A 55829-nucleotide genomic window follows, 5' to 3' on the forward strand; every position below is an offset into this window, starting at 1 on the left:
GACGGAGGCAATTAGACTGGAGACGAACATGCGACTCAATGCTGATTTCACCCAACGTGCCTCTGTTCACTTTGATCAGACAGATTGGGTTCCGTCCCCGGCTGCGGGCGTCGAGCGAAAGATGTTGGATCGAATCGGCGATGAAGTTGCGCGCGCAACCTCGATTGTTCGGTTTGCGCCGGGGAGTGCGTTTTCAGCTCACACCCATGATGGCGGCGAAGAGTATTTGGTGCTGGATGGGGTGTTTCAGGACGAGTTGGGTGATTTTCCCAAGGGTACTTATGTTCGCAATCCGCCAACGTCATCGCATACACCGGCGACGGAACCGGGCGCGATAATCTTGGTTAAACTTCATCAGTTTGATCCGGATGAAAGAACCGTAGTGCGAAAATCAATGGACGGCGCTGGCATTGTACCCTTGCACCAAGATGCGCATGAGGACGTGCGCATTGAAAATTGGGCTCCGGGTGCATCGGTTTCAATCGATGCGCCGGGTGGGATCGAAGTGTTCGTTCTAGACGGAAGCTTTGTTGAGGCCACCGAAGAGTTTGCGACTTGGAGCTGGCTTCGACTGCCGCCTGGGTCACAGCTTTTGACCACTGCGGGCGTTGCTGGTGCGCGGGTCTGGATCAAGTCTGGACATTTATTGGGCATGATTTAACCGCCTTATCCGCACTCGAACACAGAAAAAATGCTTAAAAACCGGGCGCCTCAGCCCGGTTTTTGCGTTTTTGGCCAAGTTTTAAAATTTTACCAATTGATAAAAAATTCAAATGTGGCAATCTGGGACGCATAAAAACATATCTCAGGGAGAGAGAGATGGCACAGGGCCAGACAGCTCCGGACATTCAGGCCGGGCGGCTATCCAGCGATGAAATTGCCGGAAACTTTGACGACCTTCACCCAGCATATGCCCCTCACGAGGCAGCTGTGGCAGCGGATCGTTGTTATTTCTGTTATGATGCGCCGTGTGTAACGGCATGTCCCAGCGACATTGATATTCCGCTGTTCATTCGTCAGATCGCAACAGGAACACCAGAAGCCGCAGCGCGCACGATTTTCGATCAGAACATTCTTGGGGGCATGTGTGCCCGGGTCTGTCCGACCGAAACCTTGTGCGAAGAAGTCTGTGTTCGCGAAACCGCAGAGGGCAAGCCAGTTGAAATTGGGCGTCTGCAGCGGTTTGCGACTGATACACTGATGACCTCTGGGGTGCATCCGTTTGAACGCGCTGCTGCGACGGGCAAAACTGTTGCCGTCGTTGGTGCAGGGCCTGCGGGTCTGTCCTGCGCACATCGCCTGGCGATGCTTGGCAATGATGTAGTGATTTATGAGGCGCGCGCTAAATCGGGCGGCTTGAACGAATTTGGCATCGCCGCTTACAAATCCACCAACAGTTTTGCCGAGCGCGAGGTTGATTGGCTGCTGAAAATCGGCGGCATTCGTATCGAGACCGGCAAAGCACTGGGTGACGCGCTGACGTTGGACGGGCTTAAGGCCGACCATGATGCAGTGTTCTTGTCGATTGGTTTGACCGGTGTGAATGCCCTGCGCGTTGACGGCGAGGACAAAGAGGGTGTGCGGGATGCTGTCGATTTCATCGCCGATCTGCGTCAGGCTGATAATTTGGGCACGCTTCCAGTCGGGCGGAACGTTGTTGTGATCGGTGGCGGGATGACCGCGATTGATGCAGCGGTTCAATCCAAATTGCTTGGCTCTGAAAATGTGACGGTTGCCTATCGGCGTGGACGTGATGCCATGGGTGCAAGTCGGTTCGAACAAGACTTGGCAAGTTCGAAGGGCGTGAAACTGATGTTCAACGTTCAACCCATTGCTGTGCATGGCAATGGTGCGGCTGCCGAGATAGAGTTGGAATATACCTCTGGCACGGCCGGCGAGCTGAGCGGCACAGGAGAAACGATCCGCCTGACGGCAGATCAGGTGTTCAAAGCGATTGGTCAAACTCTAGAGGGCGCGCCTGATACGGTTGCGTTGGATGGCCGTAAAATCGCTGTTTCGGGTGTGGGCCGGACCTCGGTTGACGGCGTCTGGGCTGGGGGTGATTGCGCCGCCGGGGGTGATGATCTGACTGTAACGGCCGTGGCCGAAGGTCGTGACGCCGCAATGGATATTCACGCCAGCCTCAGCGCTTGACGCAGGCTGGAATCTGAATGTTTTGGACAAAATGAAGATGCCGGTTGTGCATCAGGGAGGCCGAACAAATGGCTGATTTAACAACAAACTTCTTGGGTATCCAAAGCCCAAATCCGTTTTGGTTGGCGTCCGCGCCACCTACCGACAAAGAGTACAATGTCCGCCGCGCATTTGAGGCAGGCTGGGGTGGTGTCGTATGGAAAACACTCGGCGCCGAAGGGCCACCCGTAGTGAACGTGAACGGCCCACGCTATGGTGCGATCTTTGGCGCGGACCGGCGGTTGCTGGGGCTCAATAACATTGAGCTGATTACGGATCGCCCGCTTGAAACCAATCTGGAAGAGATCACGCGCGTCAAAAAGGATTACCCGGATCGCGCCATCATCGTGTCCTTGATGGTTCCCTGTGAAGAGGCGGCCTGGAAAGCCATTTTGCCGCGTGTGATGGAAACCGGCGCTGATGGGATCGAGCTGAATTTTGGCTGTCCGCATGGCATGGCCGAACGCGGCATGGGGTCTGCTGTGGGGCAGGTGCCGGAATACATCGAAATGGTAACCCGGTGGTGCAAGGAAAACTATGACAAGCCGGTCATCGTCAAGCTGACACCCAATATCACGGATGTCCGTTTTCCGGCCCGTGCGGCCAAGGCGGGTGGTGCAGACGCAGTCAGCTTGATCAACACGATCAACTCTATCACGTCTGTTAATCTTGATGCGATGGCACCCGAGCCAATGATCGGCGACAAGGGCACCCACGGCGGTTATTGCGGTCCGGCGGTCAAGCCGATTGCGATGAACATGGTGGCGGAAATCTCCCGGTGCCCACAAACAAACGGCCTGCCGATTTCGGCAATTGGCGGCATCACCACATGGCGCGATGCGGCTGAATTCATGGCGTTGGGGGCTGGCAACGTGCAGGTCTGCACCGCCGCGATGACTTACGGTTTCAAGATCGTCGAAGAGATGATTTCAGGCCTGTCGCAGTGGATGGATGAAAAGGGCTATACCTCAACCGATGAATTCATCGGTATGGCAACACCCAATGTGACCGATTGGCAATATCTGAACCTGAATGCAATTTCCAAAGCAGTGATCGATCAGGACGCTTGTATCAAATGCGGCCGCTGTTATGCGGCGTGCGAAGATACCTCGCATCAGGCCATCGATATGTCCGAGGATCGCACATTCACAGTCAACGATGATGAGTGCGTTGCTTGTAACCTGTGCGTGAATGTATGTCCGGTTGACAATTGTATCACCATGGAAGCCATGGAGCCGGGTCTCGTTGATCCTCGCACTGGTAAAACGGTGACCGAGGAATACGCCAACTGGACAACCCACCCCAACAATCCCTCGGCGCAAGCGGCTGAATAGGCTTACGGCAAAACTATTTCCAAAGGGCGGTGCGTAGGCATCGCCCTTTTTTATGGGGTAAGCAGACGTTGGTACAGCGTTTCGACAAAAGCTTCAGCGCCGTCATATGGGTCTTCGTCACCCAAAATCGCCCGCACCTGAACATCAAAATCGGCATAGTGTTGGGTTAACGACCAGACTGAAAACAGCAGATGGTAAGGATGCACTCGGGCGATTTTTCCTGTCTCCATCCATTTTTCCAGTACAATTTTCTTTTCATCAACCAGCGTTTTCAGATCATGGTTCAAGGCATCGTGAATCCGGGGCGCGCCTTGGACGATTTCATTGGCGAACAGACGACTTTCCCGTGGGAAATCCCGGCTCATTTGCAGTTTGCGTCGCACATAAGCCATGATCTCGGTCAGTGGATCGCCCTCGGCATTCAAGTCGCGCAAAGGGTCTAGCCACGTGTCCATCAATTGGGCAAGCAAGGCGTTATGCATCTCGATTTTTGAAGGGAAATAGTAAAGCAAATTGGGTTTTGACAACCCGGCCTCGGCCGCTATTTGGTCGACGGTTGCCCCGCGAAACCCGTTGGCAGAGAAGACATTCAACGCAGCCTCAAGGATGGCAGCGCGGTTTTTTTTCTGAATTCGGGTAGGTGCGCGGTCTTTGGGCATTTTTTTGTGCCTACTTTCTTTTCAAACAAGCAATAAAGTTGGGCATTTTCGTCTTGAGTGGTCGCAATTTCTTGACTGGTGACGAACCCGTGATAGCGTGAGTTTGACCAGTTGGTCAAATCACATACGAAACGCGAGCCAAATCGCGAGCGACGAAGGGGAAAGACATGGCGGCGCCAGCACAGAATCTCAGGATCAACGGGGAACGGTTGTGGGACAGTCTGATGGAGATGGCCAAGATCGGCCCCGGCGTGGCGGGCGGCAACAACCGCCAAACCCTAACCGATGAAGACGGCGAAGGGCGGGCTTTGTTCCAAAGTTGGTGCGAGGCCGCGGGATGCACGATGGGGTTGGATCAGATGGGCAATATGTTTGCGCGTCGAGAGGGATCCGATCCCGAGGCCCTGCCGGTTTATGTTGGTTCACATCTGGATACGCAACCAACGGGCGGAAAATATGATGGTGTGCTTGGCGTTCTGAGCGGCTTGGAAGTGCTGCGGACCCTGAATGACTTGGGCATTCGAACAAAGCATCCGATCGTTGTCACCAATTTCACCAACGAAGAAGGCACGCGATATGCCCCGGCGATGTTGTCGTCAGGTGTTTTTGCCGGCATTCACACGCAAGATTGGGCTTATGATCGGGAAGATGCTGAAGGGAAGAAATTCGGTGATGAGCTAAAACGTATAGGGTGGCGCGGTGAAGAAGAAGTCGGCACGCGCAAGATGCACGCGTTTTTCGAACTGCACATCGAACAAGGTCCGATACTCGAGGCCGAGGGTAAAGACATTGGGGTTGTGACACACGGACAGGGGCTGAGCTGGACTCAAGTCACCATAGAAGGCAAGGATTCCCATACCGGATCAACTCCAATGCCAATGCGTAAAAACGCGGGGCTGGGCATGGCTAAGGTATTGGAAAAGGTGGATGAAATCGCCTGGTCTCATGCGCCACATGCCGTGGGTGCGGCGGGCCACATTGATGTGTTCCCAAATTCGCGCAATGTGATCCCCGGTAAGGTCGTGTTCACGGTTGATTTCCGGTCGCCTGATCTGTCGGTGATCGAGGATATGGAGGCACGGCTGCGTGTCGAAGGACAAAAGATCGCCGATGACATGGGTCTGTCGATCGCCTTTGAAAAGGTTGGTGGTTTTGACCCTGTTGCCTTTGATGAGGGATGTGTCACTGCCGTGCGCGGCGCCGCTGAACGGCTTGGGTTGTCCCACATGGACTTGATATCCGGAGCCGGTCACGATGCCTGCTGGATCAACCGTGTCGCGCCTACAGCGATGATCATGTGTCCCTGCGTTGATGGGCTGAGCCACAATGAGGCAGAAGAGATCAGCCCAGAATGGGCGGCAGCTGGTACAGATGTGTTGTTCCATGCTGTTGTTGAGACGGCGGAAATCGTCGAGTGAACACGGGCGAACTGCGGATCGTTGAACAGATCAAATCGTTGATTGCGCTTGAGGTTTCGGAGTTTGACGAAACCACTGACGAAGGGGCGGCAACGGTGCGGGCTTTTCGTCAGGCGCTGTGTGAACCGGAACAGGTGACGGCCAATTTTAGCGGTGGCGTAACGCAGGACTGCTGGACTGTCACCTATTCAAACGGGGCTTATCGGGTCCTGTTCCTGCCAACGGCAGGGTATTTTTCGCTCTGTGTCGAGTCCGAGATCGGACCATTGGATATCGGAGTGCATGGGAAAGCGATCGGCTGTTTCAGTTCGGTCTGAGGAAAGGGAGAGAGAGAATGACCAAAGTGATCAAGAACGGCACCATTGTGACCGCTGATCTGACCTACAAGGCGGATGTGCGGATCGAGGGCGGCGTGATCACCGAGATCGGGCCAGATCTGCGTGGGGACGAAGAGCTGGACGCGACGGGCTGTTACGTTATGCCGGGTGGGATTGACCCGCATACGCATTTGGAAATGCCGTTCATGGGCACTTACAGCACGGATGATTTCGAAAGCGGAACCCGGGCGGGGTTGGCCGGTGGTACGACAATGGTGGTGGATTTTGCGCTACCCAATCCGGGTGAAAGCCTGCTGGACGCACTGAAGCGCTGGGACAACAAATCGACGCGTGCCAATTGCGATTACTCGTTCCACATGGCGGTGACATGGTGGGGGGAACAGGTCTTTGACGATATGAAGACCGTGATCGAACAGCGTGGGATCAATACGTTCAAGCACTTCATGGCCTATAAAGGCGCATTGATGGTGAATGACGACGAAATGTATTCATCTTTTCAGAGGCTTGCTGAATTGGGTGGCATCGCGATGGTGCATGCCGAGAACGGTGATGTTGTTGCGGAGCTGAGCGCCAAACTGCTGGCCGAGGGCAACAATGGCCCCGAGGCTCATGCCTATTCCCGTCCGCCACAGGTCGAAGGTGAGGCCACTAACCGGGCCATCATGATTGCCGATATGGCGGGTGTGCCGCTGTATGTTGTGCACACATCCTGTGAAGACAGCCATGAAGCCATTCGCCGTGCACGGATGCAGGGCAAGCGGGTGTGGGGTGAACCCCTGATCCAGCACCTGACACTGGATGAAAGCGAATACTTCAATCCCGACTGGGACCATGCTGCGCGGCGCGTGATGAGCCCACCATTCCGCAACAAGCAACACCAGGACAGCCTATGGAACGGTTTGCAGGCCGGGTCGTTGTCTGTTGTTGCAACGGATCACTGCGCGTTCAGCACCGAGCAAAAACGCTATGGCGTGGGGGATTTCACCAAGATCCCCAATGGCACGGGGGGGTTGGAAGACCGGATGCCGATGCTGTGGACGTATGGTGTTAGCACAGGACGGTTAACACCCAATGAATTTGTCGCGGTGACATCGACAAATATCGCCAAAATTCTGAACTGTTACCCGAAAAAAGGTGCGGTTCTGGTTGGGGCTGACGCGGATCTGGTGGTTTGGGATCCTGAAAAATCAAAAACAATTCAGGCGACGACGCAACAATCCGCGATTGATTACAACGTCTTTGAAGGCAAAGAAGTCAAAGGCTTACCGCGCTTTACTCTCACGCGCGGACAAGTGGCTGTGCATGACGGCGAGATCCGTACGCAGGAAGGCCATGGTAAGTTTGTCGAACGTAAGGCAAATACCCCAGTGAACAAGGCGCTGAGCAGCTGGAAAGAGCTGACCTCACCCCGTCCGATTGAACGTTCGGGCATCCCGGCAACAGGCGTATAACCTGTTTTGACGATCCGATTTAGTGCATATCGACTTTTTATGTTCAGCCTCGCTTCGGCGTTGTTGACAGTCTTTCTATCAGCGTGCGTTTTGGCGGGGCTGCTCTTTTGGACGACACCGCATGTGGGGCTGTTCGGGGGGGGGGGCGTGTTTCTCATGCTTGGATTGGGGCTTGGTCTTTTCCTGGTTCCATTTGCTTGGCTGGCCAGTTGGGTCGTCAATCTTGTAATGAACAGGCTGCACTTAGGTACAGCTTTAGGACGGTTTACATTACCAGTCTTTGGAGTCTGCTCTGCACTGGTCGTGCTGGTGCCATTTTGTTCGATATCTCTATCGAATGAGGGTCGCTTGGGGGAAATGTATACTTTGGTGATCGTTGTGTCAGGCTGTATGGTCGGCGGCTTTCTGGCTCCAAAACTACTAGAGGAAATAAAATCGTGACGGTAATAGAAGCCTGTGGGCTTGATCTCACCTTTCAGACAAATGATGGTCCGGTTCATGCGCTTAAGGACGTGAACCTGACCATCGATAAGGGCGATTTTGTCAGCTTTATTGGCCCTTCGGGGTGCGGTAAGACTACCTTTCTGCGCTGTATCGCGGCGTTGGAAACTCCAACCGGCGGCACCTTGTCGGTCAATGGCATGACTGCCGATGAGGCTCGGCGGAACCGGGCGTATGGATACGTGTTTCAGGCGGCGGGCCTTTACCCGTGGCGAACCATTTCCAAGAACATAAAGCTGCCGCTGGAGATCATGGGATACTCCAAATCAGATCAGGAGAAGCGCGTGAAAGACGTGCTGGAACTCGTTGATTTGAAAGGATTCGGCGGAAAATACCCTTGGCAGTTGTCTGGCGGAATGCAGCAACGCGCAAGCATTGCGCGCGCGCTGGCATTTGATGCCGATATTCTGCTGATGGACGAGCCGTTTGGGGCGCTGGATGAGATCGTGCGCGACCATTTGAATGAACAGCTTTTGCATCTGTGGGCGCGGACGAACAAGACGATTGGCTTTGTGACGCACTCGATCCCCGAGGCTGTGTATCTCAGCACCAAGATCGTGGTGATGAGCCCTCGGCCGGGCCGGATTACGGATGTGATCGAAAGCCCACTGCCCAAAGAGCGGCCACTCGATATTCGGGACTCGCCTGAGTTCATCGAGGTGGCGCATAGGGTACGTGAAGGTCTGCGCGCGGGGCATGCAGATGCAGCATAAATCGACTAACACCAAAGGGGTGACATGCGTGCACCTTGCGTGCACCCCCTGTGCACCGCCGCGGCGCAGCATTTCGGAGGGGACACGATGAAATCAGCATTAGCTGTTTTGACCGTGATCGCTGTATTGGTCGCGTTTTGGTATGCCGCTTGTGTTCCGATGAACATCAAGGGCGTTTTGGTTGAGGCCGAACGCGCCGGAGCAGAGATTTCGACCCCGGGTGCAAGGGATCGTCGAGATATGGGCGAGGTGGGGCTGGTTCTGGACAACCGCTTTGCCATCCCGGCGACATGGGCGCAGGATCGTCCGCGTTTGCCCGCGCCACATCAGGTTGGAATTGAGCTGTGGAAAACCACGGTAGGGAAAAAGATAACCTCGAAACGGTCGTTGGTGTATCACGGCTGGGTGACGCTGAGCGCGACCTTGCTGGGGTTTGCAATCGGGACCGGGCTGGGCATTTTACTGGCGGTTGGGATCGTGCATTCCAAAGTCATGGATATGTCTGTGATGCCTTGGGCGATTGTCAGTCAGACCATTCCGATTATCGCCTTGGCGCCGATGATCATCGTCGTGCTGTATTCCGTCGGGGTGCAGGGCATTATCCCCAAGGCGATCATCTCGGCCTATCTGTCGTTTTTTCCGGTTGTTGTTGGCATGGTCAAAGGGCTGCGTAGCCCGGATCATATGCAGTTGGACCTGTTGCGCACCTATAGTGCATCCAATGCACAGGGGTTTTGGAAACTGCGATTGCCTGCATCAATGCCGTATCTGTTCACCTCGCTGAAGATCGGGATCGCCGCATCATTGGTCGGGGCCATTGTTGGTGAGTTGCCAACAGGGGCCGTGGCCGGGTTGGGCGCGCGTTTGCTGGCGGGAAGCTATTATGGGCAGACCGTGCAAATCTGGTCGGCGCTGTTTGCTGCCGCGATTTTGGCCGCGTGTTTGGTTGGCCTGTTGGGGCTGATCGAAAAGGCGGTGCTTAAACGGATGGGGATGGCGTCATGATGTTGGTTGTGATGGCCTTTGGTGTTTGGATCCTAGGTTGGTGGATCAACACACGGCTGGCCGAAGGGCCAAATGCACAGACCCGTGCAGTCAAGTTGCTGATCCCTACGATCTTTGGCGTGACGCTTCTGTTGGTTTGGGAACTTGTGGTGCGCGGCTTAGAAGTGCCTTTGGTGATATTGCCCGCGCCGTCGCTGATTGCGGTGCGCTTTGCCAATTCGATCCCGATCCTTTGGGTGGATTTCGCACAGACCTTTATCAAGGGCGCGCTGAGCGGGTACCTGATCGGGTGCAGTGCGGCGTTTTTGATGGCGATTGCGGTGGACCGGTGGGAATTCCTGCGGTTGGGTCTGCTGCCGGTGGGGAACTTTGTTGCGGCCTTGCCCATTGTGGGCACGGCGCCCATCCTGGTGATGTGGTTCGGCTTTGACTGGCAATCCAAAGCGGCCGTTGTGGTGGTCATGGTGTTCTTTCCGGTTCTGGTGAACACAGTTGCAGGGCTGCGAGAAACCACGGCCATGCAGCGCGATTTGATGGAAACCTATGCTGCGAGCTATTGGCAGGCGTTCTTTAAGCTGCGTTTGCCGGCTGCGATGCCATTTGTCTTCAACGGACTCAAAATCGCGACGACATTGGCGTTGGTTGGTGCAATCGTGGCCGAGTTCTTTGGATCGCCCACTGTGGGCATGGGATTTCGGATTTCCACCAGCGTCGGGCAATTGGCACTGGATATGGTTTGGGCTGAAATTGTGGTCGCTGCCTTGGCGGGATCGCTTTTTTATGGTGTCGTGGCAATGGTTGAGAAGGTCGTGACCTTTTGGCACCCGTCCCAGCGCGGATAAGGAGAGAGATTTTTTAACAAGACCTCGGGTAAACATGAGGCAAACAACGTTCAACAAGGAGTGAAGATATGAAAAAGCTACTGAGTGGTGCCGCATTGGCCGCAAGTTTTGCGGCGACCTCGGCCCTGGCAGCCGATGACGTGAAGCTGCAGTTGCAATGGGTCACACAGGCCCAGTTTGCGGGGTACTATGTGGCCCTAGACAAGGGATTCTATTCGGATGAGGACTTGAATGTAACGGTTCTGCCGGGTGGTCCTGACATTGCACCGCCACAGGTTTTGGCGGGTGGTGGCGCCGATGTGATGCTGAACTGGATGCCATCTGCGCTGGCGGCACGCGAAAAGGGTCTGCCGGTGGTAAACATTGCGCAGCCGTTTAAAACCTCGGGATTGATGCTGACCTGCTGGAAAGACACCGGCATCACCAGCCCACAGGATTTCAAAGGCAAGACTATTGGCGTTTGGTTCTTTGGCAACGAATACCCCTTCCTGAGCTGGATGAGCCAAGAGGGCATCAGTACCGATGGGGGTGAGGATGGCGTGACCGTTCTGAAGCAGGGCTTTAACGTGGATCCACTGCTGCAGCGTCAGGCAGACTGTATCTCGACCATGACATACAACGAATATGGTCAGGTTCTGGATGCAGGCGTCAGCCCGGATGAGTTGGTGACCTTTAAGTACGAAGAGCAGGGCGTAGCGACGTTGGAAGACGGCATTTACGCGCTGGAAGAGAACCTGCAAGATCCGGCGTTTGTCGATAAGATGACCCGCTTTGTGCGTGCGTCGATGAAGGGCTGGAAATACGCTGAAGAGCATCCTGATGAGGCGGCTGAGATCGTGTTGGACAACGACGCGTCAGGTGCACAGACCGAAGCGCATCAGAAACGCATGATGGGTGAAATCGCCAAGCTGACCGCTGGGTCGAATGGTGCCTTGGATCCTGCCGACTTTGATCGCACCGTTGCTACCTTGCTTGGTGGTGGATCAGATCCGGTGATCACCAAGAAACCCGAAGGGGCTTGGACACATGTGATTACGGATGCGGCGCTGAAGTAAGCTCCTGAAACTGGCATTGAGAACGCGGCCCTCTTTTGGGGGCCGCGTTTTTTGTTTTCAAATGCCGCTTCTGATGCGGTTGATTTTGGGGTTTGGGGGTGCACGCGGCCTAAGGAATTTGGTGAACTGCGAAGTTGCATGTCCAGTGCAGAAACTTTGAATCCAACCTGACGTGAAGGCGATGCTATGCGGGTTGGAAGTTTCGGAGGAGCGTTTTGGAGGCTTCCCTAGCTCTTTGCTGGATGTGTCTGCGCTGGTGTTCAGGGGCTGATCACCACGGGGGAGGTATGGGTGCGGCTAATTTGAATTGCCCGCCACGCTGTCGGGTCATGATGCACGAAGCCCGAAAAATGCGAATTGTTGAGCTGTTGCAAGAGACAGGGCTGGAAGGTACAACCCGCCGACCCACCCGGTTGTTGTCAGTAGGTGCAGGTCCGTAGGTTGCGGGTGTTGTTTTTGGATGAACCGACCCGCGCGTTGGATCCGGCCGTAGCGCAGGCGATTGAGGCCTTGATTTTCAAGGTCTCCTGAGAGAAGCGGGTGGTGGTGACGTATGTCATCGGGCAAGCGCGCCGTTTGACCGAAGATGTGATGGGTCTGCAAAGGGGCCGCGTGATGGAACAAGCGGCGGCAAAGATGCTATGGCATCCAAGGTATGAAATGAAACGCCGGTATTGGGCCGGTACGTTGGTGATAAAAGACGAAATCCGGAGAGACAGGAAATGATCGCACACTGGACCCGAGCGGCTATGATAACGCTTGGCCTTGGGACAACGGGCGCCCATGCGGACGATAGCTTTATTGTGGTGCAATCCACGACTTCGACGCAGAATTCGGGGTTGCTGGATTCGATCCTGCCATGGTTTGAGGCCGAAACTGGGATTGATGTGCGGGTGGTGGCAGTTGGCACAGGGCAGGCCATTCGCAACGCAACCAATGGCGATGGTGATGTGTTGCTGGTGCATGCCAAGGCCGCCGAAGACCAGTTTGTCGCTGATGGGTGGGGCGTGCAGCGCCACGATGTGATGTACAATGACTTTGTTTTGGTTGGTCCTGCCGAAGATCCGGCAGGGGTCGCGGGCGGCTCTGACATTGTTGTCGCTTTGACGACGATTGCAGACGTCGAGGCACCGTTTGCCTCGCGCGGGGATGACAGCGGCACTCATAAAGCCGAGTTGAAGCATTGGGCCGCGACCGGTGTGGATCTAACTGGCGCGTCTGGTGGATGGTATCGCGAAACCGGGTCGGGCATGGGTGCAACGTTGAACGTGGGGGCGGGCATGGGGGCCTATGTGCTGACCGATCGCGCCACATGGATCGCCTTTGCCAACAAGGCGGGCATGGAGGTGCTGGTCGAAGGTGATGCGCGCCTCTTCAATCAGTATGGTGTTATTCTGGTGAATCCAGAAAAGCACCCCGGTGTGCGGGCTGAGTCCGGGCAGACGTTCATTGATTGGCTGATTGGCCCCGATGGTCAGGCAGCGATTGCGAATTACAAGCTGGAAGGCCAGCAGCTGTTTTTTCCCAACGCGCAGTAAACGTTAGGGTACGTAATCTTCTAGCCGCTTTCCGGGTTCATCTAGGAACAACTCGGGCAGCGGCGTTGCCTCTTGGATGAGATCAACGCGGAACACTCGGAAATCATTCCTGTTTTCGCACCAAGCGGTCAGGGTCCAGACGCGCCCCCAGTATTCCATATGCAGCGGACGGATGGTGCGGTCGGTCAGTTCCCCATCAATGCGCTGGTACACGAGGCGCAGTTTCTGACGAGACTTGATAGCGGCCCGGAGCGGCGCCATGTGGGTGAAGCCGCGCGCGGCATCGGCAAAGGGGTAGACCGCAAATTTCCAGGCGTCGGCCTCGGCCACTGTTTGGGTCGGCAGGACCGCGTCGATCTTGTCAGCTAACGAGAGAGCGGCGGATTTAAGCGCCTGATCGGCGGCTTCGGCGACGATGGCCATGCCAAGGTTCAGCGCCTCGAGTTCCTCGGTGGTGAGGGTCAGCGGGGGCAGGGTGATCGCTTCGCGGACCATATAGCCGACGCCGCGTTCGCCTTCGACTGGAACACCCGAAGCGGTCAGCGTGTCCATATCGCGATAGATGGTGCGCACCGACACCTCGAGCCGGGTGGCGATGTCCTGCGCGCGGTGCAGTTTACCGTCGCGCAGAATCTGGATGATATCAAAGAGGCGGTCAGTGCGGCGCATGGGCTATCCTTGGCGCAGGCACCGGGCGCGCGTCAAGATGGGGCGACGGTCCAATGGATGGTTTCGTGTCGCATCGTTTCACTTCCTAGGGCGATGGCGGCCATCAGCGCTGGCGCAAAGTCCTGTTTCGGAAAATCGGCAGCAGCGGCCTGAGCGGTTTCCATGTCGGCCCAGATCACCGTATCGGTCCAACGTCCGTCTTCACCCGCACTGAGGCGGCGAAAGATAAATCCGGGGTTTTGGCGCACGAAAGCCTCGGATTTCTGGCTCAGCTCGATGAACTGATCTGCTGTAACACCGGGGGCGAGCTCAAAGCTTACGGTTTCAGCGACGTTTTTGGTCATATCAAGTCTCCTGTGGTTGATGGGGTGGACCTAGCAGAGGGCAACTGACATAAACCTGTCAGTTGAATTTGTGGCGCGCCGAGAAAGTTCGCAAATTGCGTGAACAGTGCCGGATTCTGGACCGCTGACCCTTTCCTAGGATTGGGGACGCGCGTTACACCCATAGGCGAAATTCAGCCCGGCGCGGGGATGCGCAGGGCCACATGAGGAGACATCACATGTTGAACAATATTGGCCTGCCTGGCCTTCTGCTGATTGCCGTCGTCGTTCTGGTTCTGTTTGGGCGGGGTAAAATCAGCTCTTTGATGGGCGAAGTGGGCAAAGGCATCACCTCGTTCAAAAAGGGTGTGAACGAAGGCACTGCTGAGCTGGAGCAAGACCTGAACGACGACGCCAAAGACGTGACCCCTGCGGCTGATTCTGCGACCGACAAAGACAAGGTCTAAGCGCAGATGTTCGATCTGGGCTGGACCGAGCTTTTGGTGATCGGCGTTGTGGCGCTGATTGTCGTAGGGCCTAAGGATTTGCCGGTGCTGTTCCGCAATGTGGGACGCTGGGTCGGCAAGGCCAAAGGCATGGCGCGTGAATTCAGCACCGCAATGAACGACGCAGCGGACGAGGCGGGCGTCAATGACATCGCCAAGGGGCTGAAAACCGCAAGCAACCCGGTTGGGGCGGCGATGGATGGCGTCAAGGACGCCGCGCGTGAAATGACCTCAGCCATTGACCCGACCAAGTTCGACGCTGATAGCGAAACCGGCAAATTGGCGGCAGAGCGGGCTGAGGCTGCGAAAAAGATCCAAGCCTCGACAGCGCGGGCCGCTGCAGAACGCAAAGCGCGCGAAGCAGCCGAGGCATTGGCCAAGGCGGATGAGGCCGAAGCGGCGTTGAACACAGAAACCGAGACCAAAACATGAGCAACACAGACGAGATCGAAGACAGCTCAGCACCGCTGATCGAGCATCTGGCCGAGTTGCGCAATCGGTTGATCCACTGTGTGGTGGCGTTCCTGATCGGGATGATCATCTGTTTCACCGTGGCAACGCCGATCTTTAACTTCCTCACCAACCCGTTGTGTACGGTGTTGGCCGAGCGGGGACAGGATTGCGACCTGATCTTTATCTCACCGCAAGAGGGCTTTTTCGTCGCGATCAAGGTTTCACTGTTGGGTGGGTTGATCCTGTCGTTCCCGTATCTGGGTATGCAGATGTGGCGGTTTGTGGCGCCGGGGCTCTATAAGAACGAAAAGGGCGCGTTCCTGCCGTTCATGATCGCATCGCCGTTCATGTTCCTGCTGGGCGCGAGCTTTGCGTTTTACGTGGTCACACCGCTGGCTTATGATTTCTTCCTTGGGTTCCAGCAGTTTGGCTCTGGGGGCGAGGCCGTCGCTGAGGGTGCTGCTGCACCGCTGAGCGTGGTGTTTCAGGGCTCTGCACAGGAATACCTGAACCTGACGATCAAGTTCATCGTGGCCTTTGGTCTATGTTTCCAATTGCCTGTTTTGTTGACCCTGATGGGCAAGGCCGGTCTGGTCAGCGCCGAGGGCCTTGGCGCGGTTCGCAAATATGCGGTGGTCGCCATTCTGGTTCTGGCCGCGCTGGTGACACCGCCGGACGTGATCACGCAGGTAATCCTGTTTGTGGTGGTTTATGGGCTCTACGAGGTTTCAATCTTCCTTGTGCGTCGGGTGGAAACCAAACGCGAAGCCAAGCTGCGGGCTGAAGGATACTACGACGACGAAGAGGACACGCATTTTGATGATCCGATGCTGGCCGAGTTCGACGACGAAGATACGGATGACAAGGGCAAGTAATCCCTTTGAGATCTAAAGATCGGGCGCGCGGGGCAACCTGCGCGCCCTTTTTTGATGGCTGGATGTGGTTGGTTTTGAGAGGTCAAGTTTGGGATGCAGCCGCTTTGCGCCAGATGCCGACTAGGGAAAACGCCACAAACCCAGCTGGACCGAATAGGAATGTCAGGGGCAGGCACGGGGCAACAAACCAAAATCTGACGCCATCACGCCTTGCGGTTCTGCAAATCCATGCTCCGATCAGAAGGTCGAATGCCAGATAGTGAATCCACCCGGCCATCATCGCGTTGGGGTTCGAGAAGAGCGCAATGACGTCGGAGAGGCTGCCAAATCCACCCCGACCGTCTGATGGGTAGAGGGTGATGAGGGCCACATATGCAAGGGAAAGCATCAACGGTATGATGTAGCCAGAAATGCGGTCAGACCAATCTGGAATGAGTGGTGAGGCCAGCAGAACAACCCAACCCACCATTGAGAGTATGCCTGCCATAGAAAATAGAATCTCAAGGTTCATGTTGTTTTCCTAAAATTTGGATGATCAATTTAGGCGGCATCTATTGCAGGGTACTTGCATATGCAAGCATATTGGATGTAATGTGCGGCATGAATGATTTACGTCTTACAAACACGCTCCGGCTTTTGCAGTCTGCTGATCAAATAAAAGCACGGCTGTCTGGTGACTTTGCGTCCGTCCATGGATTGTCGGTCAACGAGGTGTTTCTGCTCATGCATTTGGAGCAGGCCCCGCTTTGTAGAATGTCCCGTGTGGAACTTGCGAAACGAATGCACCTTAGCGCGTCCACAGTAACACGAATGGCGGCACCACTTGAAAAGCTTGGCGTGGTTTCGCGTCAGGCAGACAGTCGAGACGCAAGGCTGGCCTTTGTTGTTTTGACTGATGCTGGTCTGGAAAAAATAAAAGAGGCACGAGCGACATTCGCTAAGCAGGCGAGTTATGTGTTCCGAGACCGTTGGTCGGACACTGATTTGGAGGAGTTGTCCAGTTTACTCCATCGTTTGATCGCAGATGCACCAGGTAATCTTACCTAGGGTTGGGTCTAGGTAGATTGGCAGTTTTTGTTTGGATGCTAAAGGGGAATACCGGGATGTTGGCCGCAATCGCTTGCTGTCTTTACCGGAACATGCTTTGAAATCTGGCAACAAAACCCGGAGGCCAGCCTGTGACACAAGACCCGATGATCCGCATTGCCGAAGCGTTAGAGCGGATGTCGCCAGCGCCGTTGCCGGCCCCTGATTTCAACGTTGCAAGCGCGTTTGTTTGGCATGTAGATCCTGAGCGGCTGAGCCCGGTGGCTGCGGTCAATCGGGTCAATCTGGGTCTGTTGGTGGGGATCAACCGGTCCCGCGATACGCTGTTGGAAAACACCCGGCGGTTTGCTGCGGGATTAGCGGCGAACAATGCCTTGTTGTGGGGCGCGCGTGGAATGGGAAAGTCAAGTCTTGTCAAGGCAGTGCATGCCACTGTTCAGGCGGAGTTTGATGGGTTGAAGCTTGTTGAGCTGCAACGCGAAGATCTGCCCTCGGTCGGACAATTGTTGAACCTGTTGCGCAGTGCCGAGCAGCGGTTCATTCTGTTTTGTGACGATCTCTCGTTCAGCCATGATGATCAGCATTACAAGAGCCTCAAGGCTGTTCTGGACGGTGGGATCGAAGGACGCCCAGAGAATGTGGTGTTTTATGCCACCTCGAACCGGCGCCATCTGATGCCGCGCGATATGATTGAAAACGAGCGTTCGAGCGCGATCAACCCGTCAGAGGCGGTTGAGGAGAAGGTTTCGCTATCAGATCGGTTTGGGTTGTGGCTGGGATTTCACCCTTGTGATCAGGATGAATACCTGGCGATGATCGATGGTTATTGCGCCGCGCATGGGGTGAGTGTGGATGCAGCTACCTTGCGGGCTGAGGCGATCGAATGGCAGGCCACACGCGGTTCCCGCTCTGGCCGGGTTGCGTGGCAGTTCTTTTGTGATCTGGCCGGGCGGCATGGTATTGCACTGAAATAGACGCGGTAGGTCGGGCATTGTCACCAACGCCCGACGAGTCCGATATACAGGCGCTAGGCATGTGCGGGACGAGGACGCAGATACCAGTACCAGATCCGATAGCTTTCAAGCAGGATCAGCGGGCCAAAGTGGATCAACGCTGGAGCCAGACCTTTGAATTCATCATGGGCGGCCCAGTGGAGCAGGGTCAGGACTGCCGCGGCATAGACCCAGCGTTGCAAGCTTTTCCAGCGAGGTCCAAGGGCCTTGAGCGCCGCATCAAAGGAAGTGGCGGCTAAGGGTAGGAAAATCGCAAACGCGAGCCAGCCAGTCCAGATGTCCAATTGCGTCACTTCGCCAAACACTTTGGTCAATGTGGCTCGGTCGACAAAATAGAACACCAGATGCAGCACGGCATAGCCAAAGGCGGCGACACCAAAGTAGCGGCGGTTCTTTTTGAGCCAGCGCGGACCCCGCCACCCGCGAAAAACAAGCGCCAAGGGGGAAGCCAGCATCGTGATAATCAATAGCCGAGCGCCAAATTCACCCGTGGGGTGGAGCAGATGACGAAACACCTTGGGGTCGGTCGAGGTGAATGCATCAGAGATGAATGTGAAGGCGGGTAAGGCCAGCAGAACCCACAGCCAATAGGGGGAGATGCGCGAGAACATTTCAATATCCTTTTGAGAAAGATATCGATTGCACGTTTCTCGTCAGGGTTTCCGTCGCAGATTTTTTAGGGATGTGGTGCGTCGTCTTTGACTGCAGGTCGCCAGCTTTTCATTGGTGCTGGCATTGGTGTCAGTTTCAACTCGACCCAAATAAGAGGGTTGAAACTGCGGGTTTCTTTGAGCCTTGGAACAAGTCCGCGTTTAGAGCATCGCAACGATGCGGGCGGCTTCGTCTGCAGGATTGGCAAGCAGTTCGCGGTCTTCGCCAGGATGAAAACGCGCGCGCAGTGCCGTTGGCATCGGCGCGGGTTCGACGATGGTGACACGGGGGCCAGTTTTGACAGTTTCCGCAGCCCAGCTGCGTGCCAGTGCCATCTGTGCGCCTTTGGTGGCGCCGTAGGTGGCGTAGAACTTTTCGCCTGCCTTGGGGTCGTCAAAGAACACCGCTTGACCATCGGAGCCCAGCAGGGGCGCGACATAGGGGATAAGAACCGATGTGGCTGTTGTGTTGATCGCCAAAGATTTGGTCCAGTCCTTGGCATCAACAAAGGGGGCAGGCGAAAGCGGCGCTGCGTGAATGGCGGTGTGCAGCCAAAGGTCCAGTTTGCCCCACCGATCATGAATACCGCGACATAGCGTGGCCATGGCAGCCGGATCGGTGATGTCCATGGGGGCCAGCGTGGCTGAGCCACCTCGGGCCTGAATGCGGTCATCCAGCTCTTCGAGGGCGCCGGTGGTCCGGGCCACAGCGATGATGTGGTGGGTGGGCGCGAGCGCTTCGGCGAGGGCGGCCCCTAGGCCACGCGAGGCACCAGTGATCAGGGCGAGTTTGGGCGTATTGGTCATGAGCGGGGTTTGACCTGATGCAGGGCTTGGGTCAAGGGGGGATCAGCTGCCTGCGATGTCGATGCGCTTGGTCCGGCCTCTTTGCCGCAGGATGATGCCCTTGTCGTCGATCGCCACAACTTCGCCCGATGCGACATGATCGCCCCGTTCGATTTGTTTGACCCGCCCGTTTGAGGTGCGCACAAGGGCGCGCAATGCGTCCTTGGGACCAAATACGCCCAAGATAGCGATCTGGTTCTTTCGGATCACCCCTTGTTGGGTGGCTGCCGAGCCTACTTTAGTATTCGACATGTTTGATCCTATCCCGGCCATGGCCGTTTGCACAAATGTCAGAGCGGGGAGGTATCAGAGCCGGGAAATGGGTAAAAGCAGATTTGCTGCGGTGCGGCAGGGTTTCGCTGTCCCTGCTTTGGGGCAAAGAAAAGGGGCCCGTAGGCCCCTTGGATCGTTCGAGATTTTGCATGGGTCAAGGTCGGCGGAAAAATGCGCGCTACCTACTAGCCCTTAGCCGGTGGCCAGCTTGGCCGCATTCCACGACGCGCCGGTCGCGGGCATGTCTTTGATCTTTTTACTGACGCGGTTGCTGCTTTCGAGGCTATCAAGATAGTCCTCGCTGACGCTGCCAGTGATGTATTGGCCGTCAAAACAAGAGCAATCGAACTGTTCGATCTTTGGATTGCCTTCTTTGGCGGCCCAGATCAGATCGTCGAGTTTCTGATAGAACAGGGCATCTGCGCCCAGTTCCTGACGGATCTCTTCGATGTCGAGACCGTTGGCGATCAACTCGTGTTTGGTCGGCATGTCGATGCCATAGACGTTGGGATAGATCACAGGTGGCGAGGCGCTGGCGATGTAGACCTTTTTTGCGCCGGCTTCACGGCACATCTGGACGATCTTTTTAATGGTGTTGCCACGCACGATGGAATCGTCGATCAGCAGAATGTTGCGATCTTTCATCTCAAGCGGAATGGCATTCAGTTTGCGTCGAACGGATTTCTGTCGTTCTTCCTGACCGGGCATGATGAAAGTCCGGCCAACGTAGCGGTTTTTAACCAGCGCTTCGCGGTAGCGAATGCCGGTCGCGTTTGACACTTCGAGCGCCACAGGACGGGCGCTGTCGGGGACGGGGATGATGGCGTCGATGTCCAGACCGCTGTCTTGGATCTGTTTCGCCAGTGTCTGACCCATGCGCAGCTGAGTTTTGTAGACCGAGATGCCATCCAGCAGCGAATCGGGACGCGCCAGATAGACGTATTCAAAGATACAGGGGGTCAGGTTGCCTTCGACCGCCTGAAACTCGTGCATATTGCCGTCGTGGTCGATCAGGATCGCTTCGCCGGGTTTGACGTCGCGGATTTTTTCGAACCCGTTGATGCCGAATGCAACGTCTTCAGAGGCAAAGGCGAAATCATCGCCGTCACCGTCTGCGTCACGCTTGGCGACGGACAAGGGGCGAATACCGTTGGGGTCGCGGAAGGCGAGCATGCCAACCCCAGCGATCAAACAGATCACCGAGTAGGCGCCTTGAACCCGTTCCATCATCATCTTGACGCCAGCAAAGACGTTGCGGACGGGATCAGCGTTGCCGTTAACCTTGATCGCGTCGGCGACTTTGTCCGCAAGCACGTTCAGCATGATCTCTGAATCAGAGGTGGTGCGCAGGTGACGGCTGTATTTGGCGGTGACTTTTTCGCGTTGTTCTTCGGTGTTGGTGATATTGCCGTTGTGCACCAGATAGATGCCGTAGGGCGCGTTCACAAAAAACGGCTGAGCCTCAGCGGCGCTGAGAGAACCGGCTGTTGGGTAGCGGACGTGACCCATGCCGATGCGCCCGGTCAGCGTTTCGGCATCCTGAGCTTTGAACACGTCTTTGACCAAACCGTTGGCCTTGCGTTCCCGAAAAAATTCGCCGGTGTCAGTAACGATGCCTGACGCATCCTGACCACGATGCTGGAGCATCAGCAAACCTTCGTACAGTTCCGCAAATACGTCGTTGTTCCGACTTGCGATCCCTAAAATCCCGCACATGTAAGGGCTCCAATTCCACAGAGTTCGTTTGCTGCTGGCTGTTCAACTTAGTCTCGGCACGCGCTCCCTAGCGCGCTTGAGCTTTGGAATACAGAGAAAAGGGTGATTTCCGATGTGTCATTTGCAGCGGTGAGAGTGACGGTGGGAAATCAGCGACCCAATTGGGCTTTTCTCTGCAGGGCGTGCGTCAGAGGTAACGCGGCCCAGTGTGGCGTCGTTAATCCATCTCTGGCCTACTGGGTTTCAGAGGGGGGATCTCAGTGCGCTGAGCGGGGGGTGTCTGCGGGCGAGTCACGGCTAGCAGCTCCGTTTCCGTTGAGAGGGTTGGCCCCCACATAGTGCCTGAAAGGCGCTGTGTCACGAAAGGATCACAAATCTTTTTGCCGCAGGGGCGGACATCCGCACGAAATTGGGATCAAACCTGTGTGTCAGGGGGCATCGGCCCATAAAAAACGGCCCGCCGAATCGGGGGCCGTTGTGTTTTTGACTAAACTGCTGCGCCGATAGCCAGCGCGAACCGCTTATTTGGTGCAGGTGCCGACCAGCTCTTCGTACTGCTGCGTGACCCAACCCAGCGCTTGCTCGGGGTTCTGAGCTTCGATTTTTCCGGTCATGCGAGCGAAGACCTGAGCCGAGCGGCTTTCATCAACGATGGTGAAGTTCTGACCCGTCATCACTGTGTCATAGACAAAGAACGCAATCGTCACGAGGAGGATGCCGCGCAGAACCCCGAAGAGGAAGCCAACGCCCTGATCGAGACCGCCCAGAACCGACCTTTGAACCAGCGAGGAAAACAGTGGAGTAAAGAAGCTGACGATGATCAGCGCCAGCGCAAACACGGCAGCAAAGGATGCAATCACCGAGAGTTCACAGCTGTCTGCCAGGAATTCCCCGACAACGGGTAACTCGCGGATCAGGGGCATCGCTTTGGGGGCGAACAAAAAGGCAAGAATCGCGGCTGCGATCCAGCCGACAATTGCCATCGCCTCGCGCACAAAGCCGCGTGAATAAGCCAGCAGCGCTGACAAGAAAATTACAAGGGCAACGACCCCGTCTATGATGGTAAAACCTTCCATGGTCCTCGCCCGTTATTATCTCTGCCCAAGCTGGGCCAAATTATCCTGCTCCAAATGTTTCGCCAACAAATCCGGTCAAATCCGAGGGCCGAGACAGTTTCAGTCCACCACCAGATCCGGTTTTGCCACCTGCAGGAGCGATGGCTGCGGTGAAACCAAGTTTTTGCGCTTCTTTCAACCTGTTTTCCGTCTGAGGGGCCGGTCTGAGGGCTCCAGATAGAGAAATCTCGCCAAAAACCACCGTATCTGCGGGAAGTGCTGCGTCTTCGCGCGCGCTGAGCAAGGCGGCGGCGACGGCCAGATCGGCTGCCGGTTCGGAAATTTTCATGCCACCGGCGACGTTGAGGTAGACATCCAACCCGGTAAAAGGGATGCCACAGCGGGCTTCGAGAACGGCCAGAATCATCGCCAGACGTCCGCCATCCCATCCAACGACGGTGCGCCGGGGTTGGCTGTGCGGTGAGGGGGCAACCAGCGCCTGCATTTCAACCAGAACGGGGCGGGTGCCTTCGATCCCGGCAAAGACAACCGACCCGGGGCTGGGTTCGCCGCGTTCTGACAGAAACAGGGCTGAGGGGTTCGTGACTTCGGCCAGTCCGGCGCCGGTCATTTCAAAGACGCCAATTTCATCAGCAGGACCAAAGCGGTTTTTCACTGCGCGCAGGATGCGGAACTGGTGGCCGCGCTCGCCTTCAAAATAGAGCACTGTGTCGACCATATGTTCGACCACGCGGGGGCCTGCGATTTGGCCGTCCTTGGTGACGTGTCCCACAAGAATCACGGATACGCCGTGGCGTTTGGCAAATGTGGTCAATTCATGTGCGGCGGAACGGACCTGACTGACTGATCCCGGTGCGCTTTCTACATTGTCGGCCCACATGGTTTGGATCGAATCAATGATGGCGAGCTGAGGTTTTTCGGCCTCAAGCGTGGTGAGGATGTCGCGCAGGTTGGTTTCCGCAGCCAGTTGCACCGGCGCGTCACTGAGCCCAAGACGTTTGGCCCGCATGCGCACCTGCGCAGAGGCCTCTTCGCCCGAGACATAGATGGTTTTCAGCCCTGCGTTGGCGAATTGTGCTGCGGCCTGCAACAACAGGGTAGATTTCCCGATGCCGGGATCACCGCCCACAAGAATTGCAGAGGCAGGCACCAAACCCCCGCCCAACACCCGATCAAGTTCGCCCAGCCCGCAGGTCGTGCGTGGTGGTGGGGCCTCTTCCGTGGACAGGTTGGTCAATTCGATGGTGTTGCCACGTTTGCTGCCAATCGACTTAGAGGCAGGTCCGGCGGACAATGGTTTATCTTGTGAAATGGTGTTCCAATCGCCGCAGCCTTCGCAACGCCCGGACCATTTCGTAAAGGAGGCTCCGCAGGCGGAACAGGAGAATGATTTCTTTGCCATGGAGCTTTAGTGCCTGAGGAGAGGCGGGGCCTCAAGCCCTGACTGTGAAACGGAGTAATCACAGGGGGAGGTCGCGCCTCAGGCCCCCAAAAGGGGCCATCGGTGCGACCTTGGGGGCGGGCTGCACGGTCACGTGCCACCCAAAAGCTGTGGCGTTTTGGGGCCTTGCTGGACCTGAGGAGTGTGATGAGTGTCTGCGCAGGACACGAGAAAGGTCAGCCAATGGAAAATGATCCAACATTTTATTGGAAAAGCTCACACATTCAAATTGTCGGGTCAGAGACGGACTTGAACTTTCTGGACAGTCAGTCCGTTACCTTGACCCAACCAGTGACGGCTTTGGAGGCGTGGCGACAGATCATGCGCCAGCCCATGCCTGTGGTTAAACGGGCCTTTGCCATTCGCGATGCGGTGGTTTCCAAGTTCGGCGTTAAGCGGATTGGTGGATTTTCAGGGACAACCCCGGCGCAGGTCGAGGTTGGGCAGAAATTGGATTTCTTTTTGGTGGAGCACATCAGCCCGCAGGTTTTGACCTTGACCGAACGCGATACGCATCTGGATGTCATGACCTGCATCAGTGTGCAGGATCGTACGGTGTCCATTACGTCAAGTGTGATAACTCACAATTGGGTGGGGCGCCTGTACATGGTGCCCGTCGCGCCCGCCCACAAAATGATTGTCGCGCGAAATCTGCTGTGGCTTAGCCAGCAGATGGGGTGAGGGGTGGTTCAATCGCGGATCTGAGGGCTTTGCATTGGCACAACGGACCCTTCGTCGGGGTCGGTTCCATCTGGCGGGGCCTGAAGCTGGGCTGACAGTTCTGGTAACAGCTCGAACAGTTCTTCGCGCAGACGGGACAGCTGTGATTTGGCGATGGATTCTTCGATTTCGACGTCGCGGGTCCATTGTTGCAGTTCGTGCAGGATGATTTTCGCCTCGTCGATCCTGGTGGTAAATTGCTCCATCTCCTCCTGACGTTGCTTGAGGAAAGTACGGGCGCGTGAAACTTTCTCATCGGAATAAGTCACGGCCAGATCGTGACTGACCTGACTCATCTGGGCGGCCAGTTCCAAAACGTCTGGTTCAAGATCGCCCAGAGTGGGGTGTTCGCGCAAGAAAACCAGCCGTTCTTTGACCGCATCAAATTCAGAGGCGATTTGAAACGTGCCCGCCCGATCCGCAGCATGGGCGGCGTGATAGGCCAGCGTGACATCATCCATATGAATGCTGAAATCGCGATGGGATTTTTCGAGCATTAGAATGCGGGCGTTGGCGGGCAGATAGAAGAGCAACATCAAGGCCAGCACTGTCAGACCAATTTGGGCGATCATTCCTGCCTGTGGATAGGAGGTTCCATCTACGCCGGCATCAAGGCTGAGCCAAGGCCATATACCCAGAGCAGAGAGAGAGGTGGCGACAACACCGATCAAGGCGGCAATGCAAATCAGGAAAAGTGTGAGGCGAATGAACAGCGCCTGAATATATAGAATCACCTTACGTAGGGCGGACATATGTATCCTTTCCAGCCGCGACCCGGATGGGTCGTTCAATGGACCGGAATGGGCGAAAATAAGCCTATGCTTACTTTGGGGACTCCGCTGGATTTCCGGATCTGTAAACTAAATGCTCTGCTCGAATAGAAAACATCTTACACAAATATTTCTTTTCAATCAATTACAGGTTGGAGTGAACGGATTTTATGTTGCGTTCCGTCAACAGGCCAAGCCCGATCGAGGTGAGGATACAGGCGGTGAACATGTACAATCCCCACGCGGTTTCGATGGTGGCGTAAGAAATCCCTTTGGCGAGGGTGATGTAGAGCGCGATCAGGAAAATGTCGGCCATGGCGAGCTTGCCGAGCACGTGCAACGCGGGCAGCGCGCGCCTGTCCAGCAGGTCCCATTGGATCAATGCCAGCCCGATTGTTTTGATATAGGGGGCAAAGACGGCAAAGCCGGTAACAATCAACGCCAGCGCCACGTCCGAGCCCCAAAGAGACTGCAACCCGGTGATGACACTGATTTCAGACAGGCCAAAGATCGGCAGCAAACCGGCGCGCATCAGCGGGGCGAACCATGCGATGGGATAGGCGATGAGCAGGGAGAGGGTGGCGAGGCGGAGGATCATGAGCGCGATCTAGGGGGTTGGGCGTGTAGGTTCAAGGTCAACGCTCTGCCCACGCCGCGTGACTGGCGCTTCAACTGGGGTATTTGGGGTAATAGTCAGTCAGGGAGATACACAACGTTTTGAGCGCGCATTAGTGAGGGGCGGATTAGAGTACGAACTGAACAAAGTAGAAGGCGAGCGATATAGCCCAGATGGTAAGGGCCAAGTGGAGGCGAATTGGAGCCAGTCCTGTTTTCCGAAGTTTTATCAAGTCGCTGCCGGTCTTGATGTAGAAGAGGGTGGCCATCAACAGGAGGAGGCCGGCTTTCCAGTTTAGGGGCGGTTCAGCGGCGATGTAAATCAGAGAAAGCCCGCCGAACACGATAGGTAGGGTTCCTGCGACCGTCAGCTTGAGAAAATCGCCTTCCCTGCCTTTCTCGTATCTGAGGTCGATGATCGCTAACAGGTGCAGGCCCAAATAGATCAGAGGGCTAAAGAACAGCAGGACCATCACTGAAATTGCCTACCGCACTGCCTCGATTGGCCCTTCTGCGCGACCGTGGATGAATTGATCGAGATAGGGATCGCCCGAGGCGTCCATGTCGGCGACGGGGCCGGTCCATTGGATCACGCCGTCGTGCAGCATGGCGACGTTGTCGGCGATGGCGCGCACGGATGACATGTCGTGGGTGATGGTCATGGCGGTGGCGCCCATTTCGACGACGATTTCGCGGATCAGGTCGTTGATGACGCCGGACATGATGGGATCAAGGCCGGTGGTGGGTTCGTCAAAAAAGATGATCTCGGGCTCAGCGGCGATGGCGCGGGCCAGACCGACGCGTTTTTGCATACCACCCGACAGCTCGGCGGGCAGGCGGTCGGCCACATCGGGTTTCAGACCCACGCGCCGTAGTTTTTCAATGGCGATTTCACGGGCTTCGGCCTGTGGGCGTTTGAGCGAGCCGCGGAGCAGGCGGAAGGCCACGTTCTGCCAGACGGGCAGGGAGTCAAACAGCGCGCCGCCCTGAAACAGCATACCAAAGCGCGCCAGAAACGCGTCGCGGTCGCCTTTGCTGGCGTCTTTGCCATTCACATAGATCTTGCCCGCATCCGGGGTGATCAGACCCAACACGGATTTCAGCGCCACGGATTTCCCGGTGCCAGAGCCGCCGATGATGACCATGGATGTGCCTTGGGCGATCTCAAGCGATGTGCCGCGCAGGACGTGGTTGTCGCCAAAGGATTTATAGACTGAGTCCAGCTTAATCATAGCGCACCGTGAAATCGGAATCTTTGGGGCGACGGTGCCATGGCACCTTGCCAATCTCATAGCGGAAGTTGGCGCGCAGATCCTGGGGCATTTTGATGACCTCGGCCAGCAGTTCAATCGAGAAGGTGGCGCGCGCGGTGTGGCGCAGACCGAACACCTGACCTTTGTTCGGATCACTGCTGTTATTGATGTCGTGCGAGGTTTCTTTGTCTAAGATCACCCGCTCACAGACGTTTTCAAAGCAGCGGAATTTTTCACCGTGCAGGAAAGCCTCGGCTTCGGCCTTGGTTTTGCCATTGAGGAATTTGAACGCCACGTGTTGGAGCTCTTGATCAAAGCCCATGGTGGTTTCAAGCCGGGAGGTGTTGAATTCCTGGAGCAGAGCATCCTGGGCCAAAGCGGCGTGTGGCAGGGTCAAACAGAGCGTCAATGCGGTAAGGGTCAGTCGGGTCATAGGGAAAAGAACACTCCGGTGAGGACAAAGTTAGCCGCAAGGATCAGGACGGCGGCGGCTTCGACTGAGGATTTTGTGGCGCGGCCCACACCCTGTGCGCCGCGGCCGGAATTCATGCCGTAATAGCACCCCATGATCGAGGCGATGACGCCAAAGGCAGCGCCTTTGACCAGCGATGATACGATGTCCCGTGTTTCGAGGAAATCGACAGTGTTTTGCAGGTAGGCGGCTGAGTTGAAGCCAAGATTTTTGACGGCAACGGTATAACCGCCTGCGATGCCAATGATATCGCCGATGCCCACAAGCACGGGTACGGTCAGCAAAGCGGCTAGAACCCGTGGTGCGACAAGGTATTTCATCGGGTGGGTCGACAGGGTGACCAGCGCATCTATCTGCTCGGTTACCTTCATGGTCGCGATTTCGGCAGCGATGGAGGAGGTCACGCGCGCGGCAATCATCAAGCCCACGAGAACGGGGCCAAGTTCGCGCACCATACCAATGGCGACGATTTGGGGTACAACCGCTTCGGCATTGAAGCGCGCGCCACCTGCGTAGATTTGCAAAGCCAAGGCACCGCCGGTGAAAATTGCGGTCAGGCCAACAACAGGCAGGGACAACCAGCCGATGTTGAGCAGGGCATGGGCGAATTCGCGCGGGTAATAGGGCGGGCGGACAATGTGGGTCAGAGCGCCAAAGGCAAAGATCGCCACGCGCCCAAAAACCGCCAGTATCGACAGGACCGCAGCCCCGAGCCGCGCCAAGATCGCCAGAGGGTTCATCCCAGATAGCTCCGTTTGTAGCGCCCGCCCAGTGAGGTCAGGATTTCGTAGCCGATCGTGTCGGCTGCCTCGGCCAGATCATCGACGGTCTGAAGTCGGTTCAACATTTGCAGACTGTCGGGAACGGCGTCCAGATCGGTAACATCGACCGTGATCAGATCCATCGAAACCCGCCCCACGACCGGACAGGGCGTGTCGTCGGCGTAAACTTCGATCCCGGAGCCAATTGCCCGGATCAGCCCATCGGCATATCCAGCGGCTACGGTGGCGATGCGCGAGGGACGTTTGGCCTGCCAAATGTTGGAATAACCAACGGTTTCCCCAATTTCCAGATCGCGCACCTGTATAACAGGCAAATCCAAGGTGACGACGGCCTTAGCCTCGTCATAAGGTTCACCGCCATAGAGACCCACGCCGGGGCGGCAGAGATCAAAGTGATAGTCAGGACCCAGCAACAGGCCCCCCGTTGCGGCCAGCGACAAAGGTACGCTGATATCAGCGGTCATGCCTTTGAAGGTCTGTAATTGTTGCTGGTTCATCGGATGATCTGGATCATCCGCGCAGGCCAAATGAGACATGATGAGGGTTGGCATCTGGCGCAGAGCTATGTCGCGCAGGGCAGTCCATTCGGCGGGTTCAATTCCGAGCCGGTTCATGCCGCTGTCTAGTTGGATACCAAAGCTGTGGTGTGGCAGCTGTTCCACATGGCGCAGCATTTGATCGACCGAATTGATCATCGGTGTAAGGTCATAATCGCGCAACAGCGCCGCGTCGCCTTCCATATGTCCGGAAAACACAGACACCACAGGGCCGGGCCCAACAGCGTCGCGCACAGCGATGCCTTCTTCGGCGGCGGCAACAAAGAATTTGCGCGCGCCCGCCCGGGTCAGGGCCTTGGCAGCGCGATCCGCGCCCAAGCCATAGCCATCGGCCTTGACCACCGCGGCGGTCTCGACAGAGGTTTTTGCGTCAAGCGCCCGCCAGTTATCGGCGAGCGCATTTAGGTCAATCGTCAGGTGTGCTGTGCTCATGCGCCGTTGTTGCGAGGGGCAGGCATCAGGTCAAGGGGGAAATCCTCTATTTTAGCACGGGTTTATGTGCCTCATAGGCGGCTTCAAGCTCACCCCGCAGGAAATCCCCGAAAATTTGTGGTTCAAAGCGGGGTGTACCCGTGCCCGGCAAGGGTTCGATGACGGTCTGAACGTGTGGATCATAGAAGAAGGGACAGCTGTAGCGTTCACGGCCTGATCGGTTAATGACCCGATGCGGCGTGGACAGGAGCCGTCCATTGCTCATCCGGTTAAGCATGTCGCCCACATTGACCACAAAGGTGCCGTCGCGTTTGGGCACGTCGACCCAATGACCCGCTGGGGTTTTGACCTGCAATCCCCCGACATCGTCTTGCACCAGCAGCGTGAGACAGCCGAAATCCGTATGTGGCGCAGACCCGTAAAGATCACCGGCGCTAGTTGCGGGCTGCGGTGGATAGTGCAGCAGGCGCAACCATGTAGTGGGCGTGTCGAATGCAGATAGGATAGATGTATCTGTGATTTCAGCGGCTTGCAGTGCGATGCTCATCAGCCGGCGACCTAAATCACACATGGCGGCGCTGTAGGCTTCGAGCGCAGGACGGAACCCCTCAAGATCGGGCCACTGGTTTGGGCCAGACAGATAGGTCGCCGGGTCCGCAGCTGCGTCTTCGCGCATCATCATGAAGCTGGCGGATTGGTTTGGTTTGGTGACATCGGCCAGGGTCGAATTGACATCCGTTGAGCTGTTGATCGGAATGTAGCCGCGATGGGAGCGATCAACAGCAACCTGCATCTTGGCCTCAAGCGGCAAGGCGTGAAAGCGGGCCGAGGCGTCAAAGACGGCCTCGATCAATGCAGGGTCGACGCCATGGTCCTGAACATAGCCAAATCCGGTGGTGCCATAGGCGGCACGGAAGTCGGCAGCTATTTCGGAATCGGGTCGGTCGCCCAGTCGGATGACGGGGATTTCGGTGAATTCGGTCATTTTGGTCTCGCTTTGTTGACAGGAAGAAAAGGCAACAAAGCCTCGCTATCCTTCGAAGCGTTTCCGGCGATGCTCGGAGTGGCGTTCAAGAACCACCAGAGAAATGAAAGGGACCATATTCATGACTGCATCTGGTCTGTGTACAGGCGGTTTGTCAATCTGGCTTTTGCGCCTTGGGGACTTAAGCTGGCATTTGCTGCGTGGCGCAGTGAATGCCCCCACCGAGTTCGCCCAAAACATCGGTGTTGAGCATGATGATTTCTCGGCCTGGGTAATGACTGGACAGGGCATCGCGGGCGCGGGGGTCTGCATAGGAATCCCCGGTATGTGAGGCAATGACTGCGCCATTGCAGACGTAGTAGTTGGGATAGGTGCTCATCGCGTCGACGTCCCGAATACGTCCGTCGTATCCCGGTGTGATGGTTTCGACCGATAATCCAGCATCGATGAGCCGCTTGCGAAGAGCGTAGGCTGATTTGCTGTAAGGATCATTTTGCAGGGGCTCTGGATCCAGCATCATGAGGACCTGACCCTTGCCGGTAAAGCGGGCCAACCCGTCGATGTGGTCATCGGTGACATCTTGGCCTTTGACACCTTTGCCCCAGATCATTTTGTCCGCGCCATAAGCGGTGAGTAGGCGGCGTTCGATTTCTTCGCGACTGAGCCCGGGATTGCGGTTCGAATTCACCCAACTGCTTTCATTTGCCATCAAGAGGCCGTGGCCGTCAGATTCGACCCCACCCGGCTCGCCTACTAGGCCGCTGTCCACATAGGGCAGGCCCAGCCGGTCTGCGACTCGTATGGCGATGTGTTCGTCGTTGCGCAGGGGATATCGACCGCCCCAGCCATTGAAGTTCACGCCATGAACAGCAAGTTGCCCCGTTGCGTTTTTAGCAAACAGAGGCCCAGAATCGCGACACCACAGGTCATCGGTGGGGATGTCCCAGAGGGTGACAGAATTTGAGAGCAGTTTGCGCGCACTTGAATGGTGAGCGGGGGGCGCCAACATTGTGACGGGTTCAAATTCAGCGATTGTGTTTGCAATTTCAGCAATCGTAGCCTGTACATCGCGCAAGAACCGGCCGCGCCCGTAAACCTGTTTGATGACGGGCCATTGCATAAAGGTGCGTTGGTGACGCAATTCCTCGGGGGGAACGCGAAAGCCTGTGTTTGACAGGGCCATGCGCGGTCCTCCGAACGTGAGCGCAGCCGCTGCAATGGCTCGGCCCAAAAGGGCGCGGCGCGTGTGCAGGCGGCGGATCATATCAATACCCGTCGTCAGCTTGACCCTGCTGCCATGCCTTGGCGAGATTGCCAAAGCGGGTGAACTGGGCCTCGAATGACAACTCGACGGTGCCGATGGGACCGTGACGCTGTTTACCGACAATGACTTCGGCTTTGGCATGTAACCGCTCCATCGCGGCTTTCCATTCTTCCATCTTGTCCAGCTCGTGATCACCGGGCTTTTCACGCTCTTTATAATATTCCTCGCGGTAGACGAACATCACGACATCCGCATCCTGTTCGATCGAACCTGATTCCCGAAGGTCAGACAGCTGCGGGCGTTTATCTTCCCGGTTTTCCACCTGACGCGACAGCTGGGACAAGGCGACGACCGGGATTTGCAGTTCCTTGGCGATCGCCTTCATGCCCATGGAAATCTCGCCGATTTCGTTGACCCGGTTTTCAGCGGTCCCGCGGCAGAGCTGCAAATAGTCGATGACCAAAAGGTCGAGACCATGGGTTCTTTTCAGGCGACGGGCCCGTGCAGCCAGCTGCGCGATGGGCAGGGCGGGCGTGTCGTCGATGAACAGGGGACAGGCTTCCAAGTCTTTGGCAGCATTGACGAAACGTCGAAACTCACCTTCGGTCATGTCGCCCTGACGGATTTTGTGAGAGCTGATTTCAGAAGCCTCGGACAGGATACGACCAGCCAGCTGTTCGGCGCTCATTTCCAGGGAATAGAATCCGACAACACCCCCATCAACTGCTCCCTCGGACCCATCGGGTTTGATGCCGCGCTTGTAGGCTTTGGCCACGTTAAAGGCGATGTTGGTCGCGAGCGAGGTTTTCCCCATCGAGGGACGACCTGCGAGAATTAATAGGTCAGAGGGGTGCAAGCCTCCAAGCTGTTTATCGAGGTCGGCCAGACCGGTTGAGATTCCCGCCATGCCGCCGCCACGCTGATAGGCTTCGTTGGTGACGTTCACGGCTTCGGTGACGGCCTTGAGAAAGGATTTGAACCCGCTCTCGGTCTGGCCCTGCTCGGATAGCTTATAAAGTTGCTGCTCGGCTTCTACGATTTGTTCTTTGGGCTCGGAGGCGACATCCACCCGGCCCGCTTTGTCGGAAATATCGCGCCCAAGGCGGATCAATTCGCGTCGGATCGCCAGATCATAGATCATCTGGGCGTAGTCACGCACAGCAAAGGCACTGATTGACGCGCCCGCCAGATTGACCAGATAGGCCGCGCCGCCGATTTCATTCAGACCCGCATCATCGGCCATAAATGCCTTGAGCGTAACGGGTGAGGCGAGGGCGTTTTTCGCGATACGGGCGGCGGCCACTTCGTAGATGCGGGCGTGGACGGGGTCATAGAAATGTTGCGACGTGATGACCGAGGCTACACGGTCATACAGATCGTTATTGGTCAGAATCGCACCCAGCAATTGCTGCTCGGCTTCGACCGAATGCGGCATGGTATCGGGGTTTTGAATCGCTGCTGGTGCCTGTTGCCCTGCAACGGCCGGAATCGTGCTGATATCGTTCATAGTGTCCCCATCGCCCCTTGGGTCGCTGTTCTAGCGCAGCGCCTGCCGAGCACACAAATTGTATGTTTCTGTGGATAGGCTGTGCATATCTTGGTCTCCTGTATGATGCAGGAAATCAAGCCAATCCGTCAATATCTTGTGGCTGCATCCAGAAAAATGGCGGCAAAACTCCGCCACGTTTCTTTTTGTTCGCAGATCAGGCTTTGTTGGCGTCTTGCCAAGCGCGCGGATCGTTGAGGAAGGATTCGACCTCGGTCAAGGTTTCGGCGTCAAACGCACCTTGGGTCTTGGCTTCGGCCAGAACATCCCACCAAGTGCACAGGTGGTGCAATTGCACGCCGTGGTCACCCAGTGTCTTTTCAGTCTCTGGGAAGATGCCGTAGTAAAAGATCACAGCCGTGTGGCCACAGGTGGCACCGGTTTCGCGGATGGCATCCACAAACGACAGCTTTGATCCGCCATCGGTGGTCAGATCTTCTACCAGCAGCACGCGCTCGCCTTCGGTCATGACACCTTCGATACGGGCGTTGCGGCCATAGCCTTTGGGCTTTTTGCGCACATAGGTCATGGGCAGCGCCATGCGTTCCGCGACAAAGGCAGAGAAGGGAATGCCCGCAGTTTCGCCACCGGCGATGTTGTCGAATGCCTCGAACCCGGCGTTGCGCATGACAGTGACGGTCAGGAAATCCATCAGCGTACTGCGGATGCGCGGGTAAGAAATCAGCTTGCGGCAATCGATGTAGGTGGGGCTGGGCAGGCCCGAGGCCAACGTGAACGGTTCGCGTGCGTTAAAATGGACAGCTTTGATTTCAAGCAGCATCCGGGCGGTGAGGCGAGCCATTTCTTCGGGCGAGGGGTAAGATGTAGGGATCATCGGGGCATCCTGAGGCTGGGTGCCAGAGGTGCGCGCGGCACCCCCAGCGGATAGAGAAAAGAGGCGAGATCAGTCGACGCGCCAGTGCAGGGGGAAACCGGCGTCAAAGACGGTGACGGGACCATCGGCGGTGTCGATCTTGGACGGATAAGTGACGGCATCGCCCTTGGTCAGGGTGATCGTGTCCTCATTCACTGGCAGGCGGTAAAAGCCGGGCCCATTGCGCGAGGCAAACCCTTCGAGATTGTCCAGCGCGTCCGCCTTTTCAAAGACCTCGGCCAGCAGGGACATGGTGTTGGTGGCGGTAAAGCACCCGGCACAGCCACAGGCCATTTCTTTGTTCGCATCGGTGTGGGGGGCCGAGTCGGTTCCAAGGAAGAAGCGCGCATCGCCAGAGGTGGCGGCGGTCACAAGGGCCAGACGGTGCTCTTCGCGCTTGGCGACGGGCAGGCAATAGTAATGCGGCTTGATCCCACCGACCAGAATGTGGTTCCGGTTGATGATCAAGTGGTGTGTGGTGATGGTCGCGCCCAGATCGGTTTCGTTCGATTTGACATAGTCCACACCATTGGCTGTGGTGATGTGTTCCATCACAACGCGCAGACCGGGGGTGGATTTGCGGATAGGATCCAACACACGGTCGATAAAGACGGCTTCGCGGTCAAAGATGTCGATGTCGTGGTCAGTTACTTCGCCATGTACACAGAGCGGCAGGCCGATTTCGGCCATTTTTTCCAGAACAGGGCGCACATTGTCGAAATGACTGACGCCGCTTGACGAATTGGTGGTCGCCCCAGCGGGATAGAGCTTGACCGCTTTGATCAAACCATTGGCGTGGGCTGCGGCCACATCTGCCGGGTCTGTCGACTCGGTCAAATAGAGTGTCATCAGCGGCTCGAACGCCATGCCCTCGGGCAGCGCCGCTAGGATACGGTCGCGATAGGCGGCGGCCTGATCGCCGGTCACCACAGGCGGAACAAGGTTCGGCATGATGATGGCACGGCCAAAATGGCGAGCGGTTTCAGGTAGGACAGCATCCAGCATTGCGCCATCGCGCAGATGCAGGTGCCAGTCGTCGGGGCGGCGGATCACGAGGCTCTGGGTCATGGGGCTGCGCTAGCACAGCTAGACAGAACGGGAAAGACCCTGCGCGCGGCAGGGTCGGTAATTTGGCACGAATTCAGAGTTATTCGGCGGGCGGTGGGGGGGGGGTAAAGGCCCCATCCTTGGCCTTGCTTTCGAGTTCTTCCAACTTTCTGCGCAGGCGCCGCATGGGCATGCGAGACAGAACATTGCGACACAACAGCATATTCAAATAGGGGCGACCCTCACGATCAAGGTGCCCAACCATGGATTTCAGATACCGAGGATAGGCCCGACGTGCGCGGTACAGGCGATAGAATGCGTGTGCGTTCAGCTTTTGTGTGCCTGCCAGCGTCAAAAGGCGGTAGAGCAGATTCATGTCCAGCAAACGGGACTGCAGCTCTCCGCCCATGTGGCGCATCCGCAGGCGGGTTACATTGGGGCGTTTGAACAACGTGGCGTGCATGGCATCCAGCGCTTGGGTGGGATCGTACACAACATAGGCACGATTAGCGGCATCCAGCATATCGGGGGCATAGCCATACCGGTCTGTGAAAGACACTCGGCGCATATCGGTAAAACGGTCGTCCCATTCGGTCATGCGGGGGTCGAGCGTTGCTTGGGGCTGGATCGCGACAACCGTGGCGCCGGGCGAGGCGACCGAAAAGGCCGACGCCGCATAACCACAAGGGCCAGCGCCATAAAATACAACGTGATCAAAGTCTTCGAAAAAGCCATCGTCGATCAGGCGGTCGAAGAATCCGTAGACCTTGGCATCGCGGAACCATGTGTCCCCGTCCGACATGATGCATAGGTGCGACCAATCTTGTGCCTTGACCAGTTCAAACCCAAACGGTTGTTGGGTTTCGGACATCGCACGGATGCCTTGCTGGGTTTCGAAGGTAACGATCAGGGTGGTGCTGCGGTCGATAAAGGTCGCAAAGTGACGCTCGCCCAATTCCTGGGACATGCCCTCGGCATCGGCCTGCTCAAGGAGTTTGGATTTCCAGATCCCCTTGCGGAAACCTGCAATCGACTCATCTATGCTGCTCTTTTCATCCGGCATTGCACTGGTCCTCAAAACTCCAACCGCTTTTCGGGCTGGTTATGAGAACCATGTCTAGAGGCGAAATAAGGCCAAATTTGGCAAAACTCAGGTCGGTTTCGGGTCGTTTTTATCGCCGTCTTGGTTGGCCTTCATGCGTCCAATGTTGGCAAACCCGGTCAGAGTACGGGCGGATTGTGCATTCACCAACCGCGAAGGCGGGGTCATCATCAGGCGCGCAAACAGGGCGCGAAACGGTTCCTGTTCCATAAGTTTTTGAAACCGCGATTTGCGCCATTGCACAGCACGGTCGTGCAGCCGAGCCAATGCGGGATCAGACGTGAGTTGATCATGTAATGGGGCGTTAGTGGCGGCATAGCGCGAGATAGAGGTGTCGGTGTCGGCATTGAAATTCCGTTCAACCCAATAATCCACCCCCAGCATGTGATCGGAATGCACGGCGCGCCCGCGATCCGCCTTGAGCACATAGCTTTCCATTGCGCCAAGCGGATAGTGGTTCAGTTGCACCAGCTCGTAATTGTCGCGGCCATAGTTGGAAAAGATCCGCTTGGTATGAAACGCCTCGCCTAACTCGCGCCCATTCCCATCAAACCAGCGCGCGGCATCAACGCGGTCGGGATCGGGTGAGCGTGGCCGGTGAACCCCCAGTTTTCGATAGGTTCCATCATTGCGATAAAAGGATTTGAACATCGAGGCGCGCCAAGGCCAGTGCATCACCCGCGGGGCACATTTGGTGAATGTTTCCGTGACCGGCGTATCCTCATAGCGGACTGTTTCACCATTGCCAAACAAACGCCATGTCAGAGTGATGGCGGTGGCATCGGGCAGGGCGGTTAACAAATCGGGTAAGGTGCCATCCCCGGTGTTGATATTTACGAATTCATCGATGTCCAGAGGCAGGATCCAATCTGCCTGACGGGCAAGCCGATGTTTGGATGCCATCTTGAGGCCGGTAAACTGGATACCTGCTTTGTCATAGGGTCCGTCATTGCGCAGGTGCGTCAGATGCCCCAATTCTTGCAACCGGTCCAACATCTTGTCGGTGCCGTCCTGACAGTCATTGGACAACACCAGAAAGTCGGTGAAACCGACGGCCTGATGGTGGGCCAACCATTCCAACAAAAAGGCGGCTTCGTTGCGGACGGTCAGAACAGCAAGAAAGCGCATGTCAGCGAGACCTTATTGCAAAGCTGGGTCGTCGCCATGACCCAGTGATACCCGAAAAAGGGAGAAGGGGTTGCACCACTGTCTCAGGTTTCCAAATCCAGCGCCAGTGCATAGGCGACGCGCTCTGTTTCGGTCATCTTAAGGGTCAGCGCCTGTTGGTACAGATCCTCAAATTCGGGGTTTTTGTGCAGCTCTTTGGCCTTGGCCAAATGCCACTCCAATCCTTTTTGATGCCATGCGCGCAAGGTGTCATCCTGCATCAGGCGGTCATATTCAGCGCGCAAGCGGGGCAGGTTGCGTTTGATGGTGACATCGCGGAAATCAGACCAATCCATACGGATCCAGTAGTTCAACCCAATGGAGCGATCGACGTGCAACGCCCGGCCCCGCTGGCGCTTGATCAGATAGCTTTCTGCGCTGCGCAGGGCATAGTGATTGAGCTGAATAAGGTCATAGCCGATAGATTTCTTGGAGCTGCGCCAGCCTTTGTCGGCGGCTTCTTTGGTCATGTCTTTGCCAGACCCGTTGACCCACTGCACTTGCGCGCGGTGCGCATCGTCCAGTTTGTTGGGTCGGTGGCAGCTGATCTTCTCATAGGCACCGATGTTCTTGAACATGGTTTTGAAGCCCCAAACCGTATGGGGCTTGGGGCAGAATTTTGGGGCGCAGGTGTCAAATTGATCGATCACCAGCTCATCCGACAGATGGGTGACGCCGTTGTGACCAAACAACCGCCAGGTCATGGCAACGTTGGTTGCGTCGGGAACCTCGGCTAGGAAATCCTGTAAGGTGCCGTTGCCGGTCCGCACGTTGATAAATTCATCAACATCGATGTGGATGATCCATTCCGCGTTTTTGATCACAGGCTCTTTGAGCGCTTGGTTGAGCGCGTATTGCTGGGGCGAGTTGCCCTTCCATTCATCATTGTTGCGATGTTGGAGAACGCCAAGGTCCTGCAGGCGATCAAGAATTTCGGTAGTGCCGTCGGAACAATCGTTTGTGTAGATCAGAAAGTTATCAACCCCCATCGCCCGGTGATAGGCCACCCATTCGGTGATATAGGGGGCTTCGTTCTTCATGCAGCCAACGATCACGTTGCCTGAATTGTTCTTTGGCAGATCGCGCGGGGCAATCGGGGTATAAGCGGCGGCAAGCTGTTCTTCGTCTACGGCACCCAAACGGTTATGCGGCGCAAAAGACGAGGTTTTGAGTTTTTCCAAATTTGGCAGGGCTTGGGGCGGCATCGATGCGCGTGCGCTGGCTGTGAGGCGTTCAAACGGTTCCGAAACAGGGGCGGGGGCCGGTTTGATCGGTGCTGGAGCGACGGTCTCGGCCGTGTGCTGTGGCAGTGGAGAGGGCGCGGATTTTACCACAGGCGCGATGAGATGCTCCGAAAGTTCAGCGCGGCGCTCCTCGGCTTTTTCTTTGGTGGCTTTTTGAATGCGAAACAAAGCAGACAGCAGGTATTGGGATGCGCGGAATCCGCGATCGGGGTCCGCTTCGACCCAAGGTTGGGCTGGGCCGTTGGGTACAATGTCTTCGTCCAGCATTTGATGATCCAGCATCAGCGCGCTGTTCGCCGCCTCGAACCGTTTGGACAGGGCTCCCAGCATGGTGGGGTCAGGGCTGGGACTGTTGATCTGCAGTTCCGCTTGCAACCCACGCCACAGCTGACGCGGCACATGTTTGTTTTTGAGCTTTAGAAACCGCAGCAACATTTCATTGAATTGACGGCCCCGTGCCAAAGACGCGGCAGAGGGTGGGACCTCGGGCGTGGCTTCTTCTGCGCGGCCAATATTGAACGGGATGTCAAAGGCACGGGTGATTGCGTCCACCGCTTCGCGACTGCCAAATAGGTCTTGATCATAGCGAAGAAAACGCAGGCTACCGGTTCCGAACACGTTTTCCCATGTGCGTTGCAGGGCAGGGAAATCAAGCCAGAACGCGGGGCCCTGGGTTTCTTCAAACACACCCGCCATTGGGTCAATTGCCGGCATGGTGTCGATCGCGGCCTGCCACCAATTGGGGGCGGTGCATAATTCCAGCTCTTGGTCCAATGGGGTGGCGCGGCCCTCGATCACCTGATCACCATAGTGGGTCATCATCAGGCGTGCAGGATCATCAATGAACGCAACAACTGTGATGTCTTGCGAAAACTTGGACAGCAGCTGATGCAGCCGCGTGATTTCTGAGGGCCGATACAATGAGGTGCTGAGCTGTGCTGCAGACAGGATCAGCGTGTCTGGACTGTGCTGTTCAATCTCACGGGTGAGGCCTTGCTCAACATCCGCTAGTAGGTTGTATTGTTTGTCGGATGCCGCGAACCCACGGTTGAATCGCAAAGGGTCGACATGATCAGAATCGGTGATGGCCATGAACAGGCGGGTGTGGTTGCGCCCACCGGGGCTGCGAGGGAAGAGTATTCCCTTGCTTTTCAGCTGTTCCCGTTTGGTGTTCAGAATGTCCTGGAGGCGGTTTGCACCAGCGGCTTCGGGGCCGATATGAAGAAATATACGCATTAGCTTGCCTGCCCTTCGGCATCCAGAATGTCAGTGTGTGCAATTTTTGAATCTGTCTTCGGGACGTCTGGTTCCAGCAAATAGTCCCGATTTGGGTTGGCCGTACCCCACCATCGGATTTTCATCCCCAGGAAATCGCCAATGTGTTTGGGGGCCTCTGAATCCAATATGTCGTATTCCAGAAAATTAGGGTTTCCGGCAAAGACCTGATGGCAAAAGGCGCGATGCCCTTCGACCCAACAGATCAGTTCCTCCGCTTTGGATCCATACCCGGCAGGCAGGCCGGGAATGCCGAATTCCGGCAACCGCTTGCTGCCCAGATTGGTCCACCGCTGCATGCTTTCAACCAGCTGTGCCGCATCTCGATGGCTGTAGAGGAATTTGGTGCCGGGGTGGTGGCGGATGATGGCACTGAGCAAGCCCCAATCCATTTGGGGCCAATGGTTCTGACCATAGCGAACCACGCTGATTTCGGTGAAGGCATCAAAATCATCCAGCCGGTGCAACGGATCGCCGTGGGCGAAGTAATCGGTGTACATCAAATCGCCCAGATAATGACGCGCCACATCCGGGTCAGTGGATTGCAGCCGTCGAATACGCCAATCCGCAACCTTCAGGCCCGATTTTTTGAGCGCTTTTCCCAAGGTTGTCGTACCTGATTTCGGCAGACCCAGATTCACCACGCGCAATCGGCTCATGCCGGTACCTCGGACATAAGACCGAGTTTTTCCAAAAGCGCCTCTTCTGCCGGGGGCAGGGTCGAGGTTGCCCGCAGGTGATCGCGCATCTCTTGATAGGCAGGCTGGACCAGAAGTTCATCACGTTTCGCACGGTGTAGTGCGACGGCTTCCTCGTGAAGGGCGGCAATCTCAGGGTCGGATTTCAACGCCTGCAATTCACGTTCCAATTCCGGCAGATAGCGATGAATGCTAAGATCCTGCCAAGCAGGGTCGTTCCGGTCGCGCCAATAGCTGTCATCAAAGGCACGGTGTTCACGGTTCACATCGCCCCGGTCATTTTTTACCAGATAACTGTCGAGGCTACGCAGGGCATAGTGGTTAAGTGTGGCGAATTCGCGTGCGCCCCGAGACGGGAACTTTCGGATCCGGCGCGGATTTGCGGCCACCAGAAAACGGTGGGGCACATCGCGGCCTGCGCCATCGGTCCAGCTGGGGCGCTTCTTGGGCGGCAGTTTCGAGCGAAAGAAGGGGCGGTGTGCCCCATAGTATTGCAATGGGAAATCATGCCGGACCAGCGACTTGACTTCGATCGCGCTCTCTCCACCCCAGAGGTCTGGGTTATGGGATCGGGTGAATTGTTCGATGACCGGGCGATCTTGAAATGTTTCGATTCCGTCGTTGGCGAAAAACTGAAACGACAGGCTGATCGTTTGTGGGTTGCCACAGGCCTCGATCAGCGCTGGGATGGTGTGATCGCCCACATGGATGTTTAGGAATTCATCAACATCGGCAACCCAAACCCAGTCAGCGTTCAAGACCACGTCCTGTTGCCGGGAATCTTTCAGGGCCTCCATTTGATAATTGCGCCCCTCGGCGGGGTTGGGCAGGTGCTGCACGATGCCACGGTCTGCCAGAGCGTCTAGCAAACGGTCGCTCGCGTCGGAACAATCGTTTGAATAAAACAGGAAATCGGTCACGCCGATCAATCGGTTGAACGCGATCCATTCCAAGAGGAATGGTCCTTCGTTCTTGATGCAGGTTACCGCTGTTATCCGCATGTCTTCCCCCACGTGGGGTATCTGTTACCTGTACTTTTCACTGGTGTCCGCCTCTGTCGAGCGTATTTGCCTGCGCTCTGTTTGTTTCCAAAGTCATGACATTTTGGGCTGAATCCGTCAACATTGCGCTAAGATCACTCTGGTGTGACGGCAAGGGGCATGTTGCCGGAACGGAACGGTTTGTTGGCGGTTGACGCGGCTCTGTGTCTGGGGCCTGTTAGGGGGCGAGGAGACCGAGCATGCAAAATCCAACGACGATTGATGACACGCAGGCCATGTTGACCGCGCAGGGCTATGTCTGTGGACGGGCGCTGGCGACGGTGGTTTTTTTGTCCCTGAAACTGGGGCGACCTCTGTTTCTAGAGGGAGAGGCCGGTGTCGGGAAAACTGAAATCGCCAAGGCGCTGAGCGCGGCTTTGGGGCGGCGCTTGATCCGGTTGCAATGTTACGAAGGCCTGGACGCGTCATCAGCAGTCTATGAATGGAATTTTCCTGCGCAGATGGTGGCGATCCGCACAGCCGAAGCGTCGGGTGGGGCGGATCGGGCGGCATTACAATCTGAATTGTTTTCGGATGAATACTTAGTGGAACGCCCCTTGCTCGAGGCGATGCGGCCAGATGAAAATGGCGCGCCGGTTCTTTTGATTGATGAGTTGGATCGGACAGACGAACCCTTTGAAGCGTTCCTGTTAGAAGCATTGAGCGATTTTCAGGTCACGATCCCAGAACTGGGCACGATCAAAGCGCCAGAACCACCAATTGTGATTTTAACCTCGAACCGAACCCGCGAAGTGCACGACGCGCTGAAACGCAGATGCCTGTATCACTGGGTGGATTATCCTGACTTTGATCGCGAACTGGAAATCCTGCATGCGCGTGCGCCGGAGGCCGCGGAAAACCTGAGCCGAGAGATCGTTGCCTTTGTGCAGAAGCTGCGCACCGAAGATCTGTTCAAAAAGCCGGGGGTGGCAGAAACGATTGACTGGGCCAAGTGCCTGTTGGCTTTGGATGTGATCAATCTGAGCCCCGAGGTCATCGCCGATACGTTGGGGGCAATTTTGAAATATCAGGATGATATTCAGAAATTGCAGGGCTCTGAGGCCAAGCGCCTTTTGGATCAGGCCAAAGCCACGCTTGTACCCGCGTGAGTTTCGATCTGGGGCATCGGTTCGTGAGGGGGAGCAAGAGTCATGGCTGAACAGCTGCCGCTGGAAATACCAGACGAGCCAAAGCTGGCGCAAAACATCACTCATTTCGCACGGGCATTGCGCAAGGCTGGATTGCCGATTGGTCCGGGGCGGGTGATTGATGCGGTGCATGCGGTTGAGGTGGCAGGGTTCACCGAAAAGCGTGATTTCTATTGGACTCTGCACGCCTGTTTCGTGACCCGCCCCGAACACCGCGCTGTCTTTAGTCAGATCTTTCGGCTGTATTGGCGGGACCCACGATACCTAGAACATATGATGGCGGCGATGCTGCCCGCTGTGCGTGGCGTTCAGGAAGAGCGCAACGCGCAATCTGCCGAAAAGCGCGCTGCCGAGGCCTTGTTGGATGGAGCGAACCGTGATGTGCCGCAAGCCCCCGATCAAGAAGAGGAAGAGGGCACCGAGATCAAGGTGAACGCCTCGCTCACCATGTCGCGGGAAGAGAAACTGCGCAGTCTAGATTTCGAACAGATGAGCACTGCTGAGGTGGCTCAGGCCAAGCGGATGCTGGCACGGCTCTCTCTCCCGGTTAAACCAATCCCATCGCGACGCGGGCAGGCCAGTTTGCGGGGGCATCGTATTGATTGGCGGCGCACATTGCGCAGTTCGATGCGTCAAGGCGGTGAAATTCATGACATTGCCCGTCTGACACCCAAACCGAGATGGCCCAATCTGGTGGTGCTTTGCGATATCTCGGGTTCTATGAGTCAATACAGCCGTATCATTTTGCACTTCCTGCACGCGGTCAGCAATGCCAAGGGCGCGGGATGGGCCAAGGTGCATGCCTTTACCTTTGGGACGCGGTTGACGAACATCACCCGCCACCTTGATCACCGGGATGTGGATGCGTCGCTGTCCGCTGCGGGGGCTGAGGCGCAGGATTGGGAAGGTGGCACGCGTATTGGCGAATGCTTGCATGCCTTCAATCGGGACTGGTCACGCCGGGTCATGGGGCAGGGCGCTGTTGTATTGCTGATCACAGATGGGTTGGATCGGGATGACCCCGATGCGCTGGGCCGTGAAATGGAGCGGTTGCATTTATCAGCGCGCCGCCTGATCTGGCTTAATCCATTGTTGCGTTGGGATGGGTTCGCCCCAAAGGCGCGTGGCATCATGGCGATGTTGCCGCATGTCGATAGTTTTCGCGCTGGGCATTCGATCGCATCACTGGAAGAGCTGGCACAAGTGATCTCGCGCCCGGATGATGTGGGTGAAAAGGCGCGCTTGATGGCGTTGATTTCCAGCTGAAGCCGCGTTCGGTCCTGTGCCGTTGCATTGAGATCCGTAGTCTGAGTTTGATCTAAATCATTCTGAAAGTGGAATGTGATACGTATTCTTGCGTTTGAATGTAACGTGCGAAGGGGAATCACATGCCGTTGAACTGGAAAACCGGGGGGCTGCTGCTGGGACTGGTGTTCTTTGCTGCTGTATTGCTGGTCAAGCCGATCGGAGTCTCGACTCAATTTGTTATTTTGGATGGGATCGTGGCGGATGCCGTCTCACCGAATTTGGTGACACAAACCGACGATGGGTACACATCGACCAATGCGTATCTTGCGAAATCAAATGGCAAATACGCCAAGGCGGTCTCGAACCCGTTGAATTATAGCTTTGTGTTTGTTGTTGCGATGATGGTGGGCGGGTTTCTGTCCGCGATGGCGCGTGGTGGCCTAAGCGCACCTGAGCGGATCATGCCCGCCCTTTGGCGTGTGAACTTTGGTGACAACCAGATGAAACGTTATTTGGCGACCTTTTTCGGGGGGTTTGTCGTGCTCTATGGCGCGCGTTTGGCCGGGGGCTGCACATCCGGTCACATGATGTCGGGTATGATGCAAACCGCACTGAGCGGATACATTTTCGCGGCTGGGGCCTTTGCTGCCGCTGTCCCCGTTTCTCTGATGCTGTTTAAAAAGGAAGCCTGAGCCATGACTGTTATTTTGTTGGCGATCGTGATCGGTGTAGCCTTTGGCGCTGTTCTTGATCGGGTCGGGGCCTCGAACCCATCCTATATCAACGCGATGTTGAATCTGACCAATCTGAACCTTGCGAAATCTATTCTTTTGGCCATCGGTGTCGGATCGGTTTTGATGTTTGGTGGTCAGATGCTGGGTTTTGTGGATGTGGGTCATATGTCAGTCAAAACTGCCTATGCTGGCGTTTTTCTGGGTGGTTTGCTGTTGGGTGCCGGTTGGGCACTGTCCGGTTTTTGTCCCGGCACAGGTATTGTTGCGGCTGCGACGGGGCGCAAGGATGCGTTGTTCTTTATCGCGGGTGGTCTGTTGGGCGCGGCGGCCTATATGGTTACCTATCCGAGCTGGAAGGCGTCGGGGATGCTGGATAAAATCGCGGGTGGCAAGGTGACTTTGGGCACCATTCCGGGGGCAAAATATGATGGTCTGACTGCCATCTCGGGCGACATTCTGGGCTTGGTCCTAGGTCTTGGATTTATCGCCGTTGCTTTTGCTCTACCGGAACGGTTCGTTGGGTCACCTGCTCAGGCGCAACCAGCAGAATAAGGGTCCTTGCCCGAACCTGGGCCCTTGAGTGGGGTCTGGTGCATTGTGTCTAGACCTCACGCTCGCGGCCCGGTGAATACGTGTTATTCACCGGGCCGCTTTTCTTTGTCCGCCAAGCAACTATGGTGAGGCGGACATTTTTTGTTTTGAGTGATCCCTGTGGGAGGACTGGCATGGACCGATTTGACAACAGCCCAGAGACGGCACTGGCCTGGCACCGTAAGGGCGTTGGGGCAGCGTTGGCGACTGTTGTGCAAACCTGGGGCAGTGCGCCGCGCCGGGTTGGAGCGCAATTGGTGATTGGCGGAGATGGCCGCATCGAAGGCTCTGTTTCAGGCGGATGCGTCGAAGGGGCGGTGATCGTCGAGGCGATGGATGCGCTGGAAGACGGAGAGGCGCGTTTGCTTGAGTTCGGGGTCAGTGACGAAGATGCGTTTGCGGTTGGCTTGGCTTGTGGCGGAACCATCCGCGTCTTGGTCGAACCGATTGGCAAAGCAATGAGCGAGGCGATGTTGGCTGATCTGGTTGTCGCTCGCGCGAAACGGACTGGCGTGATTTACGAGGTCAATATCGAAACAGGACACCGTGAGTTGAAATCTCCAGAAGCCTATCCAGATCGCATGCGTATGGATCGCTCGGGGTTTGAAGAGGATGGCGCGACCTTTGTTGCAGTGCACAATCCGCCGCTGCGATTGATCGTGATTGGGGCGGTGCACATTGCTCAGGCGTTGATCCCGATGGCGCGCATTGCCGGGTATGATCCTGTTTTGGTTGACCCGCGCGAGGCGTTTGCCTCGGATCAGCGGTTTCCGGGGGAGCGTATCCTGACCGATTGGCCGGATGAGGCGGTCGCAAAGCTGGGGCTGGATACACGCACAGCCTTGGTGTTGTTGACGCACGACCCAAAACTGGACGATCCAGCGTTGCAGGCGGCTCTTGCCGCTGATGTGTTTTACATCGGGGCGCTGGGGTCAACGCGCACTCATGCCAAACGGGTCGATCGTATGCAAGAGGCGGGCTTCACTGCCGCTCAGATCGCCCGTATTCATGGCCCGATTGGGTTGGATATCGGCGCGGCGGGGCCATCCGAAATTGCGGTATCCATTCTGGCGCAGATGACGGCTGTGTTACGAGGTATACTTGCATGAAGTTCGGACCTCTGCCTGTAAGTGCGGCCGAAGGGGCCATATTGGCGCATTCGGTGACCGTCGATGATGGCCGATTGCGCAAAGGTGTGACACTGACAGTCGGACATCTGGAGCGTTTGAGCACAGCCGGGGTCACAGAGGTTGTTGTGGCCCAGTTGGAGCCGGGGGATCTGCACGAAGATGAGGCCGCGCGCCGACTGGCTGCTGCCCTTGTTGCAGACCCGGAGATGGCGCATTTAAAGGTGACAGATCCTTTCACCGGGCGGGTCAATTTGCTGGCTGCTGGTCCGGGTGTTGTTGAACTGGATGTTGCCGCGATTGAACGGTTCAATCTCGTCCACCCAATGATAACAGTGGCAACCGTGCCCCCGTTTCAGCAAATGGCTGCCGGTGGCATGGTTGCGACAATCAAGGTCATTTCGTACGCAGTGTCTGAACGGGACGTCGCCGCAGCCTGTGCTGAGGCATTGGATACGATCCGCTTGCGCCGACCAATATACAAAACGGCGGGATTGGTGATTTCTGACATTCCGGGCGGCCCTTCAAACGACAAGGGGATCCGGTCGATCAGTGCACGGGTCGAAGGTTTGGGGATGTCTATGGCAGACATACAGATCACTGACCATGATCCGGATGCATTGGCCGACGCTGTGCAACGGATCAGTGGCGATTTCGTGATGATTTTGACGGGCTCTGCTACGTCCGACCCCGAAGATGTCGCGCCAAGTGCCGTTCGTCTGGCAGGCGGGCAAGTTGAACGGTTTGGGATGCCGGTGGATCCGGGAAATCTTTTGTTTCTAGGCAAGTTGGGTACGCGTCCAATCATAGGGCTACCGGGATGCGCGCGCGCGCCGGCCTTGAATGGGGCGGATTGGGTGCTGAGCCGGGTTGCCTGTGGTCTGACCGTTCGAGATCGCGATATTGCGGCGATGGGTGTTGGTGGGTTGCTCAAAGAAATACCTACGCGACCGCAGCCACGGGCGGGAAAACGGCACCAATAGGCACGTTGACGCAACGGGAGCTCTACTTACTCGAGGCGCGCTTTAGCCTAATTTTGTATAAAAATCAACTATACCAAATGGTCAAAAGTTTTAGTTCTCAAATGCAGGGGGGCGTGTTTTACTCTCCTCAACAAGATTTTGATAAGGGGAGGAATAGATGACACAGGTCTCAATGACCGTGAACGGTCAGGCTGCGAGCGGAGAAGCAGAAGGCCGCACGTTGCTATCCAGTTTTTTGCGAGAACAACTGTCGCTGACAGGAACGCATGTGGGGTGCGACACCGGCCAGTGCGGTGCTTGCACAGTGCACGTTAATGGCGAGGCGGTTAAATCGTGCAATATGCTGGCCGTCGAAGCCGACGGGGCCGAGATCAGCACGATTGAGGGCCAGGCTGCTGAAGATGGCACGATGAACACCATTCAGCAGGCCTTTCAGGACTACCATGGTTTGCAGTGCGGATTCTGCACGCCGGGCATGGTGATGTCAGCGGCTGCGCTGTTGAAAGACAATCCAAAGCCAAGTGAAGCTGAAGTGCGCGCGCACCTCGAAGGCAATATCTGCCGCTGTACGGGCTATCACAACATCGTCAAAGCGATCTTGGCTGCGTCCGGTCAGGATGTAGGCGCGATCGCTGCAGAGTAACGTTCCTAACACGCGCATTCGGCGCGGGCGCTTTTGAGGAGAAACGCCCGAGGCCACGACCGGATCGCCATGGGGCGGAACCGGGACAACGGGAGGAGAACAAGCTATGCCCAAAGACAGTGGCATCGGAGCCAGTTCCAAGCGACGCGAAGACGTTCGCTTTTTGACCGGAACAGGTAATTATACCGACGATATCAATATTCACCGCCAGACGTACGTCTATTTCCTGCGTTCAGACGTGGCACATGGCAAAATCAACACCATCGGTTTGGACGCGGCGAAAGCCATGCCCGGTGTTGTGCGCATCTTTACCGGTGCCGATTTTGAGGGCGTCGGCTCCATCCCATGCGGGTGGCAGGTCACAGATCGCCATGGCGAGCCAATGCAGGAACCGGCACACCCGGTGCTGGCCCAAGGCAAGGTGCGCCATGTGGGCGACCCGATTGCAGCGATTGTCGCCGAAAGTCTGGAACAGGCCCGCGATGCTGCAGAAGCGATTGAGCTGGACATTGATGAACTGCCCGCCGTCGTTGATATGAAGGCGGCGCTGGTCGATGGGGCCACCAAGGTTCACGACGATCTGACTTCGAACCTGTGTTATGACTGGGGTTTTGTCGAAGAAAACCGCGAGGCCGTAGACGAGGCGATCAAGAATGCTGCCCACGTCACCACGTTGGAGCTGGTCAATAACCGGATGATCGCCAATCCGATGGAGCCGCGCGTAGCTGTTGGCGAATATAATCGCGCCAATGACGAAAGCACGCTGCATACCACCAGCCAGAACCCGCATGTGATCCGCTTGCTGATGGGTGCGTTTGTTCTGGGTATTCCTGAGCACAAGTTGCGTGTTGTCGCCCCTGATGTGGGTGGCGGATTTGGCACTAAAATCTTCCACTATGCCGAAGAAGCGTTCTGTACTTTTGCTGCCCGCGCGATCAACCGCCCGGTCAAATGGACTTCATCCCGGTCTGAGGCGTTTATGTCTGATGCACATGGTCGGGATCATGTGACCAAGATCGAATTGGCGTTGGATGCAGATAACAACTTCCTTGCTGTGCGTACGGACACGCACGCCAACATGGGGGCTTATCTTTCAACGTTTGCACCGTCGGTTCCAACTTGGCTGCACGGAACACTTATGGCGGGGAACTATAAGACCCCGTTGGTTTACGTGAACGTCAAAGCCGTGTTTACCAACACAGTTCCGGTTGATGCCTATCGCGGCGCGGGGCGCCCCGAAGCAACCTATCAGCTAGAGCGCGTGGTGGACAAAGCCGCGCGGGAGTTGGGCGTTGACCCGATCGCACTGCGTCGTCAGAATTTTATCACTGAATTCCCCTATGCCACCCCGGTGGCGGTGGAATATGACACCGGTGATTACAACGCGACGATGGATAAGCTGATTGAGATTGGCGATTTTGATGGGTTCAAAGCCCGTCGGAGCGTATCCGAAGAAAATGGCAAACTGCGTGGTCTTGGTGTCAATTGCTATATCGAAGCTTGCGGCATTGCACCGTCCAACCTTGTTGGGCAACTTGGTGCACGGGCGGGACTTTATGATGCAGCAACGGTGCGGGTGAACGCGACCGGGTCAATCTCGGTCATGGTCGGGGCGCACAGCCACGGTCAGGGTCACGAGACATCTTTCCCGCAAGTTGTGGCGGAAATGCTGGGCATTGACGAGGGGATGATTGATATCGTCCACGGTGACAGTTCAAAGATCCCGTTTGGCATGGGCACATATGGATCGCGCTCAATTGCGGTTTGTGGGTCTGCCATGGTGCGTGCAACAGAAAAGATCATCAACAAGGCCAAGAAAATCGCGGCCCATTTGATGGAAGCGTCGGATGCGGATATCGAACTGAAGGATGGTCAATTCAGCGTAGCGGGGACCGATAAATCGGTGGCTTGGGGCGATGTGACTTTGGCTGCCTATGTGCCGCATAACTATCCGTTAGAGGACATCGAGCCAGGTCTCGAAGAGACTGCGTTTTATGATCCAGCGAACTTTACCTATCCGTCAGGCGCCTATGCCTGCGAAGTAGAGGTCGATCCTGAAACGGGTAAGGTCACCATTGAACGGTTCGCAGCTGCTGATGATTTCGGCAATGTTATCAACCCAATGATCGTTTCTGGTCAGGTCCATGGTGGTCTGGCGCAAGGCATCGGTCAGGCGTTGATGGAGCAGGCTGTTTACGACGCAGATGGTCAGTTGCTGAGCGCCTCCTATATGGATTACGCGATGCCACGGGCTGATGATGTGCCGTTCTACGATGTGGATCATTCCTGTCAAACGCCATGTACCCACAACCCGCTTGGGGTCAAAGGGTGCGGTGAGGCCGGTGCCATTGGCTCGCCCCCATCGGTGGTGAATGCTGTGGTGGATGCGCTGCAGTCGGCTGGCAAGGATGTCACCCACATTGATATGCCGCTGTCACCGTCACGCGTTTGGGCTGCGATGAACAGTTGAGATGAGGGGATGTGGCGAGGGGGTGACCCCTCGCTGGCCCTGCATGATTTATAGCCAGAAGAAGAGCCAAGGTCAGTCTCTTCGGAAAGGAAGACGAAATGTATAATTTCGAGTTTGAAAAGCCCTCGACCATTGCGGACGCTGTTGCCGCTTTGGGGCAAGAGGATGCGCAGGCGTTGGGCGGGGGGCAAACCCTAATCCCAACCCTGAAACAACGTTTGGCATCACCAAGTAAATTGGTGTCGCTGGCGGCGATCCCTGAAATGCAGGGGGTGTGTGTAGAAGATGGCGCTGTCAACGTCGGGGGTGGCACCACGCATGCGGCCGTCGCAGCAGGGGCAGCTGAATCGTATCCTGCGCTGGCAGACCTGGCGGGTCATATCGGCGATCCGATGGTGCGCAATCGCGGAACAGCTGGGGGATCTTTGGCGAACAACGATCCGTCAGCCTGCTATCCGGCGGCTGCATTGGGATCGGGCGCAACGATTGTGACCAACACGCGCGAAATCGCTGCAGATGACTATTTCCAAGGTATGTTCACCACTGCGTTGAACGAGGGCGAAATCGTAACGTCCGTCCGGTTCCCAGTGCCCGAGGCGGCGAGCTATCAAAAGTTCCTGCAGCCTGCGTCGCGGTTTGCTCTGGTCGGTGTTTTTGTCGCCAAATATGCGGATGGCGTGCGCGTCGCCGTAACAGGTGCTTCTGAAGAAGGAGTGTTCCGCTGGTCCGAGGCTGAAGCAGCCCTGAACAAAGAGTTCCGGGGTGACGCACTGATGGATCTTAAGATCAATCCGATGAACATGATCGGGGATCTGCACGGGACCAAAGAATACCGTGCACATTTGGTGTCTGTCATGACCAAGCGCGCTGTCGAGGCAGCAAGCGCCTGAAGCTGACAGTCTGGGCATTGTGAATATGTATTGTAAGCCGTGCATCTTTGGATGCGCGGCTTATGCGTTTCAAAGAATTAGGTGAGGCATGATCCTGAATATCTGGAACAGTTTCCGTCGCCTGCCAGTTTGGGTGCAGATCTGGGTGGGGCTAATTTTAATGCCGGTGAATCTGCTGCCTTTGGCGTTTTTGTCAGAACCCAAAGCGGGGCTTATCGCCAGTCTTGCGGTTGGTGGAATGGTTCTCAACCTTCCTATTTTGTTGAGAGAGCAGGGATTGTCTAAAGCGATGGCCATACCGCATCTGTTGCTGTGGATTCCTTTGGTTGTTGTCTTGTTTCGTCAGTTGCGTGATGGGGGCGATATGGGGCCGACATACATTACAGTGCTGGTGGTATTACTGGTTGTTGATGCGATCTCTCTCGCATTCGATTTTGTGGATGCTTTGAAATGGTGGCGCGGGGATCGTGCGATTGCCTAGGCAGGTAGAGCGGAATAGATCCCTAATCCCCCAACCAAAATCAGACTGAGCGCCCAGATCGCTTCGAGATCAAACCAGCTGCGCGACAGGAACTGCAGACCTAGCCAGCGATGGACTGCGATAGCCAGTCCACCTCCCGCTAATAACATCGCTGCAGTATGCAGAACTGCAACGCCGAGGGTCAGCATCGCATTTCGGGCCATCAGATCAGCAGCAGCGCGATGCCCTTGGTCCAATTCCTCGATCCGGCAGAGACCCAGATAGATCGGAACCAGCATCAAGGCTGCGCCATGCACCAGAGCCACCAGAAAAGACCACAGCGCCAGTCGGGTCGGCGGAATGCGGGACAAAAAGCGAGGATGTTTGCGTGTGATAAGCAACCAAAGGCCAAGCCCCACCACAATAACGCCAGCGACAAGGCGCAACTGACGCTCGTAATGGATCAGCAACGTCATCGCTGAGAGCGGCAAAAGGATCACCAGCATGGCTAGAAAGTGCCCAATCGCCAGTGCCCCCAAAGCGCGATACAGGGCACCGGGGCGTTGTTCCATCAAGGCAGAGGATACCGCCAACGGCCACCCCATTCCCGGGTTCAAGCCATGATACAAACCACTGAGAACAACGGCCAGCCAAAGGCCAGCCGTCGTGGACATTAGGTATTCCAATCTTTTCCCTGCCTCAGATTAGACGGAAGGGTAGCAGAAGCTGTCGGTTGAACAGTCGCCCCCTTCGAGCCGGATCTGGTGGCTGCGGTAGCCATCGGGGAATTCGACCCAAAATTGCTCATCCAGTGTCAGACCGCCATCCGCACCAACATTGGCCATAACCATTGCGGCACCACCTTCGCCCGGATAGAACTGATCATCCCATGTCGAATAGAGCGAATTGGTCCAATAGACCCGTTTGCCATCTCGGCTGATCTCAACCATCTGGGGTCCATATCCAAAGGTCTGTCCATTGGGATGTTTGGTCTTTTTGACGATTCCGCCGATTTCGACCTTGCCAGCCAGAACCGGGTTCATCGGATCGGATACATCGTATTGGTGCATTTCACCGGTGCCCCAGCACGCGACGTACAAGAATTTGTCGTCAAGGCTTAGGTCGATGTCCGTGACCAGGGGTGGCACGGCTGAGAACCCTTTGAGCAGGTCGGGCAGATCATCAGGATCAGCAGGCTGCGGGTCTATTGTAATGGTTTTCTTAGCTTCAAATGTACCATCCTCATTGCGCCACCAAGTAAAGATCGCGCCTTGCAGGTTGGTGGTATCAACCACAACCCCACAGAATCCATATTGTTTGACCGGATCATGGGCGGGGCGAATTTCCAACGCCATCTGGTGATTTTCACCCAGATCAATGGTTTGTACGTTCTTGCGCGCCCGCAGGTCCCAGAAATGGATTGAATGACCGTATTTATTGCTCAGCAGATCTTCGGCGACGATCCCGTTTTCGAATTGTGGTGGCAGGCCCCATTCTGAACTGACCATGTAATCCCGAGGCAGGTTCCACCAGAAATCATAGTGCTTGTCCTGCAATCCCCTGTCCATTTCATAGCGGCCGATGATTTCAAAGGTTTCGCAATCCATGATGAAAATTCCGGGCGGGCCGTCTGTTCCATCCTCGCCACCACCGCCAAGCGTCGAGACATAGATGCCTTCGGGACCACAATGGATGGTGTGGGGGCGGGAATAGCCGGTTTTGGCAAAGACCTCCTCGGGTTCGATAATCTTGTGGATTTTGGCATCCAGCGGATCCTTGACGTCGATCACATAAATTCGCGAGGACCGGATGCCTGGAATGATCAGATAACGCCGCTCAAGAAAGGCGTGGCCGGTTAGGGGGGACAAAGCAGAAGAACAGGCATTCCAACCGAAATGATGGAATTCATCGCCTGTGTTGGGCATCATGACCTTGTGCACGATCTTGCCGTAATCATCTGATGACGGATCTACATTCACCACAGCCAGCCCATCGGGTTGTGAAAAATCCGGGCTCAGCATCAGCGTAAAGGCCAGCGTTTCCACTGGGGCTTCCATCGCCAGCTTGGGTGAGGGGTGAAATGTCGGATCGGGTCGTAAATTCATTCTGAGTCCTCCCATTCAAATAGGCCGGAGACAGGAAAAAATCTTGGTATTTTGAATATTGTCGTGACTATCTCCCGGCAACGCTATGGTCGGCGGGAGATACGTTCCGGTCAAGTATTACCTTCATCAAAGAGTTACCTTTGAGCGGTTATTGCTGCTTTGACCATTCTGAACCGGGATCAAACAGTATGATCGCCTGTGCAATATCAAGGGTATCTTCACCCAGATCAGCTTCGTAAACGGTGCCGTTTTCAGCAACCAGAAAGCTGGTGATACCGCTGTTGCCATAGTCCGATGGGACCGCAAGCATAGCATGACCCGCTACCATTTGATCGTTTATCAGATAGTCCATAGCGCCACCGGGTGCCGCGTCACCTTGACCCTGTAGGATCCGGTAATAATACCCGCCAAAGGGTTCGGGGTCTTGATCCGCGTCACCGTCATTGTACCCGTCAAGCGAAGCAAGTGCGATACGTTCCCCCAATGGGCTGTCGGCGCGTCCCCAAAACAGGCCGTCTTGCCGACCCGGAGAGGACAGCAAGGCGCGGGCGAATTCCATTACCCCATCGCCGTCATGATCCACAAGGCGGTATTCCGCCTGAATATCCACATAGGCGTGCAGGGTTTCGATCGTGTCGAGCTCGTTTAACCCTATTCGCCGGGTGTGTACTTCGTTGGCACCGGCCTCAATGTCAAAGGACCACCCTTGTTCGGTGCGGTGCAGTGGGATCGGAAAGGGCCAGCTGTCCACCCCTAGCAACAGGGTCGTTTTGCCATCTTCACCAGGTTGAAACCGATACCCATTTTGAACGAGTACAAGGATTTCGAGCCGGTTGATCTTATCCCGGTCAGGGTTGCCAGAAGACAGCAAAGGTTCAGCATCGGTGCCAAACACAGTCAATAGGTCGGGGGTGTCTTGTGTGGAAAGCGCCTGCATCATCGCCTCAAGCGCGTCTTGTGGTGCTGGGTAGGTGGCAGGTTCCTCTGCGGAAGTGGCGGGCGTGGCTGCAAGCAGAGCTAGGGCGGCAAGTGTGTGTTTCATTGTTCGATACATGGCTTATCTCCGTCCTCTTCCACCACCAGATGCGCGACCTCGTGCGCCGCCCGCTTGGGCGCGTGCACCTGAAGCGCGCTGATGCATGGCACCTCCTCCTGAGTGGCTGCCTTGCTTGCGCGGTGCCGGACGCGCCTTGGCGGGGTTAGAGGCCGCTTTGGGGCGAGGTTTCGCCTGTGCTTTGGCTTTCGCTTTAGGGGCAGCGGCAGGCGCTTTGGCACGGGTGCGATCTACGGCATCTTTCCGCGCGTCAGCAGGCAAGCCGCCTGGGCGTTGGGCACCGGCCTTCTTAGCCCGTTCTAGATCTTTTGCGGCTCCGGGGCGCGAAATATCGGCGGCTCCGGTTTCTTTGGACAAACGTTGACGCATTTCATCGCCTCGGTCTGGTTTGCCTACTGGCATCGTTGTAACCCCATCCTGACCTCGGCGATTGCCGATTTCGTCGCGGGCTTTGTCACGGCGGTCATCATCCGGCTTCCAGCCGATGTTGTCGCGATCGCCAATGTTCACATCCCCATCGATATCAATGTCGATATCCGGATTGTGGATGATTGGACGCCCGTTCCACCCGCCACAGTTATGGCAGCCCCAATAGCCG

At 56.2% G+C, this 55829-nt stretch carries 58 protein-coding genes (1 of these 58 only partly in view); 27 read left to right on the forward strand and 31 right to left on the reverse strand.

All coding sequences use genetic code 11. From position 1 onward, the window contains the following. The first annotated feature begins 28 nt into the window (after window positions 1-28). The 3 genes from ABWV33_RS09935 to preA all read left to right on the forward strand — a co-directional run bounded on the left by ABWV33_RS09935 (window position 29) and on the right by preA (window position 3527). On the forward strand, window positions 29-661 hold the full coding sequence (locus ABWV33_RS09935) for a cupin domain-containing protein (protein ID WP_353330461.1): 633 nt from the start codon (window positions 29-31) through the stop codon (window positions 659-661). Window positions 662-819: 158 nt separating this feature from the next. Beyond that, complete coding sequence (locus ABWV33_RS09940; protein ID WP_353330463.1) at window positions 820-2154, forward strand: NAD(P)-dependent oxidoreductase; 1335 nt, start codon at window positions 820-822, stop codon at window positions 2152-2154. Window positions 2155-2222: 68 nt separating this feature from the next. After that, the gene (gene preA / locus ABWV33_RS09945; protein ID WP_113824601.1) at window positions 2223-3527 is read left to right on the forward strand and encodes an NAD-dependent dihydropyrimidine dehydrogenase subunit PreA; all 1305 of its coding nucleotides are present in this window, start codon (window positions 2223-2225) and stop codon (window positions 3525-3527) included. Window positions 3528-3577: 50 nt separating this feature from the next. Here the strand turns inward: preA and ABWV33_RS09950 are convergent, their stop codons facing one another. Beyond that, window positions 3578-4186, reverse strand: coding sequence for a TetR family transcriptional regulator C-terminal domain-containing protein (locus ABWV33_RS09950; RefSeq protein WP_113824600.1), 609 nt, complete (start codon window positions 4184-4186; stop codon window positions 3578-3580). Window positions 4187-4353: 167 nt separating this feature from the next. Here ABWV33_RS09950 and ABWV33_RS09955 point away from each other — a divergent pair, with 167 nt between their 5' ends. The 8 genes from ABWV33_RS09955 to ABWV33_RS09990 all read left to right on the forward strand — a co-directional run bounded on the left by ABWV33_RS09955 (window position 4354) and on the right by ABWV33_RS09990 (window position 13047). Then, window positions 4354-5604 (forward strand): Zn-dependent hydrolase, encoded by a 1251-nt coding sequence (locus tag ABWV33_RS09955; RefSeq protein WP_353330466.1) that lies wholly within the window; start codon window positions 4354-4356, stop codon window positions 5602-5604. Next, window positions 5601-5921: a hypothetical protein gene (locus ABWV33_RS09960; protein WP_353330467.1), complete on the forward strand. Its 321-nt coding sequence runs from the start codon at window positions 5601-5603 to the stop codon at window positions 5919-5921. Before ABWV33_RS09955 ends, ABWV33_RS09960 begins: the two co-directional genes overlap by 4 nt. Window positions 5922-5938: 17 nt before the next feature. Continuing rightward, a complete protein-coding gene (hydA, locus tag ABWV33_RS09965) occupies window positions 5939-7393 on the forward strand; it encodes a dihydropyrimidinase (RefSeq protein WP_353330469.1) in 1455 nt (484 codons plus the stop codon). A 437-nt stretch (window positions 7394-7830) separates the two neighbouring features. After that, the gene (locus ABWV33_RS09970; protein WP_353330471.1) at window positions 7831-8607 is read left to right on the forward strand and encodes an ABC transporter ATP-binding protein; all 777 of its coding nucleotides are present in this window, start codon (window positions 7831-7833) and stop codon (window positions 8605-8607) included. An 87-nt stretch (window positions 8608-8694) separates the two neighbouring features. Continuing rightward, a complete protein-coding gene (locus ABWV33_RS09975) occupies window positions 8695-9612 on the forward strand; it encodes an ABC transporter permease (protein ID WP_353330473.1) in 918 nt (305 codons plus the stop codon). Then, window positions 9609-10454, forward strand: coding sequence for an ABC transporter permease (locus tag ABWV33_RS09980; RefSeq protein ID WP_113824595.1), 846 nt, complete (start codon window positions 9609-9611; stop codon window positions 10452-10454). The genes ABWV33_RS09975 and ABWV33_RS09980 overlap by 4 nt, the downstream gene beginning before the upstream one ends. A gap of 68 nt (window positions 10455-10522) precedes the next feature. Then, on the forward strand, window positions 10523-11509 hold the full coding sequence (locus tag ABWV33_RS09985; protein ID WP_113824594.1) for an ABC transporter substrate-binding protein: 987 nt from the start codon (window positions 10523-10525) through the stop codon (window positions 11507-11509). 722 nt (window positions 11510-12231) lie between these two features. Then, a complete protein-coding gene (locus ABWV33_RS09990) occupies window positions 12232-13047 on the forward strand; it encodes an ABC transporter substrate-binding protein (protein WP_502930905.1) in 816 nt (271 codons plus the stop codon). 3 nt (window positions 13048-13050) lie between these two features. Here the strand turns inward: ABWV33_RS09990 and ABWV33_RS09995 are convergent, their stop codons facing one another. Both ABWV33_RS09995 and ABWV33_RS10000 read right to left on the reverse strand, forming a co-directional pair. After that, window positions 13051-13716, reverse strand: a complete 666-nt coding sequence (locus tag ABWV33_RS09995) for a helix-turn-helix transcriptional regulator (RefSeq protein ID WP_353330475.1) — start codon at window positions 13714-13716, stop codon at window positions 13051-13053. Between the two features lie 32 nt (window positions 13717-13748). Further along, window positions 13749-14060, reverse strand: coding sequence for a hypothetical protein (locus ABWV33_RS10000; protein WP_353330477.1), 312 nt, complete (start codon window positions 14058-14060; stop codon window positions 13749-13751). 218 nt (window positions 14061-14278) lie between these two features. Between ABWV33_RS10000 and ABWV33_RS10005 the strand changes: the two genes are divergently transcribed. From ABWV33_RS10005 to tatC, 3 genes are read left to right on the forward strand one after another with little or no spacing between them, the layout of a single operon-like run. Next, the gene (locus ABWV33_RS10005) at window positions 14279-14506 is read left to right on the forward strand and encodes a twin-arginine translocase TatA/TatE family subunit (protein ID WP_113824589.1); all 228 of its coding nucleotides are present in this window, start codon (window positions 14279-14281) and stop codon (window positions 14504-14506) included. Window positions 14507-14512: 6 nt separating this feature from the next. Continuing rightward, window positions 14513-14977, forward strand: a complete 465-nt coding sequence (gene tatB / locus ABWV33_RS10010; protein WP_113824588.1) for a Sec-independent protein translocase protein TatB — start codon at window positions 14513-14515, stop codon at window positions 14975-14977. Next, a complete protein-coding gene (tatC, locus tag ABWV33_RS10015; RefSeq protein WP_113824587.1) occupies window positions 14974-15873 on the forward strand; it encodes a twin-arginine translocase subunit TatC in 900 nt (299 codons plus the stop codon). Before tatB ends, tatC begins: the two co-directional genes overlap by 4 nt. Window positions 15874-15955: 82 nt before the next feature. Here the strand turns inward: tatC and ABWV33_RS10020 are convergent, their stop codons facing one another. Then, the gene (locus tag ABWV33_RS10020; RefSeq protein WP_113824586.1) at window positions 15956-16384 is read right to left on the reverse strand and encodes an ABA4-like family protein; all 429 of its coding nucleotides are present in this window, start codon (window positions 16382-16384) and stop codon (window positions 15956-15958) included. A gap of 89 nt (window positions 16385-16473) precedes the next feature. Here ABWV33_RS10020 and ABWV33_RS10025 point away from each other — a divergent pair, with 89 nt between their 5' ends. Together ABWV33_RS10025 and ABWV33_RS10030 are read left to right on the forward strand one after the other, a co-directional pair. Beyond that, entirely contained in the window at window positions 16474-16920 is a 447-nt protein-coding gene (locus ABWV33_RS10025) for a MarR family winged helix-turn-helix transcriptional regulator (protein ID WP_353330481.1), read from the forward strand. A gap of 146 nt (window positions 16921-17066) precedes the next feature. Then, complete coding sequence (locus ABWV33_RS10030; RefSeq protein WP_502930909.1) at window positions 17067-17894, forward strand: ATP-binding protein; 828 nt, start codon at window positions 17067-17069, stop codon at window positions 17892-17894. Window positions 17895-17947: 53 nt separating this feature from the next. On the opposite strand, the gene ABWV33_RS10035 is transcribed toward ABWV33_RS10030, so the two are convergent. The 6 genes from ABWV33_RS10035 to radA all read right to left on the reverse strand — a co-directional run bounded on the left by ABWV33_RS10035 (window position 17948) and on the right by radA (window position 23896). Next, window positions 17948-18544 (reverse strand): protein-methionine-sulfoxide reductase heme-binding subunit MsrQ, encoded by a 597-nt coding sequence (locus ABWV33_RS10035; RefSeq protein WP_353330484.1) that lies wholly within the window; start codon window positions 18542-18544, stop codon window positions 17948-17950. Window positions 18545-18745: 201 nt separating this feature from the next. After that, window positions 18746-19390 carry an SDR family NAD(P)-dependent oxidoreductase gene (locus ABWV33_RS10040; RefSeq protein WP_353330486.1) on the reverse strand — a complete coding sequence of 215 codons (645 nt, stop codon included), beginning with the start codon at window positions 19388-19390 and terminating at the stop codon, window positions 18746-18748. A 42-nt stretch (window positions 19391-19432) separates the two neighbouring features. Beyond that, on the reverse strand, window positions 19433-19681 hold the full coding sequence (locus ABWV33_RS10045; RefSeq protein WP_113824582.1) for a hypothetical protein: 249 nt from the start codon (window positions 19679-19681) through the stop codon (window positions 19433-19435). 213 nt (window positions 19682-19894) lie between these two features. Next, entirely contained in the window at window positions 19895-21418 is a 1524-nt protein-coding gene (gene purF / locus ABWV33_RS10050; RefSeq protein WP_164617681.1) for an amidophosphoribosyltransferase, read from the reverse strand. Window positions 21419-21939: 521 nt separating this feature from the next. Then, a complete protein-coding gene (locus ABWV33_RS10055) occupies window positions 21940-22494 on the reverse strand; it encodes a CvpA family protein (protein ID WP_113824580.1) in 555 nt (184 codons plus the stop codon). A 40-nt stretch (window positions 22495-22534) separates the two neighbouring features. Beyond that, window positions 22535-23896: a DNA repair protein RadA gene (gene radA / locus ABWV33_RS10060; RefSeq protein WP_121996931.1), complete on the reverse strand. Its 1362-nt coding sequence runs from the start codon at window positions 23894-23896 to the stop codon at window positions 22535-22537. 222 nt (window positions 23897-24118) lie between these two features. On the opposite strand from radA, the gene ABWV33_RS10065 reads away from it, so the two are divergent. Further along, complete coding sequence (locus ABWV33_RS10065; protein ID WP_353330487.1) at window positions 24119-24616, forward strand: DUF2867 domain-containing protein; 498 nt, start codon at window positions 24119-24121, stop codon at window positions 24614-24616. An 8-nt stretch (window positions 24617-24624) separates the two neighbouring features. Here the strand turns inward: ABWV33_RS10065 and ABWV33_RS10070 are convergent, their stop codons facing one another. From ABWV33_RS10070 to ABWV33_RS10150, 17 genes are all read right to left on the reverse strand, one after another. Beyond that, window positions 24625-25407 carry a DNA repair protein gene (locus tag ABWV33_RS10070; protein WP_353330489.1) on the reverse strand — a complete coding sequence of 261 codons (783 nt, stop codon included), beginning with the start codon at window positions 25405-25407 and terminating at the stop codon, window positions 24625-24627. 163 nt (window positions 25408-25570) lie between these two features. After that, window positions 25571-26023: a paraquat-inducible protein A gene (locus tag ABWV33_RS10075; protein ID WP_353330491.1), complete on the reverse strand. Its 453-nt coding sequence runs from the start codon at window positions 26021-26023 to the stop codon at window positions 25571-25573. A gap of 145 nt (window positions 26024-26168) precedes the next feature. Further along, a complete protein-coding gene (locus tag ABWV33_RS10080; RefSeq protein ID WP_353330493.1) occupies window positions 26169-26513 on the reverse strand; it encodes a hypothetical protein in 345 nt (114 codons plus the stop codon). A 12-nt stretch (window positions 26514-26525) separates the two neighbouring features. Beyond that, window positions 26526-27272, reverse strand: a complete 747-nt coding sequence (locus tag ABWV33_RS10085) for an ABC transporter ATP-binding protein (protein ID WP_353330495.1) — start codon at window positions 27270-27272, stop codon at window positions 26526-26528. Then, window positions 27265-27726: a hypothetical protein gene (locus tag ABWV33_RS10090; RefSeq protein WP_353330497.1), complete on the reverse strand. Its 462-nt coding sequence runs from the start codon at window positions 27724-27726 to the stop codon at window positions 27265-27267. Before ABWV33_RS10090 ends, ABWV33_RS10085 begins: the two co-directional genes overlap by 8 nt. Next, window positions 27723-28505, reverse strand: coding sequence for an MlaE family ABC transporter permease (locus ABWV33_RS10095; RefSeq protein ID WP_113824572.1), 783 nt, complete (start codon window positions 28503-28505; stop codon window positions 27723-27725). Before ABWV33_RS10095 ends, ABWV33_RS10090 begins: the two co-directional genes overlap by 4 nt. After that, entirely contained in the window at window positions 28502-29536 is a 1035-nt protein-coding gene (alr, locus tag ABWV33_RS10100; protein ID WP_353330499.1) for an alanine racemase, read from the reverse strand. Before alr ends, ABWV33_RS10095 begins: the two co-directional genes overlap by 4 nt. 46 nt (window positions 29537-29582) lie before the next feature. Then, on the reverse strand, window positions 29583-30521 hold the full coding sequence (locus ABWV33_RS10105; RefSeq protein WP_353330501.1) for an isopenicillin N synthase family dioxygenase: 939 nt from the start codon (window positions 30519-30521) through the stop codon (window positions 29583-29585). Window positions 30522-30702: 181 nt separating this feature from the next. Beyond that, on the reverse strand, window positions 30703-31785 hold the full coding sequence (locus ABWV33_RS10110) for an agmatine deiminase family protein (RefSeq protein ID WP_353330503.1): 1083 nt from the start codon (window positions 31783-31785) through the stop codon (window positions 30703-30705). Between the two features lies 1 nt (window position 31786). Then, window positions 31787-33292: a replicative DNA helicase gene (locus ABWV33_RS10115; RefSeq protein WP_353330504.1), complete on the reverse strand. Its 1506-nt coding sequence runs from the start codon at window positions 33290-33292 to the stop codon at window positions 31787-31789. A gap of 196 nt (window positions 33293-33488) precedes the next feature. Beyond that, a complete protein-coding gene (locus ABWV33_RS10120) occupies window positions 33489-34166 on the reverse strand; it encodes an orotate phosphoribosyltransferase (RefSeq protein ID WP_353330506.1) in 678 nt (225 codons plus the stop codon). A gap of 69 nt (window positions 34167-34235) precedes the next feature. After that, window positions 34236-35273: a dihydroorotase gene (gene pyrC, locus ABWV33_RS10125; RefSeq protein ID WP_353330508.1), complete on the reverse strand. Its 1038-nt coding sequence runs from the start codon at window positions 35271-35273 to the stop codon at window positions 34236-34238. Between the two features lie 79 nt (window positions 35274-35352). Further along, window positions 35353-36315: a phosphoadenosine phosphosulfate reductase gene (locus tag ABWV33_RS10130; RefSeq protein ID WP_353330510.1), complete on the reverse strand. Its 963-nt coding sequence runs from the start codon at window positions 36313-36315 to the stop codon at window positions 35353-35355. A gap of 87 nt (window positions 36316-36402) precedes the next feature. Beyond that, window positions 36403-37482, reverse strand: coding sequence for a glycosyltransferase family 2 protein (locus ABWV33_RS10135; RefSeq protein ID WP_353330512.1), 1080 nt, complete (start codon window positions 37480-37482; stop codon window positions 36403-36405). A gap of 83 nt (window positions 37483-37565) precedes the next feature. Continuing rightward, a complete protein-coding gene (locus ABWV33_RS10140) occupies window positions 37566-40001 on the reverse strand; it encodes a glycosyltransferase family 2 protein (protein ID WP_353330514.1) in 2436 nt (811 codons plus the stop codon). Further along, on the reverse strand, window positions 40001-40699 hold the full coding sequence (locus ABWV33_RS10145) for a sulfotransferase family protein (RefSeq protein ID WP_353330515.1): 699 nt from the start codon (window positions 40697-40699) through the stop codon (window positions 40001-40003). Before ABWV33_RS10145 ends, ABWV33_RS10140 begins: the two co-directional genes overlap by 1 nt. After that, window positions 40696-41739 (reverse strand): glycosyltransferase family 2 protein, encoded by a 1044-nt coding sequence (locus ABWV33_RS10150; protein ID WP_353330517.1) that lies wholly within the window; start codon window positions 41737-41739, stop codon window positions 40696-40698. Before ABWV33_RS10150 ends, ABWV33_RS10145 begins: the two co-directional genes overlap by 4 nt. Window positions 41740-41978: 239 nt before the next feature. On the opposite strand from ABWV33_RS10150, the gene ABWV33_RS10155 reads away from it, so the two are divergent. The 10 genes from ABWV33_RS10155 (at window position 41979) to ABWV33_RS10200 (ending at window position 52093) form a co-directional block, all read left to right on the forward strand. Next, complete coding sequence (locus ABWV33_RS10155) at window positions 41979-42887, forward strand: AAA family ATPase (protein WP_353330519.1); 909 nt, start codon at window positions 41979-41981, stop codon at window positions 42885-42887. Between the two features lie 42 nt (window positions 42888-42929). Then, the gene (locus ABWV33_RS10160) at window positions 42930-44192 is read left to right on the forward strand and encodes a vWA domain-containing protein (RefSeq protein ID WP_353330521.1); all 1263 of its coding nucleotides are present in this window, start codon (window positions 42930-42932) and stop codon (window positions 44190-44192) included. Between the two features lie 122 nt (window positions 44193-44314). Further along, the gene (locus ABWV33_RS10165; RefSeq protein WP_353330523.1) at window positions 44315-44866 is read left to right on the forward strand and encodes a YeeE/YedE thiosulfate transporter family protein; all 552 of its coding nucleotides are present in this window, start codon (window positions 44315-44317) and stop codon (window positions 44864-44866) included. A 3-nt stretch (window positions 44867-44869) separates the two neighbouring features. Next, a complete protein-coding gene (locus ABWV33_RS10170) occupies window positions 44870-45460 on the forward strand; it encodes a DUF6691 family protein (protein WP_353330525.1) in 591 nt (196 codons plus the stop codon). A 173-nt stretch (window positions 45461-45633) separates the two neighbouring features. Beyond that, window positions 45634-46608 (forward strand): XdhC family protein, encoded by a 975-nt coding sequence (locus ABWV33_RS10175; RefSeq protein WP_353330527.1) that lies wholly within the window; start codon window positions 45634-45636, stop codon window positions 46606-46608. Continuing rightward, the gene (locus ABWV33_RS10180) at window positions 46605-47609 is read left to right on the forward strand and encodes a molybdopterin-binding protein (protein WP_353330529.1); all 1005 of its coding nucleotides are present in this window, start codon (window positions 46605-46607) and stop codon (window positions 47607-47609) included. The genes ABWV33_RS10175 and ABWV33_RS10180 overlap by 4 nt, the downstream gene beginning before the upstream one ends. 157 nt (window positions 47610-47766) lie before the next feature. Next, window positions 47767-48252 (forward strand): (2Fe-2S)-binding protein, encoded by a 486-nt coding sequence (locus ABWV33_RS10185; protein ID WP_113824555.1) that lies wholly within the window; start codon window positions 47767-47769, stop codon window positions 48250-48252. Between the two features lie 106 nt (window positions 48253-48358). Then, window positions 48359-50722: a xanthine dehydrogenase family protein molybdopterin-binding subunit gene (locus ABWV33_RS10190; RefSeq protein ID WP_353330531.1), complete on the forward strand. Its 2364-nt coding sequence runs from the start codon at window positions 48359-48361 to the stop codon at window positions 50720-50722. A gap of 98 nt (window positions 50723-50820) precedes the next feature. Further along, window positions 50821-51612: an FAD binding domain-containing protein gene (locus ABWV33_RS10195; protein WP_353330533.1), complete on the forward strand. Its 792-nt coding sequence runs from the start codon at window positions 50821-50823 to the stop codon at window positions 51610-51612. A gap of 88 nt (window positions 51613-51700) precedes the next feature. Next, a complete protein-coding gene (locus ABWV33_RS10200; protein ID WP_353330535.1) occupies window positions 51701-52093 on the forward strand; it encodes a hypothetical protein in 393 nt (130 codons plus the stop codon). Here the strand turns inward: ABWV33_RS10200 and ABWV33_RS10205 are convergent. The 4 genes from ABWV33_RS10205 to ABWV33_RS10220 form a co-directional block, all read right to left on the reverse strand. Beyond that, the gene (locus ABWV33_RS10205) at window positions 52090-52746 is read right to left on the reverse strand and encodes a hypothetical protein (RefSeq protein WP_121996956.1); all 657 of its coding nucleotides are present in this window, start codon (window positions 52744-52746) and stop codon (window positions 52090-52092) included. The genes ABWV33_RS10200 and ABWV33_RS10205 overlap by 4 nt on opposite strands. A gap of 30 nt (window positions 52747-52776) precedes the next feature. Further along, window positions 52777-54177: a selenium-binding protein SBP56-related protein gene (locus tag ABWV33_RS10210; RefSeq protein WP_113824550.1), complete on the reverse strand. Its 1401-nt coding sequence runs from the start codon at window positions 54175-54177 to the stop codon at window positions 52777-52779. Between the two features lie 148 nt (window positions 54178-54325). Further along, the gene (locus ABWV33_RS10215; protein WP_353330537.1) at window positions 54326-55231 is read right to left on the reverse strand and encodes a DUF2950 domain-containing protein; all 906 of its coding nucleotides are present in this window, start codon (window positions 55229-55231) and stop codon (window positions 54326-54328) included. 3 nt (window positions 55232-55234) lie between these two features. Continuing rightward, window positions 55235-55829 carry the 3' portion of a DUF3300 domain-containing protein gene (locus ABWV33_RS10220; protein WP_353330539.1) on the reverse strand. 722 nt of this gene lie beyond the right edge of the window, so 595 of the gene's 1317 nt are visible here — the last part of the coding sequence; its start codon lies beyond the right edge, outside the window — the gene reads right to left on this strand; the stop codon is at window positions 55235-55237.

It is taken from the genome of Phaeobacter sp. NW0010-22, from assembly GCF_040365955.1.
Lineage (GTDB): Bacteria > Pseudomonadota > Alphaproteobacteria > Rhodobacterales > Rhodobacteraceae > OMPR01.

Excerpts from the sequence above, each read along its gene's own strand:
- ABWV33_RS10085 (WP_353330495.1), bottom strand. The coding sequence starts at position 27,272 with ATGATTAAGCTGGACTCAGTCTATAAATCCTTTGGCGACAACCACGTC.
- ABWV33_RS10205 (WP_121996956.1), bottom strand. The coding sequence starts at position 52,746 with ATGTCCACGACGGCTGGCCTTTGGCTGGCCGTTGTTCTCAGTGGTTTG.
- ABWV33_RS10080 (WP_353330493.1), bottom strand. The coding sequence starts at position 26,513 with ATGGTCCTGCTGTTCTTTAGCCCTCTGATCTATTTGGGCCTGCACCTG.
- ABWV33_RS09935 (WP_353330461.1), top strand. The coding sequence starts at position 29 with ATGCGACTCAATGCTGATTTCACCCAACGTGCCTCTGTTCACTTTGAT.
- ABWV33_RS10045 (WP_113824582.1), bottom strand. The coding sequence starts at position 19,681 with ATGTCGAATACTAAAGTAGGCTCGGCAGCCACCCAACAAGGGGTGATC.
- ABWV33_RS10075 (WP_353330491.1), bottom strand. The coding sequence starts at position 26,023 with ATGATCCTCCGCCTCGCCACCCTCTCCCTGCTCATCGCCTATCCCATC.
- ABWV33_RS10000 (WP_353330477.1), bottom strand. The coding sequence starts at position 14,060 with ATGACCAAAAACGTCGCTGAAACCGTAAGCTTTGAGCTCGCCCCCGGT.
- ABWV33_RS10030 (WP_502930909.1), top strand. The coding sequence starts at position 17,067 with ATGATCCGCATTGCCGAAGCGTTAGAGCGGATGTCGCCAGCGCCGTTG.
- alr (WP_353330499.1), bottom strand. The coding sequence starts at position 29,536 with ATGAGCACAGCACACCTGACGATTGACCTAAATGCGCTCGCCGATAAC.
- preA (WP_113824601.1), top strand. The coding sequence starts at position 2,223 with ATGGCTGATTTAACAACAAACTTCTTGGGTATCCAAAGCCCAAATCCG.
- ABWV33_RS09955 (WP_353330466.1), top strand. The coding sequence starts at position 4,354 with ATGGCGGCGCCAGCACAGAATCTCAGGATCAACGGGGAACGGTTGTGG.
- ABWV33_RS10195 (WP_353330533.1), top strand. The coding sequence starts at position 50,821 with ATGTATAATTTCGAGTTTGAAAAGCCCTCGACCATTGCGGACGCTGTT.
- ABWV33_RS10095 (WP_113824572.1), bottom strand. The coding sequence starts at position 28,505 with ATGAACCCTCTGGCGATCTTGGCGCGGCTCGGGGCTGCGGTCCTGTCG.
- ABWV33_RS10210 (WP_113824550.1), bottom strand. The coding sequence starts at position 54,177 with ATGAATTTACGACCCGATCCGACATTTCACCCCTCACCCAAGCTGGCG.
- hydA (WP_353330469.1), top strand. The coding sequence starts at position 5,939 with ATGACCAAAGTGATCAAGAACGGCACCATTGTGACCGCTGATCTGACC.
- ABWV33_RS10055 (WP_113824580.1), bottom strand. The coding sequence starts at position 22,494 with ATGGAAGGTTTTACCATCATAGACGGGGTCGTTGCCCTTGTAATTTTC.
- ABWV33_RS10115 (WP_353330504.1), bottom strand. The coding sequence starts at position 33,292 with ATGAACGATATCAGCACGATTCCGGCCGTTGCAGGGCAACAGGCACCA.
- ABWV33_RS09950 (WP_113824600.1), bottom strand. The coding sequence starts at position 4,186 with ATGCCCAAAGACCGCGCACCTACCCGAATTCAGAAAAAAAACCGCGCT.
- ABWV33_RS10020 (WP_113824586.1), bottom strand. The coding sequence starts at position 16,384 with ATGAACCTTGAGATTCTATTTTCTATGGCAGGCATACTCTCAATGGTG.
- ABWV33_RS09990 (WP_502930905.1), top strand. The coding sequence starts at position 12,232 with ATGATCGCACACTGGACCCGAGCGGCTATGATAACGCTTGGCCTTGGG.
- ABWV33_RS10145 (WP_353330515.1), bottom strand. The coding sequence starts at position 40,699 with ATGAGCCGATTGCGCGTGGTGAATCTGGGTCTGCCGAAATCAGGTACG.
- ABWV33_RS10200 (WP_353330535.1), top strand. The coding sequence starts at position 51,701 with ATGATCCTGAATATCTGGAACAGTTTCCGTCGCCTGCCAGTTTGGGTG.
- ABWV33_RS10025 (WP_353330481.1), top strand. The coding sequence starts at position 16,474 with ATGAATGATTTACGTCTTACAAACACGCTCCGGCTTTTGCAGTCTGCT.
- ABWV33_RS10190 (WP_353330531.1), top strand. The coding sequence starts at position 48,359 with ATGCCCAAAGACAGTGGCATCGGAGCCAGTTCCAAGCGACGCGAAGAC.
- ABWV33_RS10070 (WP_353330489.1), bottom strand. The coding sequence starts at position 25,407 with ATGTCCGCCCTACGTAAGGTGATTCTATATATTCAGGCGCTGTTCATT.
- ABWV33_RS09940 (WP_353330463.1), top strand. The coding sequence starts at position 820 with ATGGCACAGGGCCAGACAGCTCCGGACATTCAGGCCGGGCGGCTATCC.
- ABWV33_RS10105 (WP_353330501.1), bottom strand. The coding sequence starts at position 30,521 with ATGACCGAATTCACCGAAATCCCCGTCATCCGACTGGGCGACCGACCC.
- purF (WP_164617681.1), bottom strand. The coding sequence starts at position 21,418 with ATGTGCGGGATTTTAGGGATCGCAAGTCGGAACAACGACGTATTTGCG.
- ABWV33_RS09995 (WP_353330475.1), bottom strand. The coding sequence starts at position 13,716 with ATGCGCCGCACTGACCGCCTCTTTGATATCATCCAGATTCTGCGCGAC.
- tatB (WP_113824588.1), top strand. The coding sequence starts at position 14,513 with ATGTTCGATCTGGGCTGGACCGAGCTTTTGGTGATCGGCGTTGTGGCG.
- ABWV33_RS10120 (WP_353330506.1), bottom strand. The coding sequence starts at position 34,166 with ATGATCCCTACATCTTACCCCTCGCCCGAAGAAATGGCTCGCCTCACC.
- ABWV33_RS10180 (WP_353330529.1), top strand. The coding sequence starts at position 46,605 with ATGAAGTTCGGACCTCTGCCTGTAAGTGCGGCCGAAGGGGCCATATTG.
- ABWV33_RS10170 (WP_353330525.1), top strand. The coding sequence starts at position 44,870 with ATGACTGTTATTTTGTTGGCGATCGTGATCGGTGTAGCCTTTGGCGCT.
- ABWV33_RS10175 (WP_353330527.1), top strand. The coding sequence starts at position 45,634 with ATGGACCGATTTGACAACAGCCCAGAGACGGCACTGGCCTGGCACCGT.
- ABWV33_RS10065 (WP_353330487.1), top strand. The coding sequence starts at position 24,119 with ATGGAAAATGATCCAACATTTTATTGGAAAAGCTCACACATTCAAATT.
- tatC (WP_113824587.1), top strand. The coding sequence starts at position 14,974 with ATGAGCAACACAGACGAGATCGAAGACAGCTCAGCACCGCTGATCGAG.
- ABWV33_RS10150 (WP_353330517.1), bottom strand. The coding sequence starts at position 41,739 with ATGCGGATAACAGCGGTAACCTGCATCAAGAACGAAGGACCATTCCTC.
- ABWV33_RS09985 (WP_113824594.1), top strand. The coding sequence starts at position 10,523 with ATGAAAAAGCTACTGAGTGGTGCCGCATTGGCCGCAAGTTTTGCGGCG.
- ABWV33_RS10215 (WP_353330537.1), bottom strand. The coding sequence starts at position 55,231 with ATGTATCGAACAATGAAACACACACTTGCCGCCCTAGCTCTGCTTGCA.
- ABWV33_RS10135 (WP_353330512.1), bottom strand. The coding sequence starts at position 37,482 with ATGCGCTTTCTTGCTGTTCTGACCGTCCGCAACGAAGCCGCCTTTTTG.
- ABWV33_RS10035 (WP_353330484.1), bottom strand. The coding sequence starts at position 18,544 with ATGTTCTCGCGCATCTCCCCCTATTGGCTGTGGGTTCTGCTGGCCTTA.
- ABWV33_RS09980 (WP_113824595.1), top strand. The coding sequence starts at position 9,609 with ATGATGTTGGTTGTGATGGCCTTTGGTGTTTGGATCCTAGGTTGGTGG.
- ABWV33_RS10005 (WP_113824589.1), top strand. The coding sequence starts at position 14,279 with ATGTTGAACAATATTGGCCTGCCTGGCCTTCTGCTGATTGCCGTCGTC.
- ABWV33_RS10165 (WP_353330523.1), top strand. The coding sequence starts at position 44,315 with ATGCCGTTGAACTGGAAAACCGGGGGGCTGCTGCTGGGACTGGTGTTC.
- radA (WP_121996931.1), bottom strand. The coding sequence starts at position 23,896 with ATGGCAAAGAAATCATTCTCCTGTTCCGCCTGCGGAGCCTCCTTTACG.
- ABWV33_RS10110 (WP_353330503.1), bottom strand. The coding sequence starts at position 31,785 with ATGATCCGCCGCCTGCACACGCGCCGCGCCCTTTTGGGCCGAGCCATT.
- ABWV33_RS09975 (WP_353330473.1), top strand. The coding sequence starts at position 8,695 with ATGAAATCAGCATTAGCTGTTTTGACCGTGATCGCTGTATTGGTCGCG.
- ABWV33_RS10090 (WP_353330497.1), bottom strand. The coding sequence starts at position 27,726 with ATGACCCGACTGACCCTTACCGCATTGACGCTCTGTTTGACCCTGCCA.
- ABWV33_RS10160 (WP_353330521.1), top strand. The coding sequence starts at position 42,930 with ATGGCTGAACAGCTGCCGCTGGAAATACCAGACGAGCCAAAGCTGGCG.
- ABWV33_RS10185 (WP_113824555.1), top strand. The coding sequence starts at position 47,767 with ATGACACAGGTCTCAATGACCGTGAACGGTCAGGCTGCGAGCGGAGAA.
- pyrC (WP_353330508.1), bottom strand. The coding sequence starts at position 35,273 with ATGACCCAGAGCCTCGTGATCCGCCGCCCCGACGACTGGCACCTGCAT.
- ABWV33_RS10140 (WP_353330514.1), bottom strand. The coding sequence starts at position 40,001 with ATGCGTATATTTCTTCATATCGGCCCCGAAGCCGCTGGTGCAAACCGC.
- ABWV33_RS10130 (WP_353330510.1), bottom strand. The coding sequence starts at position 36,315 with ATGCCGGATGAAAAGAGCAGCATAGATGAGTCGATTGCAGGTTTCCGC.
- ABWV33_RS10040 (WP_353330486.1), bottom strand. The coding sequence starts at position 19,390 with ATGACCAATACGCCCAAACTCGCCCTGATCACTGGTGCCTCGCGTGGC.
- ABWV33_RS10155 (WP_353330519.1), top strand. The coding sequence starts at position 41,979 with ATGCAAAATCCAACGACGATTGATGACACGCAGGCCATGTTGACCGCG.